Annotated in this window: 45 protein-coding genes and 1 pseudogene; 18 read left to right on the top strand and 28 right to left on the bottom strand. The window is 33.9% G+C overall.

The annotated features are described in order from the left end of the window. Together Q0L29_RS08305 and Q0L29_RS08300 are read right to left on the bottom strand one after the other, a co-directional pair. Positions 1-464 (bottom strand): beta-ketoacyl synthase N-terminal-like domain-containing protein (locus Q0L29_RS08305; RefSeq protein WP_296620743.1); only part of this gene is annotated, 464 nt, incomplete at its 3' end. Positions 465-486: 22 nt separating this feature from the next. Beyond that, on the bottom strand, positions 487-723 hold the full coding sequence (locus Q0L29_RS08300; RefSeq protein ID WP_013453317.1) for an acyl carrier protein: 237 nt from the start codon (positions 721-723) through the stop codon (positions 487-489). 155 nt (positions 724-878) lie between these two features. Between Q0L29_RS08300 and Q0L29_RS08295 the strand changes: the two genes are divergently transcribed. Next, positions 879-1,304, top strand: a complete 426-nt coding sequence (locus Q0L29_RS08295) for an IPExxxVDY family protein (protein WP_296620739.1) — start codon at positions 879-881, stop codon at positions 1,302-1,304. A gap of 14 nt (positions 1,305-1,318) precedes the next feature. Beyond that, on the top strand, positions 1,319-2,755 hold the full coding sequence (gene pyk, locus Q0L29_RS08290) for a pyruvate kinase (protein WP_296620737.1): 1,437 nt from the start codon (positions 1,319-1,321) through the stop codon (positions 2,753-2,755). A gap of 101 nt (positions 2,756-2,856) precedes the next feature. Here the strand turns inward: pyk and Q0L29_RS08285 are convergent, their stop codons facing one another. Beyond that, positions 2,857-3,144 carry a hypothetical protein gene (locus tag Q0L29_RS08285; RefSeq protein WP_296620735.1) on the bottom strand — a complete coding sequence of 96 codons (288 nt, stop codon included), beginning with the start codon at positions 3,142-3,144 and terminating at the stop codon, positions 2,857-2,859. Between the two features lie 69 nt (positions 3,145-3,213). Then, positions 3,214-4,659, bottom strand: a complete 1,446-nt coding sequence (locus Q0L29_RS08280; RefSeq protein WP_296620734.1) for a response regulator — start codon at positions 4,657-4,659, stop codon at positions 3,214-3,216. Positions 4,660-4,703: 44 nt separating this feature from the next. On the opposite strand from Q0L29_RS08280, the gene Q0L29_RS08275 reads away from it, so the two are divergent. Then, positions 4,704-5,351: a response regulator transcription factor gene (locus Q0L29_RS08275; protein WP_296620732.1), complete on the top strand. Its 648-nt coding sequence runs from the start codon at positions 4,704-4,706 to the stop codon at positions 5,349-5,351. Positions 5,352-5,381: 30 nt separating this feature from the next. Continuing rightward, on the top strand, positions 5,382-7,655 hold the full coding sequence (locus Q0L29_RS08270; protein WP_296620731.1) for a patatin-like phospholipase family protein: 2,274 nt from the start codon (positions 5,382-5,384) through the stop codon (positions 7,653-7,655). Here the strand turns inward: Q0L29_RS08270 and Q0L29_RS08265 are convergent. Then, positions 7,631-8,707 carry a mechanosensitive ion channel domain-containing protein gene (locus Q0L29_RS08265; RefSeq protein ID WP_296620729.1) on the bottom strand — a complete coding sequence of 359 codons (1,077 nt, stop codon included), beginning with the start codon at positions 8,705-8,707 and terminating at the stop codon, positions 7,631-7,633. The genes Q0L29_RS08270 and Q0L29_RS08265 overlap by 25 nt on opposite strands. A gap of 146 nt (positions 8,708-8,853) precedes the next feature. Between Q0L29_RS08265 and Q0L29_RS08260 the strand changes: the two genes are divergently transcribed. Next, positions 8,854-10,131: a chloride channel protein gene (locus Q0L29_RS08260; RefSeq protein ID WP_296620728.1), complete on the top strand. Its 1,278-nt coding sequence runs from the start codon at positions 8,854-8,856 to the stop codon at positions 10,129-10,131. A 17-nt stretch (positions 10,132-10,148) separates the two neighbouring features. Here Q0L29_RS08260 and Q0L29_RS08255 read toward each other — a convergent pair whose 3' ends face one another. After that, entirely contained in the window at positions 10,149-10,436 is a 288-nt protein-coding gene (locus tag Q0L29_RS08255; protein ID WP_296620726.1) for a hypothetical protein, read from the bottom strand. A 25-nt stretch (positions 10,437-10,461) separates the two neighbouring features. After that, positions 10,462-11,649 carry an acyl-CoA dehydrogenase family protein gene (locus tag Q0L29_RS08250; protein ID WP_296620724.1) on the bottom strand — a complete coding sequence of 396 codons (1,188 nt, stop codon included), beginning with the start codon at positions 11,647-11,649 and terminating at the stop codon, positions 10,462-10,464. A gap of 123 nt (positions 11,650-11,772) precedes the next feature. Between Q0L29_RS08250 and Q0L29_RS08245 the strand changes: the two genes are divergently transcribed. From Q0L29_RS08245 to Q0L29_RS08225, 5 genes are all read left to right on the top strand, one after another. Further along, entirely contained in the window at positions 11,773-12,768 is a 996-nt protein-coding gene (locus Q0L29_RS08245) for a tryptophan 2,3-dioxygenase family protein (protein WP_296620722.1), read from the top strand. Between the two features lies 1 nt (position 12,769). Beyond that, positions 12,770-14,605: a toxin-antitoxin system YwqK family antitoxin gene (locus tag Q0L29_RS08240; RefSeq protein WP_296620720.1), complete on the top strand. Its 1,836-nt coding sequence runs from the start codon at positions 12,770-12,772 to the stop codon at positions 14,603-14,605. An 18-nt stretch (positions 14,606-14,623) separates the two neighbouring features. Further along, complete coding sequence (locus Q0L29_RS08235) at positions 14,624-16,198, top strand: NAD(P)/FAD-dependent oxidoreductase (RefSeq protein ID WP_296620718.1); 1,575 nt, start codon at positions 14,624-14,626, stop codon at positions 16,196-16,198. Beyond that, entirely contained in the window at positions 16,195-16,563 is a 369-nt protein-coding gene (locus tag Q0L29_RS08230; protein WP_296620717.1) for a CoA-binding protein, read from the top strand. The genes Q0L29_RS08235 and Q0L29_RS08230 overlap by 4 nt, the downstream gene beginning before the upstream one ends. A 160-nt stretch (positions 16,564-16,723) precedes the next feature. Then, the gene (locus Q0L29_RS08225) at positions 16,724-18,904 is read left to right on the top strand and encodes a GAF domain-containing protein (protein ID WP_296620716.1); all 2,181 of its coding nucleotides are present in this window, start codon (positions 16,724-16,726) and stop codon (positions 18,902-18,904) included. Between the two features lie 2 nt (positions 18,905-18,906). On the opposite strand, the gene Q0L29_RS08220 is transcribed toward Q0L29_RS08225, so the two are convergent. From Q0L29_RS08220 to Q0L29_RS08190, 7 genes are all read right to left on the bottom strand, one after another. After that, entirely contained in the window at positions 18,907-19,320 is a 414-nt protein-coding gene (locus Q0L29_RS08220) for a PIN domain-containing protein (protein WP_296620714.1), read from the bottom strand. Further along, positions 19,317-19,574: a DUF6364 family protein gene (locus tag Q0L29_RS08215; RefSeq protein ID WP_296620712.1), complete on the bottom strand. Its 258-nt coding sequence runs from the start codon at positions 19,572-19,574 to the stop codon at positions 19,317-19,319. The genes Q0L29_RS08220 and Q0L29_RS08215 overlap by 4 nt, the downstream gene beginning before the upstream one ends. 106 nt (positions 19,575-19,680) lie before the next feature. Then, positions 19,681-20,373 (bottom strand): hypothetical protein, encoded by a 693-nt coding sequence (locus Q0L29_RS08210; RefSeq protein WP_296620711.1) that lies wholly within the window; start codon positions 20,371-20,373, stop codon positions 19,681-19,683. Positions 20,374-20,546: 173 nt separating this feature from the next. Continuing rightward, a complete protein-coding gene (locus tag Q0L29_RS08205) occupies positions 20,547-21,680 on the bottom strand; it encodes a DUF4221 family protein (RefSeq protein ID WP_296620710.1) in 1,134 nt (377 codons plus the stop codon). Between the two features lie 131 nt (positions 21,681-21,811). Then, positions 21,812-22,516: a hypothetical protein gene (locus tag Q0L29_RS08200; RefSeq protein WP_296620709.1), complete on the bottom strand. Its 705-nt coding sequence runs from the start codon at positions 22,514-22,516 to the stop codon at positions 21,812-21,814. A gap of 194 nt (positions 22,517-22,710) precedes the next feature. Then, the gene (locus Q0L29_RS08195) at positions 22,711-23,433 is read right to left on the bottom strand and encodes a 1-acyl-sn-glycerol-3-phosphate acyltransferase (RefSeq protein WP_296620707.1); all 723 of its coding nucleotides are present in this window, start codon (positions 23,431-23,433) and stop codon (positions 22,711-22,713) included. Between the two features lie 354 nt (positions 23,434-23,787). Beyond that, a complete protein-coding gene (locus Q0L29_RS08190; RefSeq protein ID WP_296620705.1) occupies positions 23,788-26,628 on the bottom strand; it encodes a CHAT domain-containing protein in 2,841 nt (946 codons plus the stop codon). Between the two features lie 128 nt (positions 26,629-26,756). Here Q0L29_RS08190 and Q0L29_RS08185 point away from each other — a divergent pair, with 128 nt between their 5' ends. From Q0L29_RS08185 to xseA, 4 genes are all read left to right on the top strand, one after another. Further along, positions 26,757-27,107: a DUF202 domain-containing protein gene (locus tag Q0L29_RS08185; protein WP_296620703.1), complete on the top strand. Its 351-nt coding sequence runs from the start codon at positions 26,757-26,759 to the stop codon at positions 27,105-27,107. Positions 27,108-27,180: 73 nt separating this feature from the next. Next, complete coding sequence (locus tag Q0L29_RS08180; protein WP_296620701.1) at positions 27,181-28,104, top strand: universal stress protein; 924 nt, start codon at positions 27,181-27,183, stop codon at positions 28,102-28,104. Further along, the gene (locus Q0L29_RS08175) at positions 28,104-28,280 is read left to right on the top strand and encodes a hypothetical protein (RefSeq protein WP_296620699.1); all 177 of its coding nucleotides are present in this window, start codon (positions 28,104-28,106) and stop codon (positions 28,278-28,280) included. The genes Q0L29_RS08180 and Q0L29_RS08175 overlap by 1 nt, the downstream gene beginning before the upstream one ends. After that, on the top strand, positions 28,280-29,524 hold the full coding sequence (gene xseA, locus Q0L29_RS08170; protein WP_296620698.1) for an exodeoxyribonuclease VII large subunit: 1,245 nt from the start codon (positions 28,280-28,282) through the stop codon (positions 29,522-29,524). The genes Q0L29_RS08175 and xseA overlap by 1 nt, the downstream gene beginning before the upstream one ends. Positions 29,525-29,738: 214 nt before the next feature. On the opposite strand, the gene Q0L29_RS08165 is transcribed toward xseA, so the two are convergent. Together Q0L29_RS08165 and Q0L29_RS08160 are read right to left on the bottom strand one after the other, a co-directional pair. Continuing rightward, a complete protein-coding gene (locus Q0L29_RS08165; protein ID WP_296620696.1) occupies positions 29,739-30,521 on the bottom strand; it encodes a TIGR02757 family protein in 783 nt (260 codons plus the stop codon). A gap of 2 nt (positions 30,522-30,523) precedes the next feature. Then, positions 30,524-32,032 (bottom strand): LysM peptidoglycan-binding domain-containing protein, encoded by a 1,509-nt coding sequence (locus tag Q0L29_RS08160; RefSeq protein ID WP_296620694.1) that lies wholly within the window; start codon positions 32,030-32,032, stop codon positions 30,524-30,526. Between the two features lie 423 nt (positions 32,033-32,455). Here Q0L29_RS08160 and Q0L29_RS08155 point away from each other — a divergent pair, with 423 nt between their 5' ends. From Q0L29_RS08155 to Q0L29_RS08145, 3 genes are read left to right on the top strand one after another with little or no spacing between them, the layout of a single operon-like run. Beyond that, positions 32,456-33,802: an NfeD family protein gene (locus Q0L29_RS08155; protein WP_296620692.1), complete on the top strand. Its 1,347-nt coding sequence runs from the start codon at positions 32,456-32,458 to the stop codon at positions 33,800-33,802. A 6-nt stretch (positions 33,803-33,808) separates the two neighbouring features. Then, positions 33,809-34,549, top strand: a complete 741-nt coding sequence (gene kdsB / locus Q0L29_RS08150; RefSeq protein ID WP_296620690.1) for a 3-deoxy-manno-octulosonate cytidylyltransferase — start codon at positions 33,809-33,811, stop codon at positions 34,547-34,549. Next, on the top strand, positions 34,546-35,226 hold the full coding sequence (locus Q0L29_RS08145; protein WP_296620689.1) for a nitroreductase family protein: 681 nt from the start codon (positions 34,546-34,548) through the stop codon (positions 35,224-35,226). Before kdsB ends, Q0L29_RS08145 begins: the two co-directional genes overlap by 4 nt. Here Q0L29_RS08145 and Q0L29_RS08140 read toward each other — a convergent pair. The 8 genes from Q0L29_RS08140 to Q0L29_RS08105 form a co-directional block, all read right to left on the bottom strand. Continuing rightward, entirely contained in the window at positions 35,223-35,648 is a 426-nt protein-coding gene (locus tag Q0L29_RS08140) for a hypothetical protein (RefSeq protein WP_296620687.1), read from the bottom strand. The two genes, Q0L29_RS08145 and Q0L29_RS08140, sit on opposite strands and share 4 nt — an antisense overlap. Further along, entirely contained in the window at positions 35,648-36,073 is a 426-nt protein-coding gene (locus tag Q0L29_RS08135) for a hypothetical protein (protein WP_296620685.1), read from the bottom strand. Before Q0L29_RS08135 ends, Q0L29_RS08140 begins: the two co-directional genes overlap by 1 nt. A gap of 19 nt (positions 36,074-36,092) precedes the next feature. Next, positions 36,093-36,689 carry a bifunctional phosphoribosyl-AMP cyclohydrolase/phosphoribosyl-ATP diphosphatase HisIE gene (gene hisIE / locus Q0L29_RS08130; RefSeq protein WP_296620683.1) on the bottom strand — a complete coding sequence of 199 codons (597 nt, stop codon included), beginning with the start codon at positions 36,687-36,689 and terminating at the stop codon, positions 36,093-36,095. 25 nt (positions 36,690-36,714) lie between these two features. Beyond that, entirely contained in the window at positions 36,715-37,470 is a 756-nt protein-coding gene (hisF, locus tag Q0L29_RS08125) for an imidazole glycerol phosphate synthase subunit HisF (RefSeq protein ID WP_296620681.1), read from the bottom strand. A 1-nt stretch (position 37,471) separates the two neighbouring features. Further along, a complete protein-coding gene (gene hisA / locus Q0L29_RS08120; RefSeq protein ID WP_296620680.1) occupies positions 37,472-38,188 on the bottom strand; it encodes a 1-(5-phosphoribosyl)-5-[(5-phosphoribosylamino)methylideneamino]imidazole-4-carboxamide isomerase in 717 nt (238 codons plus the stop codon). 4 nt (positions 38,189-38,192) lie between these two features. Beyond that, positions 38,193-38,777, bottom strand: a complete 585-nt coding sequence (gene hisH, locus Q0L29_RS08115) for an imidazole glycerol phosphate synthase subunit HisH (protein ID WP_296620676.1) — start codon at positions 38,775-38,777, stop codon at positions 38,193-38,195. 9 nt (positions 38,778-38,786) lie between these two features. Continuing rightward, positions 38,787-39,122 (bottom strand): TraR/DksA C4-type zinc finger protein, encoded by a 336-nt coding sequence (locus Q0L29_RS08110; RefSeq protein ID WP_296620674.1) that lies wholly within the window; start codon positions 39,120-39,122, stop codon positions 38,787-38,789. A gap of 378 nt (positions 39,123-39,500) precedes the next feature. After that, the gene (locus Q0L29_RS08105; protein ID WP_296620672.1) at positions 39,501-40,439 is read right to left on the bottom strand and encodes an outer membrane beta-barrel protein; all 939 of its coding nucleotides are present in this window, start codon (positions 40,437-40,439) and stop codon (positions 39,501-39,503) included. 281 nt (positions 40,440-40,720) lie between these two features. Between Q0L29_RS08105 and Q0L29_RS08100 the strand changes: the two genes are divergently transcribed. Continuing rightward, positions 40,721-41,608, top strand: a complete 888-nt coding sequence (locus Q0L29_RS08100) for a phosphatase (RefSeq protein WP_296620670.1) — start codon at positions 40,721-40,723, stop codon at positions 41,606-41,608. A gap of 14 nt (positions 41,609-41,622) precedes the next feature. Here the strand turns inward: Q0L29_RS08100 and Q0L29_RS08095 are convergent, their stop codons facing one another. From Q0L29_RS08095 to Q0L29_RS08080, 4 genes and pseudogenes are all read right to left on the bottom strand, one after another. Continuing rightward, a complete protein-coding gene (locus tag Q0L29_RS08095) occupies positions 41,623-43,530 on the bottom strand; it encodes an ATP-dependent DNA helicase RecQ (RefSeq protein WP_296620668.1) in 1,908 nt (635 codons plus the stop codon). A 35-nt stretch (positions 43,531-43,565) separates the two neighbouring features. Beyond that, positions 43,566-44,339 (bottom strand): enoyl-CoA hydratase-related protein, encoded by a 774-nt coding sequence (locus tag Q0L29_RS08090; protein WP_296620666.1) that lies wholly within the window; start codon positions 44,337-44,339, stop codon positions 43,566-43,568. A gap of 3 nt (positions 44,340-44,342) precedes the next feature. Further along, on the bottom strand, positions 44,343-46,460 hold the full coding sequence (locus tag Q0L29_RS08085) for a ComEC/Rec2 family competence protein (protein WP_296620664.1): 2,118 nt from the start codon (positions 46,458-46,460) through the stop codon (positions 44,343-44,345). A gap of 74 nt (positions 46,461-46,534) precedes the next feature. After that, positions 46,535-46,657: pseudogene (locus Q0L29_RS08080) on the bottom strand (IS982 family transposase); the annotation flags it as partial.

Below are 46,657 nucleotides of genomic sequence, written 5' to 3'. Positions count from 1 at the left end.
CTAAATCCATATTTAATGGAAATTAGACCTGCACAAATGTCAGAGATCATCTTTGGTATGAAAAATGGATTAAAGCGAGGATTTCTATCGTTAGTAACGAAATTATCAACCTCATCTTGAAAAGTTTTTATACCTCCAATTCCTGAGCCCCAAATTACCCCAGCCCTATCTAAATCAATTTTAGATAAATCAAGCTTAGAATCCTGGATTGCTTGCTCAGCGGTAATCATACCATACTGAGTAAAAGGATCCATTTTTCTAGCTTCTTTACGATCGAGGTAATCCTCAGCCGTGAAGTTTTTTACTTCGCAAGCGAATTGCGTTTTAAATTTGGACGCATCAAATTTGGTAATGGGACCGGCTCCGCTTTTGCCCGCAGCTAAGTTCTCCCAATATTCTTCGACAGAATTTCCAATAGGCGTCAAAGCACCCAGTCCCGTTACAACTACCCTTTTTAAATTCATAAATGAATTTTGAGCTATTAAATTATTTTACGTTTTCTTCTAAGTAAGAAATGGCCTGTCCAACAGTACCAATGTTTTCGGCTTGATCATCCGGAATAGAAATATTGAATTCCTTTTCGAATTCCATGATCAATTCCACTGTGTCCAGTGAATCTGCTCCCAAATCATTGGTGAAACTTGCTTCTGCAGTCACTTCTGACTCTTCTACTCCGAGTTTGTCAATGATAATTGCCTTTACTTTCTGTGCTATTTCAGACATTATTTTAGAATTTTAGTTTTAAATACTCCGCAAAGAAATGTATTTCCCTCATTAATGTCAAACTATTTTTTTCCTTTCGTACAAGTATTTTGCTTTCCGGGGTAACTTTACCCAACAAGTTTTAGATTAAATTGAAATATTTATAACTTAAACCTATGAATAAACAACTATGGCAAGATACTTTCAGTGTAGATTTTCAATTATTGGCCATCTCTTCTTCTTTAACCGATTTCCAAATGGCATGGCACATTAATGAGCATACTAATTTTTCATTAAAAAGGGTAAAAGACCATTTCATAGAATTGAAAAAAGGCCAATTTCTCAATACCTCTTGTTTTCAACACCAAACAGAGAACGTTTCTATAAAATTATTAAAAAATAAATTAAATGAAAGTGAAGCACCACAGGCTTTTCTTATTCCTGAAATGAAAAACATTGACTATTTCCTTCTAATTCAAGATGATACAGAAGAATTAGAAATACTTAATGTAAAAAGTACACTAAGTGAAATAAAAAATGTAATTTTGATTCAAATTTTGGATGCCAATCGACTAAAATCGGTTGTGAACTTAATGACATAAAAAGAATTTAAATAATGAAACGAGAAAACATCAAATTCAACAAATCAAAGATTGTAGCAACCGTTGGCCCAGCTTCCAACACTAAAGAGATGTTGCAAAAATTAATTAAAGCAGGTGCAGATGTTTTTAGACTTAACTTCTCTCACGGTGACCACAAGATTCACCAGCAAACACTTCAGTACATTACAGAAATAAATAAAGAGTGGGGAACGAACGTCAGCATCCTTCAAGACTTGCAAGGTCCTAAAATTAGGTGTGGTGAAATGAAAGACGGAGGTGTTGAAATCAAAGAAGGGGATGAATTCACTATCACAACCAAGGAAATGGTGGGCGATTCAAAAAAAGCTTCCACTACTTATCAAGGATTACCTTCGGATGTTAAAAAAGGAGATACCATTTTGATAGATGATGGAAACATTCAACTAGAAGTAATCTCATCAGATAAAACTGAAGTAAAAACTAAAATTATTTACGGAGGAGAATTAAAATCCAAGAAAGGAATCAATCTACCTAACACTAATGTTTCAGCTCCCAGCTTAACAGAGAAAGATTTAGAAGATTTAAAATTCGGCTTAAAAAACGAAGTAGATTGGATAGCCTTATCTTTCGTTCGTTCTGCTGCAGATGTTATTGATTTAAAAAACAGAATAAAATATAACGGAAAAGAATGTAAGGTAGTAGCTAAAATAGAAAAGCCGGAAGCCTTAAAAGATATTGATAATATTATAGCAGCAACAGATGCTGTTATGGTGGCTCGTGGAGACCTTGGTGTTGAAATTCCAATGGAGGATGTTCCTTTAGCTCAGAAGATGATAATCAGAAAATGTAACGAAGCTTGTAAGCCGGTAATCGTAGCTACTCAGATGATGGAAAGCATGATTGAAAACCCTCGCCCTACTAGAGCAGAAACTAATGATGTAGCCAATGCAATTTTAGATGGCGGTGATGCAGTAATGCTTTCAGCTGAATCTGCTGCTGGGCAATATCCAGTGGAGTCTGTTTTGAGTATGTCAAATACAATTACAAGTATAGAAAAGCATGATGCTATTTATCATAAATACGGACATGTTTCAAGAGAATCAGATACTTTTAATAGCGATAATTTAGTTCAAACCGCTTGCAAATTAGCGGAAGAAACAAATGCTACAGCAATTGTTGGGATGACCAAATCAGGTTATACGGCTTACAGATTGGCAAGTCACAGACCTAAAGCGGGAATATTTATTTTTACGCCTAATCATGATTTACTAGAAACCATCAATTTAGTATGGGGAGTACGAGGGTATATTTATGAAAACTATGAAAGCACAGATCAAACTTTTGAAGATATTGAAAAGACTTTGAAGAGGGATAAACATGTTCAAAGTGGCGATATTATCATTTTAATGGCTAGTATGCCAATTAAAGAAAGAAACCGAACCAATATGTTGAAAGTAACTGAGGTAAAGTAAGATAAATCAACTCAAAAAAATAGCCGTTGGGAAAATTCCAACGGCTATTTTTTTTACTCTAAATTTAAAATGCAATAGAGTAATTTAATTAAAAGTATCGTTTAATTAAATTTATTTTTAAGATTCTGAAAAGCATTTTTCAAGCCATCTAATTTATTTTCTGCGGTAGCTTTCAACTCTTCCAAATCCTCTTCGTTAGCATTTTCAACTTTATTAATGAGAGTCTTAGCTTCATCTATTTTAGAATCTAATTCTTTAGCTTCTTGACTTCCTTCTAACTGACCTTCAGCATATGCACCTTTAGTTTCAGCTTTCAGTTTATCAAAGTCTGCTTTCCATTCTTCTACTTGTGAAGTAAGTTTTTGCTTTAAAGCATCTGTAGTGTCCATAATGTGTTGTTTTGTTTAAAAAGTACTTAATATTTAACCTCTTAGAGTAAATTATGTTACATCAAAACATTATTTTGATTCAATATCACTCGATTTATCCTTCTTCTTTAATGGAATTTCGACAAAAATCAAGGTACCTTCTTTTGATTCAATTGTCATTCTTCCTGATAGACTTTCAGTTCTTTTATGCATATTAAAAAGCCCAAAACTTCTGTCGGAATTTAACTTTTCATCTACATCAAATCCTTTTCCATTATCCTCTATTGTCAGCTGTAAAATATTATCATGATAGGTCAGCTGTACAAAAACTTCTGAAGCCTCAGCATACTTAATGATATTATTGAGTGATTCCTGGGTAATTCTAAAAAGATTATATTCAATGTTAAGGTCCTCAATTCTTTGCTCCAAATTAGTATAGAAATTAAATTCAGTATCGTCAATTGAGCTATTTAATTCATCAATTAACTCCTTTAAGGTTTCAACAAAACCAAAGTCTTCAACTGATTTAGGTATCAATTCGTAGGCAATGCTTCTAGTCTCTTGTAGTCCTTTTCGTAAAAACCTTACTCCATTTCGAAATTTCTCAAATTCCTTTTCCGTAATTTGAATCGAATTTTCATCCAAAGATTCGAAATTCATGAGAGAAATAGTAAGGGTCTGTTGTAAACCATCATGTATATCACGTGCAATCTTACTTTTTTGCCTGTCTTCAGCTTCGATAACTGCTGACATGATTTTCTCCTCATGATTTACCCTGTCAGTAATATCCTGACTCACCATTAAAAAACCGCTTTGTTCATTTTTTGAATGAAGAGGCCCAATTACAGTTGAAAACCATTGAAAATTTTCATAAAAATTAAATGCTCGAGTAATTATATTATGACTTTTTTTGGTTTCACTAACCTCTGTCATGGTTTTAAGAAACTTTTGAAGTTCATCCTCAGGTAAAAATGCTGAAATATTTCCTCCTACACTATTAACAGTCAAGGCACTACTATCTTGATTAATTTCTAGTATATTTCCATCCATATCAGTATGGATAATTTGAGCAGGCACATTATCTGAAATAATCTTTAATTTTTCAGAAGTTTCTTGTAGTTCTTTATAATAAAAATCTTTTTCCCTAAGTGTTTTCACCATTTGATATGCACTATCGATATCAAATTTCAGTCCATCATAATCATCAGATTTCTCATGAAACCTATAAATATTTACTTTATTAATGGCTTGTATCATGACTTCCTGATTCACAACCCCCGTTAATAGTATTCTAGCTACTTTTGGTTGAATATCTTTGATGGCCTGTAGAAACTCTATTCCATCCATCACAGGCATAATTTGGTCGGTTAAGATTACATCAACTTCATTATTTTTAAGATAATCTATTCCTTTATTGGGATCACTAAAGCTTAATATTTCATAATATTCTTCTAAGTTAGCCTCCAGAATGGCAAGATTAATTTCATCATCATCCAAATAAAATACTTTCGGCTTTATATTTTTACTATCTTCCATAGTTTAATTTTTACAGTTGTATAAAGTTATTATTATATTTCGGAATGATAAAAGTTTTGTTAGTTGATGACCACCGTTTAATTCGTGACGGAATAAGATTTTACCTTGAAAAAGAAGGGCATGAGATCACAATTGCAGGTGAAGCCAGCGATGGAAAACAGGCATTAATTTTTTTAGAAAAAAATTCTGATGCAGTAGACATTTTACTTACAGATATCAGCATGCCCGAAATGAATGGCGTTGAATTAGCAACTGAGGTGAATAAAAAATTCCCTTCTGTTAAAATCATTGCACTCACCATGATTAAAGATAGCCAATATGTTAAGCAAATGCTGCAGGCTGGCGCTTCTGGTTATCTTTTAAAAAACGCTAGAGAAAAAGAAATTGTAGATGCCGTAAAGGCTGTTTATAATGGGGAATCATACTATGCACAGGAAGCTACAAAAGCCATCATGGACTTTATGAGCAAGAAAAAGCAAGATTCTGATGTGATTGCCATTTCCAAAAGAGAAAAAGAAGTTTTAAGATTAATAATTGATGAGTTAAGTAATCAAGAAATAGCGGATAAACTATTTATAAGCATCAGAACTGTAGAGGCTCATAAAAGAAATCTGATGGAAAAAACTGGTTCTAAAACTTTAGCTGGTTTGGTTAAATACGCCATCAATAACTTCTTGTTTGAGGATTTATAAGTAATCTAAAATATAGGAAATGAAATATTTATGAAAAAAATTTTCCACTCAATATTCTATTCATTTCCATTTCAATTGGTTCTAAACCATTTTAAAAAGAACCAACTGCTACTTTTATGCTGGGTATTATTATTTTCTGTTATAAATGGCGGTTTCGCTAAAGGATTAGGTATCCCCTATCTTTTTTTATCACCTGAATATTTGAATGAAGTCAGCTTTCAAAGTTATTTCATAGTAGGGTTAACATTAGGAGGATTAATTGTTGCTTTCAATATTGCCTCCTACATTTTGGATGGCTATAAATTCAATTTTATAGGTATCATCAAAAAGCCCTTCTCCAATTTCTCCTTAAATAATGCCATCATTCCATTAGCATTTCTCATTAATTACATCATTCAAATCATTAATTATCAAATGATTTATGAATTTATGGAGTTTTGGCCGGCACTCTCTTTAGCCTTATCACTGCCTTTAGGTGTATTTGTCTCAATTTTCATTCTACAGCTCTATTTTTGGCTCACCAATAAGGATTTTCGAGAAGTTTTAGCAGAGAGAGTGGAGAGAAGGATCAAAAAACTTACAATTGGAAGAATTGCAGCGGTGAAATATCATAAAGATTTAAAAACACAGCAAGCGGAAGTAATCGGATACTTCGATTTAAAATTTAGATGGATTAAAGTCAATCAAAAAAGTAATCAAAAAGTATTTAACGTTATAACTGGTATTTTTGATCAAAACCATTTGAATACTGTGATTGCTGAAATTTTTATTTTTGTAGTCATATTAGTGTTGGGAGCATTTAGAGAGTATCCTTATTTTCAAATACCCGCTGCTGCAAGTGCCGTACTTTTTCTGAGTATTGTTTTAATGACAATTGGAGCTATTACTTTTTGGTTTAGATCTTGGGCAATAACGGGTGCAATTGCCATTTTCTTTTTAATTAATTACCTCATCACTATAGATTTTTTAAGCAAAACGCATTATGCGCATGGTCTAAATTACAAAACGGAAGCAGTAAACTATAATCAAAAAACAATTGATAAACTGACCAGCCCTAAAGCTTTAGCAGAAGATAAGGCTACTACTCTAAAGATTCTTAATAAATGGAGAGGCCAATTTAATGAAAAGCCAAAAATGGTTTTGCTCACAGCCAGTGGTGGTGGTCAAAGAGCCGCATATTGGACTATGAATGCACTTCAAAATGCTGATAGCATAACCAATGGTAATCTATTTAAACATACTGTAAGTATTTCGGGCGCTTCAGGTGGATTAATTGGAGCTGCATATTTCAGGGAATTAAAATATATGCAGAAAAAAGATAAAACCATTGATATCTATAATCCTAAATATCTTTCTAATATTGGTAAAGAGGCCTTAAATCCTATTATTTTTAGCTTGCTGACCAATGATATTTTTATTCGCTACCAATATTTTGATTATGGTGGATATAGCTACCCAAAAGATCGAGGATACGCTTTTGAGCAAAAACTCAATAAAAATTTAGACGGGGTTCTTGATAAGCGATTGATCGATTATAAAGAAGCAGAATTAAATGCAGAAATACCGATGTTGTTTCTAGCACCAACTAGTGTAAATGATGGTAGAAAGCTTTATGTAACGCCTAATAGTAGTTCCTATATGTCAAGCAAAAATATTACGAATGATTCTTTAAATGCACTAATGGACAATAGAAGCATTGACTTTTTAAGAATGTTCAAAAATCAGGATGCTGAAAATTTAAGTTTTTTAACTGCACTTAGGATGAGCGCTTCTTTCCCCTACATAACCCCCAACGTAAATCTACCTAGCGAGCCCAGTCTTGAAATTATGGATGCTGGATTAGCCGATAATTTTGGAGTAAGTGATGCTGTTTTATTTCTTTATAATTTCAAAGATTGGATTTCAGAAAATACTTCTGGAGTAATAATATTAACAATTCGAGACTCTAAAAAAGCAGCTATAATTGATAAAAGCCGAAATCTTTCCATACTCAAAAAGTTATCCACTCCAATTAGCAATATATATAGTAACTGGACGAATGTTCAGGATACACGTAATGATTTGCTTATTGAATATGCTTCTGAATGGTTTGAAGGTGATTTGATCCACGCAATGCTCACTTACGATGCTGGTATTGCTTTTTCTGATGATAGCTTAAGTAAATTAAAACATATTGAAGAAAGAGCTTCATTGAACTGGAGACTAACAGGAAGAGAAAAGTACAACATCAGAAATGCTATAAACAGTACTGAAAATCAAAAGACTCTACATTGGCTTAATCAATCTTTAAGTTCAGATGATTGATCCATGACAAATCTTGTTTTCGGTAATGCATCTGGATATTTCTCTTGAATAAACACCAGCATTTTCTCTCTTACCAAGCATCTCAAATCCCAAGCAGTGGGTGAATCTTTTGCAGACATCAATAATCTTATTTGCATAGACTTTTCTGTGCTATCAGTAACCTGTAAAACTTGATTATTTTTATTCCAAAGGTCAGTAGTTGCCAAAACAGCTTCAAATTCTTTTCTCAATTCATCAATAGGCACAGTATAATCTGTAAATAAGAAAACACTTCCAATGATATCTGCCGAATTTCTTGTCCAGTTCTGGAATGTCTGCTCTGTAAAGTAAGTGATTGGCAAAACTAATCTTCTCTGATCCCAAATCTTTACCACAACATAAGTCAAATTTATCTCCTCAATCCACCCCCACTCTTTCTCCACAAATACTGCATCCCCAATTTTGATGGGTTGGGTAAAAGCTATTTGAACTCCTGCCAATAAATTTCCAATTGTTTTTTGGGCAGCTAAACCAATGATAATACCTGCAACCCCTGCAGAGGTCAAAAAAGTGGCGCCATATTTCCTGACACCATCAAATTGCAATAAAAATAAGCTTAAGCCTATCATCACAATAAGAAAAACAATGATTTTTCGAACAAAAGTAACTTGAGTTAAAACTTGCCTTTCCTTAATGTTATCTGCTCTATCAACTTTAAATTTACTATTTAATACATCCTGTGAAAAATAAACTAATCTAACAGCTATTATGGTAAAAGAGGCTATAATTAAAGATTCAGAAATTAATAAAAGCCATTCAGTTAAACTTTTACTTAATTCAAAGCTGGGAATAAGGTTATGCATAATTAGCATAGGGATAAATAGAAAAACACTCCCATTAAAACGTTTTTCCAGGAGTTTTATAAGCGCTCTATCATCTTTCTTATTAAGAATGAAAAGAGTTTTAAAAAACACATATCGAATTATAATTCCTATGATGACAGAAAATAATGTAAATATTGCTAGGCGAATAAATGGCTGTTGCAATCCAAGCGGATTAAAAAAATCTATCATTTATAATCAATATATCTTTGTATGTAATCTTTAATCTGTTTTGTCTAAGATAAGATGAGGATTTTCAGCATCAAAAATTATTTAACACCTTTTGAGATATTTTTATATACATATATTTGCATGAAATAAAATCTTAGACTTCCATTGTGAAATTAAATAGAAGAAGAAAATTAGTTAGGTATCTAAATATTCTAGACCAACCCATCAGATTTAATCCTTTCGTTTTTAGTCGGAATTTTTTGTTATGGGCATTCCTAGGACTAATAGGGGGATTAATTGCTGGAATTTATTGGATAGGACTTGAGTTTTTAACTCACAAATTGGCATTCTTTAGTGATTGGCAAGTAATTCCTGCAATGGCAATTTGTGGCCTGTTAGCAGGTCTCATAATTCACTTCATTGGCGACCCTGGAGAAATACATTTGATTGTTAATAATATTCGATTTAACAAAGGGAAGCTAGATCCTAAAAACAACCCTTCTATGGTTCTCTCTTCTTTATTGTGTGTTGCTTCTGGTGGAAGCCTAGGACCTGAAGCTCCATTGGTCCAAGTAACTGGTTCCACGGGTACTTGGATTGGAAAATTATTTCGGCTGAAAGGTGAAGAATTAAGGTCATTAAGTATTGCTGGTATGGCTTCAGGTTTTACTGCTTTGTTTGGTGCTCCTCTTGGTGGTAGTTTATTTTCTTTAGAAATACTTCACCATAAACATGCTGTTGAATATTATAAAGCAATTATCCCAGCATTTGTCGCAAGTTGTTTTAGTTACTTAGTTTTCGCCTTAATCATTCATTTAGGACTTGGTCCAATATGGGATTTATCTGCTTATGAGTATTCTGGAATTTTCGACTTTGGTTATGCGGTTTTATTCGCAGTAATTGCGGTTGTTTTTGGGTGGGGGTTTATTTTTTGCACCAAATTATTCAAATCAATTTTCGAGAAAAGACCAATCCCTATTTATATCAAAACTTTAATTGGTGGGATATTACTTGGTATTATTGCATATTTCTTGCCAATAACAAGATATTTTGGACATCACGAAATTAACGAGCTATTATCTAGTAATTTTCCTTTGACTTTATTGATTGCAATTTTGATTTTTAAAATTATTGCCATTTCAATTACTGTGACTTCAGGTTGGAGAGGTGGATTTATTATACCTCTATTTTTTGTAGGGGCAACAATTGGGCTTATAATATATCAAATATTTCCTTCAATAAATCTAACATTGGCAATCGTTAGTTGTATGGCTGCAATAAATGCTTGTGTTACTCGAACACCAATGAGTACTACAATTTTACTAGCTACTTTAACAGGATTTGGACATTTCATTCCAATATTGTTTGCTAGTTTGACTGGATATTTTTTGGCGCCAAGAATACCTTTTATTGGCTCACAATTGGGAAATAAAAAAGCCGAGTAAAAACTCGGCTTCATTTTCTATTTTAATTTATCTTTTGTCTCTTTAATGATTTTTTCGAATCCTGCTGTTGACGAGAAAAATGCATCACTCAATTCCTGAGCAGCTATATCACCAAAGTTCTCAACTCTGGTATATTTTTCTTCCAACTCATTTTGGAGCTTTTCTAACTTTTCAAGATTTTCTGAAATCTCCTCTTTTCTATCAGCTTGAGAATTTCTTGCCTCAGCTTTCAAAAGCTCAAATTCCGTTTTTAACTCATTTATTCTCTCTGTAGAAGAGTTCTTAAATTCATCGTATTTTTCCATCAATCCGTTCGTTTTAAATTAAAAATTATTCAAATGCAGGAATACCTGTAATTTCTTTTCCTAATATCAACAAATGAATGTCATGTGTACCTTCATACGTCACAACAGACTCGAGGTTTGCCATATGACGCATCATTGGGTATTCTCCAGTAATTCCCATACCTCCATGAATCTGTCTTGCTTCTCTTGCAATATTTAATGCCACCTCCACAGCATTTCGCTTGGCCAAGGAAATTTGAGGAGTGGTAGCCTTGCCTTCATCCATCAATTGTGCAAGTCTATAATTCAATAATTGCGACTTAGTAATTTCAGTCAACATTTCAGATAACTTCTTCTGTGTCAATTGGAAAGAAGCAATTGGTTTTCCGAATTGAATACGCTCTAAAGAATATCTTCTGGCTGAATCATAACAATCCATAGCTGCACCAATAGCTCCCCAAGCAATACCAAATCTTGCAGAATCTAAGCACTTCATCGGAGCTCCCAATCCGGATTTACCTTCTAATAAATTTTCTTTAGGAACTTTTACGTTATCAAATACTAACTCTCCTGTAGTACTTGCTCTCAATGACCATTTTCCATGAGTCTCAGGAGTAGTGAACCCTTCCATTCCTCTTTCTACTATCAATCCATGAATTCTTCCTGATTCATCCTTTGCCCAAACGACCGCTACATCACATTTAGGTGAGTTGGAAATCCACATTTTAGCACCATTCAGTAGATAATGATCGCCTTTATCTTTAAAGTTTGTAGTCATTCCACTCGGATTAGAACCATGATCTGGCTCTGTTAATCCAAAACTTCCTAACCACTCTCCTGATGCTAATTTTGGCAAATATTTTTTACGCTGTTCTTCATTTCCAAAAGCATAAATCGGATACATCACCAAAGATCCTTGAACAGAAGCTGTTGATCTCATTCCAGAATCACCCCTTTCAATTTCTTGCATGATAAGTCCGTAGGAGATATAATCTAATCCTCCCCCACCATATTCTTGTGGAATAGTAGGGCCAAAGGCACCTACATCACCAAATTTCTTTACAATTTCATAGGGAAAATGAGCATTTTGTGCCCACTCTTCAATATTCGGACTGATTTCCTTTTTTACAAAATCTCTTATTGATTGTCTGATTAATTTATGCTCTTCGGTTAGTAATCCGTCTAAAGCGTAAAAATCAGGTGATTCAAATTGATCGGTTGATTGATTATTCATATGTATTAGTCGTTTTTATTTTTTGTAGCTTTGTAAGCTCATTTGAATAGTGCAAATTTAAAAGTATTTTTAAGAAACCTTCAAAAAAGGCGAAAATTGCAAGAACCATTATTTTTTTAGACTATGAACAAAGACCAAATCAATCAAAATTTGGAAAAGCTTAATCTTAAGTACCAGTCAATGGGGCAGGACTTATCCGCCTATCTGGATGGATTACTTTTATCCAATTATACCACATACTGGGACTATATTAATATAGACACTCTATTAACCTTACAAAAGCCTAAAACTGACTTCCCTGATGAGGAGATTTTCATTATGTATCATCAAATTACGGAGCTTTATTTCAAAATGTGTTTGAATGAGATGGAGCAAATAGCCAATAATGGAAAAATTATTGGTGAAAACGGAGAAGATTTAGGTTGGAATGAGACATTAAATGTTAATTTTTTCATCAAAAGACTAAATCGAATGAATCGTTATTTTGAGACCTTAACTCAATCATTCGACATCATGGTGCAAGGAATGGAAAAAGAGCAATTTCAAAGGTTCCGGATGGCACTTTTACCTGCCAGTGGTTTTCAATCAGCACAATATCGATTGATAGAATTTGCTTCCACCCCATTAATTCAATTAGTAAGAAAAGAGAAGAAAAATGAGTGTAAAGATGCTCCAATAGAGGATAAATATAAGCATATCTACTGGAAACAAGGGGCTACTGAAGTAGAAACAGGACAGAAAACACTGACTTTAGAGCAGTTTGAAAAAAAATATAAAAATGAATTTATCAACTGGATAAAACGTTTTGAGCAAAAAAATATATATCAAAAATACCATGAACTAGATAATGACTCCAAAAACAATAAAGAGTTGAAAGAAGCTTTAAGAAATTTTGACTTAAATGTGAATATTTTTTGGCCACTGGTTCATTACAAATCTGCAGTTAGATATTTACAAGAAAAAAATAAGGATGTAGCAGCCACTGGCGGTACAAATTGGCAGCAATATTTGCCCCCTAGATTTCAAAAACGTATATTCTTCCCTGAATTATGGTCCGATAAGGAAAAGGAAGAATGGGGAAAAGGATGGGTAGTTAAAGAAGTATTTGGAGAAAAATAAAATGAAAACTGTTTTCAGCATCATATTGATAGTGATACCGACATTACTATTTGCACAAAGCAAAGAGGTTAAAGTCTATTATGATGACGAAAGAGAACATTTGAAGGAGCGCTATTTTGTAAAAGATTTAGATCCTGGCGTTCTATATGGAACTTATGAATCCTATTACATTTCAGGCGAGCTAAAGAATAAAGGACAGTACGTTGATGATGAAACTTATGGTCAATGGAAATATTATTACGAGAGTGGCAAATTGAAAATGCAAGGACAACTCAAAGATAATTCTAATCATGGATTATGGTCTTATTATTTTGAGAATGGGGAACTCAGAATGGAAGGAAAAATTTACCAAGGCTTACGTCAGGGAAATTGGAAATATTTTTACGAGACAGGAATTTTAAAAAGCGAAGGAGAATATATTGATGATTTAAAAAATGGTTTATGGACTTATTACTCTGAAAATGGTGGATTAAAAGCTAAAGCGATTTACAAAAATGGTGATGGTATTTATAAAGAATTTTATCCTAATGGTAATTTAAAATCCGAAGGCTTTATAAAAGATGAGAAAAGTGATAGCCTATGGAAAAATTATTATCAATCAGGAAGCCTGAAATCCAAGGGGAAATATTCCGAAGGTGCCAAAGAAGGAAAATGGACTTATTTTTACGAAGATGGTATCGTGTCGGGAGAAGGTGATTATATTGATAATTTAAATCATGGGAAATGGGTTTATTACCATCCCAATGGGCAAGTAAGTGCTGAAGGTGCTGAAAGAGAAGGCAAAAAAGAAGGGTATTGGAAGCTATATTTTGAGGATGGAGGATTAAAGGGTGAAGGTATATATGATGCAGGCAGCGGGGAATACAAAGAATTCTATGAAAGTGGGAAATTAAAGGTAAAAGGCGCTGTGATGGATGGTAAAAGTGAAGGCAAGTGGGAATATTTTTACGAATCAGGTGAAAAAGAAGGTGAAGCTGAGTTTCAAAAAGGAAAAGGAGAATACACTGGGTATTATCGAAATGGTGATAAAAAAATGCTTGGTGTAATTGAAGATGGAGTAAAGACAGGCACTTGGGAATTGTATGATCATAATGGAGAATTAGCAGGATATTATAAGCCCATATATGAAGATTATGAACCACTGTTGAGAACAGCCAAAAGTCCGACAGATTTAGCTGATGATAATTTACAATACAACAAACCAGATTACAGATATAAATCAAAAAGCAGTTCCTACTTCAAATCTAGAAATAATGATTTCCCAACTTTAATACTTCAAGTAAATCCTTTCAATATGCTCTTTGGCGATTTACAGGTTTCTTTGGAACATAACATCCAGCAAAGGATTGGATATGAGCTGTTGTATCACACCTTTAGAAATCCTTTTTTTGCTAATTCCTTAAACCTAAGGGCAGGTGATAATTTTTTCGAAGGATTTGGTTTTAGTCTAAGACAAAGATTCTACCATAAAGACACGAAATTTGGAATGCCCTATTTTGGGCATTCACTGTCCTACACTAATGTAAATAGATTTAAATATTACGAAGACAAAACACAAACCGATGTTGTTTCTGCTGAAATGAACGCTCATGGAGTACGATATGGTTTATTAGTCGGAAGTAGGATTTTACAAAACCTGAACGATAATGGTTTTACATTTGACATTAATCTAGGCATCAATTTTAATTATTATTTCTATGGTGAAGTGAAAAACGAAGGGCAGAAAAATGAAATTTTTGATGAATTGATCAACCAACCTTTTAAAGTTCAACCGATAGTAGGGCTTTCCTTTGGCTATGTTTTTAAGCTTAAGAATGTTAAAACATTAAATCCATAGCGTTTATTAAAATTGATTATGATAGAAAAAGAAGTAGTTTTAAAGCCTGAAGAGGCTTTCAACGAAGAAGAAGTTTTGGCAATCATCCAACAAAAGCTGGGATTAAAATCCACCCAAAATTTCAGAATTGCCAAACGCTCCATTGATGCCCGTTCAAAGGAGATAAAAGTGCGCATTAAAGTAGAAATTGTAGATAACACCCCCCTTCCCGAAAGGATAAATTATAAAATTGAAGACTTACCAAAAGTACATAATGCCAGTCAATCTGCAGTAATAATTGGAGCAGGCCCAGCAGGCATGTTTGCGGCATTAAGATTAATTGAATTAGGCTGGAAACCCATTATCCTGGAAAGAGGAAAAGATGTCAGAGCAAGAAGAAGAGATTTAGCTGATATTAATAAAAAGCATATCGTCAATGCTGAAAGTAATTATTGTTTTGGAGAAGGTGGTGCCGGCACTTATTCAGATGGCAAACTCTATACCCGCTCTAAAAAAAGAGGAGATATATACAGAATTTTGGAAATCTTAGTTGCTCATGGTGCTAAGGAAGATATCATGATTGATGCTCACCCACACATTGGTACTAATAAATTGCCTAAAATCATCCAGGAAATTCGTGAAAGCATTATAACTCATGGTGGTGAAGTACATTTCGAAACGAAAGTGACAGGCTTTAAAGTAGAAGATCATGAACTTAAATCTGTTTCTACAGCCAACGGAAGGGAATTCAAATCTGATGCATTCATTCTGGCAACAGGTCATTCTGCAAGGGATATTTTTTATTTATTGCATGATAGCAAAATACTAATTGAAGCTAAACCATTTGCTTTAGGTGTCAGAGTAGAGCATCCACAGAAAGCCATAGACAAGATTCAATATAAGTGTGAAGACAGAGGAGCTTATTTACCGGCCTCCTCTTATGCATTAGTTCATCAAACCTATTATAAAGATAAACAGAGAGGTGTCTTTTCTTTTTGCATGTGCCCTGGCGGATTTATAGTGCCTGCCGCTACGGAAAGCGGTGAAATTGTCGTAAACGGAATGAGTCCATCAAGAAGGGATTCTCGCTTTGCTAATTCAGGAATCGTAGCGGCTATTGAACTGGAAGATATACAAGAGTTTGAGCGTTTCGGTCCATTAAAAGGCTTGGAATTGGAAAAATCCATAGAACAAAATGCTTGTAAAATTGCCGGTAATACTCAAACTGCTCCAGCGCAACGATTGATTGATTTTACACAAGGAAAACTAAGCAAAGATTTACCGGACACCTCCTATCAGCCAGGTTTGCATTCTGCACGAATGGATGAAGTTTTACCTCCATTTATTGCAGAAAGACTTAAAACAGCTTTTAAGGCATTTGGTAAAAAAATGAAAGGTTATTTTATAAATGATGCCATTATTGTGGGGGTTGAAAGCAGAACCTCTTCCCCTATTCGTATCCCTCGTGATAAAGAATCGTTAGAGCATATAGAAACCAAAAGGCTTTTTCCTTGTGGAGAGGGTGCAGGCTATGCTGGAGGTATAGTTTCAGCTGCTATGGATGGAGAACGATGCGCGGAAAAAGTGGTAGAACATTATAAAAACAAATCATGAGTAAAAAGACAGTAATCATTGGAGCTAATAAAAACCCTTCAAGATATTCATATTTCGCAGCAGATAGATTAACCAATTCAGGACAAGAAAACGTACCTGTAGGAATCAAAAAAGGTGAAGTTTTCGGTGAAGAAATTTTAGATATAAGAGAATCTCCAAAAGTGGAAGATGTAGATACCATTACCCTTTATTTGGGGGCCAGACATCAGCCAGAATATTATGATTATTTGCTCAGCCTCAATCCAAAAAGAATTATTTTCAACCCAGGAACTGAAAATTCTGAATTAGTGAAGCTAGCTAATGAAAAAGGTATTGAAACAGAATATGCTTGCACACTTGTCATGTTAGGAAGTGGAGTTTATTAAATAAAACTAAGGAATTAAAAAGATTAAATTACACTATTTTCAGTAGATTATTTTATTAATAAATTTTACCTATTAAGATAATTAAAGCGTAATAAAGCCTTTTTTTATATTTAACAGTCTTTCTTTTTATCTCGCCTATCTTCGTAAAAAATTATAAAATATGAAGATAAGAGATCTTGCCATTCGCAAAAAATTCATTCTTTCCTTTTCCTTATTGCTAATCATGATGCTTATCGGTGGATTGGTTGTAGGTTACTTATGGAGCCAAGTAGATGAATATCAGCAAGTAAAATCAGATGTTGCCGAAACAATGATGCGTTTTGACAATGCTCAAAAAATCGAACAGGATTTCCTTATTTTTGGATGGAAAGAAATTGATTTTTTAGAGGATGGAAAAAGTAAGTTTACACAACAATTCTTTTCTGAGGTTGAAACAGTAGAAAAATCACTAGAGCAAAAAATAACATCTGAATTCATTAATAAGAAGGATTTAGCAGGTGATTTCCGCTCTATCCTAATCTCTATTATTAGCTATAAAAAATCTTTTGATGATTTACGAAAACTACTTTATACCAGAGGCTTTAAAGATCATGGTTTAGAAGGGGAAATGCGAAGTTTTGCACATGATCTCCAGAAACGTCAATCAGCAGAAGAAAAAGTATTTGCCTTTAGCTTAAGAAGACATGAAAAAGATTTTGCTTTGAGAAAGGATATGGGCTATACCGATAAATTACATAAAACTGCCGATGAATTTATAGGGTTTGTAGAGGAAGCCAAAATTGAAGAATATCCACATATGACAGCTGGGTATAAAAACAAAACAATTGATGACATAAAAGCTTACAAAAACCATTTTGATAAAATTGTTCAAACCGAAATCGCTATCGGGCTAAATGAAAAATCAGGGCAATTCTTACAGATAAATCGGAATAAAAAGGAAACAGAACCTATAATCTCCTTTTTGTATCAAAAAATTAATAAACAAAACGAATCCTTGAGACAAACCGCTTCTATCATGATAGGATTTACACTCATATTACTTTTAATTACAGTCTTTGGACTTGTATATTATCTAAGAAAAACGGTTTCTAAACCTATCCTCAAGCTTGATAATATTGTAAAGAAGGTATTATCAGGAGACAGCCATGCAAGCAAGGATCTTCAGCATGATGGAAAGGATGAAATTGGAAGTCTTTTTCGAAACTTTAGCCTAATGCTAGATAATTTGAAAGAAAATTTAAAATTAATAAAGGATAAAAATGATTCTTTAGAGCTCAAGGCAAAGCAAGATGAAATCAGAAGTTGGAATATTGAAGGTTTAAGTCATTTTTCGGATTTAATGAAAGGTAATAATTCTAATCTAGATGAATTTGCAAATTCTATTATAAGTGAGACCGTAAAATATTTAGGAGCTAACCAAGGAGCATTCTTTATTTTAAATAATGAAAATGAGGAGCCAATTATGGAAATGAAAGCTTGCTATGCTTTTAATAAAAAGAAATATATCAATAAAAAAATCGAAAAAGGGGAAGGCTTGGTTGGGCAAACTTGGTTGGAAGGCGAGTCGATTTATATGACCGATGTTCCTTCTTCCTACATCAATATCACCTCTGGCTTAGGAGACGCGCCTCCACGCTCCATCATGATTTTACCACTAAAAACTGAACAGCAAATAGTAGGCATCTTGGAAATTGCTTCATTTCAAGAATTTGAAAAGCATGAGCAAGATTTATTAACTGAACTGGCCAACAGATTAGGAAGCGTGATAGAATCGATTAAAATGCAGGAGAAAACTCAAAAACTGTTAGAACAATCGCAGGAAATGACAGAGGAAATGCAAGCTCAAGAAGAGGAAATGCGCCAAAATATGGAAGAACTCCAAGCTACACAGGAGAAAATGAGCAGAAACCAAAAATCATTAAATGAAGCCATTAACTTTAAAGATTTGCAAATAAATATGATGAATAGCCTTTTAGGAAAAGTGTATGAAGGCATTATTTTCATAAATACAGATTATCAAATAGTGGCTTCCAATAATTATTTGATAGAAGACCTTCATTACAGTGAAAACGATTTAATGGGCAATCATGCTGAATTGATATTCAAAACTTCTTTGAAAAAGAAAATAGAGGCACTTCAAAATGATCCAGATTTTATTTTAACAGGTGTTTCGGAAAGACAGGAAGCGAAAATTATGGATAAATTTAGCAATACCTTCGATTCACGATTTGTGATTACCAAAATAGAGCAAAAAGGAGAGATTTTCTATGCTATACTTTTCAATAAAAAAGATGCTGAATTTGGAAAACGAGTATTAAAACATCTATTTCAAGCGAAATAAAATTAGACTTTCAGAGTAATAAACTCACTAGAATTCAAGACTTCTATTTCGCTGAAATAGAAGTCTTCTTTATTTTCGGTTAAGATAACATTGCAAAGCATTCGCTCTGCTGCATAATATTCAAAACCATCCTCAAGATCATATATTTTTTTATTCGCTAATGCTTTTTCAACTCCATCTTGGTCAGCATCCGCAATTTTAATATGCTGACATAATAAAGAAATCTTCTCTTTGGCTTTAGCCTCACTTACTTTCTTGGATGCAAAATAAAAAGCAATTGCGAGACAAATTGGAGAAGTATAAAATTCAAAAGTGGATTTCCCAGCTAAACTTAAAATTCTAGCACTGTGATTAAAGAGAGGGTATTCTTTATTAAGTACGGATACTATGATATTTGCATCCAAAAAGATTCTCATTTTTTGGATGATAAATATTCTCCTTTCATATCCTTTCTTTTACGGACTTTAGTATGATATTCGGCTTTGCCTTCAGCAAGCTGATTCACCCAATCTGCCACAGGCAATTCATCTAGGGATTTATACTCACCAGTAGTGATTTGTTTTAAAAGAAACTCAGTAAGACGGGACAAACTGATGTTATTTTGGTCTGCAAATTGCTTAGCCTGCCCTATTATTTCCTTATTGAAGGATAAAGTTACTTTAGCATCCATTGTTACTCACTTTAATTATACGACTAAATTAAAAATATTACACGTATAAAACAAACATTAGATGAAAAATGAATAACTATAAAACAACAAGAAGAATCAAGAGCTATTAATTAATCTCCATTAAAACCGTATAACTGTTTAATTTTCCATTTTTATCATATTGCTCACTTCTGACAACACCAACATTTTTAGCTATCCATTCCACGTTTTTGGTTTCTCGAGTCATCATCATATCTAATTTTATAATAGAATTAATCTTATAAGTATCATAGGTTCCTGCAGGGACTTGAATCTCTTCCTTAGCCATTACTTTCCTATCTTGGATTTTAATTTCCATATTCATTTGCATCGGGCCTGCAATAGTCATTTTAACCCCACCATCTTCCAGATATTGACCAACTTCCAGATTTTCAGGAATGGTAATGGCTTCAAATTCCATTTCCATATCCATGCTCTTAAAGCTTTCCATAGTTTCTTCGGGTATGTATTTGGACATATCCATTTCCACCACCCCATCTTTACAAGTAAATTCCACTTCTTTCTCCATCACCACTTTATCTTTTTTATCATAAGAAATAAGCATCACATTAGCAGTAAGCCTACCATCCTCTTCCTCTGTCAGCGATAAAACCTCATAGCTTTGTTTGCCTTGATATTTATCTTTGGCGTTATAATTGGCTGAAGTCCATTTTCTACCTTCTTCCAATAAGAAATAAGGATTACAATCTGATTGTGAGAGTGATTTGAATGGGATAGATAAAATAAAAATTAATGCCAGTCCTTTCAGTAAGTTTTTCATAATTCGGTGGTTTAGTTTTTACCAAATTACAATTTTATCTTGATAGTGGCAATAATGTTTAAGTTGTGGAAATTTTAATTTATAGGTTTTTGACACAAGCGAAACGTTTGCGCCAGTTGTGAGATGGTCGGTATGCCACCGATCTTATGGAATCTATAAAATCTAAAGAATTATTACTCAGGCTGAACATCAATTAGCATATAAGAAAAGAAATAACCTCTTGAGGACATTAACTGAAAATACAATCCTTCTTTGGTTACTTTGTAGGTATTTTGGTATACCTTATCATTAGGAAGGTTTACTTCCTCTACAACTTTAAATTGATTATCTATAATTTGTAAAAAATATTCATTCTCATTTTTTGTTTCATTTTTAACTCTGATAACACGATAATATAAATCTCGATACTTATCATAAGTAATAGGGTGGTATGTGTTACTCCTAATAGAACTTTTCATGATATCTCTTAAACCACCATTTTGATTGATTTCTACAACAGATTCTATCTTGGCAGATTTTACCTCATTAGCACTTATGGAATTATCATTAAAATCATAGACGTAAATAGTCGAATGATTAGGGAATGAGTAAACCAACCGGTCTTCCAACTCTATAATGGATGGTTTGTCCAAAATTCCATAATTAATGCCAGACCTAAATAATTCGGGATAAGGTAAATTGGGTTCAATTTCTACGGATTTTGTATCAAAATTTAATTTACAGAAAAGTGGAGCTGTATAAAACTCAGGTGTATTCGCTTCTAAATTTACTGGAAATAGTCTCATATAAACCGATTTTTTATCATGAGACAATTCCATTTTTACTGTATAGCTTATCGTAATACTTCCATTTATTACGTAATCATTACTTAGATCTTCAGCCAAATTCGAATAATTAAATCTATCTAAAATCTTCCCTTTATGATTGATAGTAATCCATTCTTGTGATGGTTTTAGAAAAATCTCATCTTCTGTTACAAATAATTTAGAAATCGTCTTAATTCTATTAGGCCCATCTCTTTCTAATTTGATTGTTTGTTTGGTTTCTTTATTGTTGAGATCGATGAATTGCAAAGAGTGATCAAAGTGATTATAGCCAACAAATAAATTTTGCTCATCCAGAATATCATAATTTACATAATAGTCTAGAAATTCAGGAGAGATTTTAAATTTAACAGTATCTATATTGATTTTGTAGGCAATATTGCTTGTTTCATTACTTTTACAACCTATAAATAGGAAATATGTTAAAACTAATAGTAAGCACTTACCTAAAGTTGAAAAAATAAAATTTAGTTTAATTCCCATTGAATAATTGTTTTTTAATAAACCTGGAACAAACTAAAAGTTTCCAGTTAAGATAATGAGTTGGAAGAGAGCCTTATTAAATTCAATAAATAAGTAAACTTAAAATATTTCTAATGCCACCGTCAAATACATTATTGATCAAATTCTAAATTATATTTTTGTGTCTCATGCCTGGGGACAGAAATTGTATCGTAGTCGTATATATAGGTAGAGTCATTTATAACAGTTGTTTTTACTAAAAAAATTGGTACCTCTGCAGCGACATCTATCTTATGCATAAATTCACTTTTGCTGGAACTCCAAGAAAGACTGTACCCACTTGCATGCTCAAAATTCACACCTAAAGGGAACAAAATACTTAGTAAATAATAATTTTCTACATTTTCAAACTCTTCAAATTCAATAATCAATTTAGTATTATATGGCATTACATAGTCTATAACTAATATGCTATCATTATTTAACTGGGGCAAACTAAATTGATGAAAGTCTTTATCGGGTAATTTGAAATAGTCTTCGTTATTTTCAATAATAACTTCGTAATGCCCTTCATTTTCAGCTTTAAACTTCAACAAATAGGAACCACTATCATCAGTCTTAGTGATGGCTAAAATTTTTGACTTAATAAAATTTCCTACTACATAATCGTACCATCTCACTTTCAAGGTCACATTTTTTACTGGTTCATTTCCGTCCCCAGTAAAAATATGCCCCACGACTACAGCACAATCACCCTTACACTCGGGCTTAAATATTGTTTCTCTGATTTCGCAAGAAATAAAAGTGGAAAGAAATATAACTAAAATCAGAAAGCTTAAAACAGGTCGACACATCATGAATTGTATATGACTAAGATACAGAATTATACTAAAATTACCACCTGAAAAAGATAACGAATTAAGCTAACAACCGGAAAAAAATACATATTTGAAATTTTCAGGCTCAAAGAAATGCTTAATAAAGTATTTACAAGAACCAATGAACAAGTTCAAAAAGAATACTAAATTTATTATAAAATTAAATTGGCTTCTTATTTTAGAAGTTCTGCCTGCATTACCTCTACTATTTTTGCCTTCAAATAAGGTAAATCTTTTTGATTCATCCCTTCGGTAATAATTGGCTCCAGCACCTTAACATTTACGGTACCTGGCTTCATTAGGAAACTACTGGGCTTCATCAGTTTAGCTGCACCTTTTATCACAACTGGCAAAATTGGGGCTTGTGCATCTATGGCTATTCTAAAAGCTCCATCATAAAAGCCTTGAAGTGGCTTATCCGTTCGGTTCATAGTACCTTCAGGAAATACCAAAATAGAATTTTCGTTTTCCAGTACTTCATTCAATCGGTCTTTACTTTTTTGTCTGCTTCGAGGATTAGATCTGTCCACTACTTCAGTAATAGTCTTAATTATTATTCCAAAAATCGGAATCTTAGTCAATTCCTTTTTTGCTAAAGCTTTAAAAGGAGCATCAATTGCCTGAGGAATGGCAGGCGTATCTAGAAATGAGGTGTGATTAGAGATAATCACATAATTCTGACCTTTTTTGAAGTGTCCCTTTCCTTCAACTTTATAAATGATACGATTAAAAAAGCTAAACAGAAAAGACCATAATCGAATAGCTTTAAAGCTTAACTTACTCCCTTTTTTTGAAATTAGTGATGGAATTATGAATACAGGAAAAAGGATGATCATGAAAACATGAAAAACCAGTAGTGCCCAAATGGTATAGATGAATTGGAAAAATTTCAGCATTTATTCTGTAATAAAATTATTATTTGTAAGAACAAAGATGCTGAAATTTCCTGTTTTAGGCTTAATTTTATTGGAAATATATGGCTAGACACTAATAAACAAAGATATCTACCATTTTATCTAGAGCTACCAACACCCCTATAATCCCCTCCAGGGGATAGTTCTCAAAGATTTATATCACCAAAAATGAACAAGTTTTATCACATTTTTCGAAACTTATAAAAAAATGGAATAGTATTAAATTAAAAAGTCATTGCAAATCGGTGCGACTCCCCCCTTGAGGGGGGCGAAGGGGGGGGGGTGTCCTAGTTGACCCGACATTACAAATTGAGCATTTTTACTCATCCTAAAAATTCACCTACTAAACATTATAAAAGCTCCCCAGTAGTAAGGGTGTTTATATTCGTTTAGCATTGCCAATTGTGCTGATCTAAAAGCATCTGGTATGGCTTTACCTTGTACATTTTCCCTGTAAAATCCTGACATTAATTTTTGAGTGGCGGTATCATCAACTTTCCATAAACTCATAACCAGTGATTCAGCACCTGCCACAATAAAGGCTCTTTGTAGACCATAAACGCCCTCTCCCGCTTTCACATCTCCTTTACCCGTTTCACAAGCAGAAAGCACTACCATCTCTGTATTATTCAAATTTAGATTTATGGCCTCGTATGCGGAGAAAAATCCATTATCACTCTGATTAAAAGATTGTGAACTTCCTGAACTTTCTTCTGCCCCAGCACCGGTCAACAATAAGCCTGAACGCAACAGTGGATTTTGTCTTATATACTGCAACTGCACCCCGAACAAATTGTCATTTGCTTGTTTATCCTCTAAAAAGTAACCGTGGCTTGCCAAATGCAAATATTTAGGAGATTGAACTTGCTTTAAATTCGATTCATTGGCTTCGTTGCTTAGGTATTTTTGCATTTTCATGCTAGGCGAAAGGTATTTTGAAATTTCCTGTATTTCTTTTCTCGTGCCTGGCAATTGCGCAATACTTTGACTATTAAAGTTAGGATCTCCCATTAAGAAGGCTGTTTGCTGGCCAGCAGATTGAGCTGATTTTTCAAATAATATATCATTTGGATGACCGATATAGCGAATATCATGATCTTGAATCAAATATTTTCCATTCGGCTGTTGCAAGGTATTCATATTGACCTGATTGTAAATTCCATCGGGAGAAATATATATTCTGCTCGCATTACCAATTTCATTTTCTAAACTCTTCCAATATTGAGCATAGGAATAATCATCTTTCATTTTTTGATTGATGACATTATTGTAATATGAATAATATCTGTTTTCTAATAGATTTCCTTCTTTATTAATAATAATGCTAGGTTTTTCCTGCCCCTTCTTCAATATCACATAAGCATAGGCATTTTTAGAAGTCAATTGCTTATCATAAATCGGATATTGTACAATTTCAACTATCACCTGACCTGTTTTCAACTTATTAAAAAGAGCTTTATAATCCGTATTTCTACCTTCATAAGCACTTGAAAAGGCTTCTGATTTAACAGACAATTCCCTTTCAGTTTGATTGGTAGCATTCTCCAGAGAATCTACATTGAGTGACTGTTCTTTAATTTCTTCATCACTTAAAGCATAAGCATTGGCCAGTTGCTGTTTTTGATCCAACCATTGCTCATAAAGCGCGGTCAATTCCTCATCATTTTGGCTAAAAATAGCATTTCTTAAAGCTGTAGAAGCACTTAATAGAATCCCCTTGGTAGATAATCTGTAGCGCATAAAATCTTCTAACAACTCTGGATATTCCTGATGATTTTCTAAAGCAAAATTATAGAATCGGAAGAATCGTGGTTTCAGTTGTTCCCAATATTTCGTTTTTTCAGCCTCACTTAATGCAGGGAAATAATCTTTTATAAATTCCTTACTAGTTTCCATCACTCTTTTAAAGTAACTATTCGCTGATTCTATCTGGCCATTAGCCCAAAACCATAGAGCCAAATCTTCCTGGCTTTTCACAACCTTAGGATGTGTTTTGGATAATTTTCTTTCTCGGGTATATAGTGCTGATTGCAATAATGGCTCAGCTTTTTCATTCTCACCTAAAAAGCGGTATAGATTACCTAAATCGGATTGAGTACCTGCTGTAGTCAAATGTTCTGCTCCGAACTTATCCTGATATATTTCCAATGCCAGCTTTAAAGCCTCTTCCGCTTTATCATACTCGCCCTTTTCTACATACAATGCCGCAATGTTGGATTTCATATGGGCATAGTCAGGGTCATTTTTAGCATTAAGTTTTAATCTACTTTCCTGTAAATCGAGTACTTGCTGGAACGTATTTTCTGCAGTTTCTAAATCTCCATTTTCCTGTTCTAGAATAGCTTTATTAGTCAAAAATTGAAGATATGTACTGTTTTTCTCTGTCAAACTTTCTTTAGCAATATCTGAGCACTCTCTCATCAAACCCAAAGCCTCATCTACCCTACCCATATATTGATTTAAAATAGCTTCATTATTTAGGTAGATAGCATAAGGAAGCATTTCATTTTCCTTTTCCGCATTCAGTTTTCTTCCCAGTTGTTGGATAATTCTTTCTGCTTCAATAAAATTTCCCAAATTAATTTGAAGCACCGCATAATTATTTAATTCGGCCAAATATCCTATACTTTCTTCTCCTTGCAGTTTTTCCCAACCTTCTAAAGCTTTTTGAGTAAATTCTTCTGCCTTAGTATAACGACCCATATCACTATAGAGCAAACCTAATAAGCCAATGCTTTTTAAATAATTGGGCTCATTAGTGCCGGAAATTTGTTCATATTTAAGTTTAGCCAACTTCAAATTTGTTTCCGCCATGAATTGATTGCCCATATTATAATTTAGGCGGCCAAAATCATATATATCACGAGCGGCCTCCAAATCAGTCTGGGGTTCATCATCTCGTAAAAGGAAATTCGCTGTCTTGATTAAGCCTTCTCCCTTTTGTTGATTTTCAAATGATTCTGTTTTATCCAAAAATGCGATAGCATAGTTGAAAGAAAGTGTATCATAACTCTCTCGTTTTTCTTCCGTTTTTTCAACTAATTTATCTTTCACTAACTTTTCTGCTTGCTTTTTCAGAACATTTCCAACTCCAAACTGTGCGATGGATTTTTGCGTGAACAAGAATAATGAAAGAAAGAAAAAAATTCTGACAATTACTTTTAAGAAAAATGACATGGCTAAAAATTAGTTTTGTTTTTGTTAATGCTAATAAAAATGAACAATTTTCATAAAAATAAGTAAAATAATTAGTGATATATCCATAATCAAACTCAAGAAGTTTAATTTCTGACCAATTTTTTAATATGATGAAAAAAATAAGAATGCCTAAGATAGTTCCTGATTACAAAAACAGGGAAAAAATTATCTTAAGAGACTTTTTAGCTTTAGAGAGAACTACATTAGCAAACGAAAGGACACTCTTTGCCTATATCCGAACAAGTCTATATTTAATCTTAGGTGGAATAGCCTTTTTGAAAATGGAGAGTTTGCAAACAATACAATGGTTAGCCTATTTATCATTTGGTATAAGTTTTCTCATGATCGTTTATGGTTTGATTCGTTATTTCAAACTTAAACGTAAGCTTCAAAAATTTTACCACGAAGATCAAATGCTTGCTTTTGAAGAAGAAAAGGAAAAACAAGAAGCTGAGTGATTTTTATTGCATTTTTTAATTAGTTTAGATATTAGTGTTTGTACCTTTGTAACCGAATTCAGATTATACCCTTATGTACCCAATAAAAAAAGTAATAATAGGATTAGATTTAAGTGAGTTAGATCAAACTATGGTGGAGTTTGCAGATTTCTTAGCCAATGCTCCGGCCGTAGAAGATATTTATTTTGTAAATGTTATTAAAAACCTATATGTTCCTAAAGAAGTACTGAAAGAGTTTCCCGATATGGTGGAAAATGCCATCAAAGAAAGGAAAACCGAAATGGAAAAAAAGGTAGCAAAATTTTCAACTGGAGAACATAATACTAAGTTCCACTTTAATGTTTTAAATGGAAAGATTGCCGATAGTATATTGAAATTCACGAAAGAAAAGGATATAGATCTTATCGTGATGGGCAGAAGGGAGAAAGCAAATGAGAGCGGTGCACTTTCTCAAAGATTGGCTAGAAGAGCAGCATGTAGCTTATTAATTATCCCTGAGGGCACTAGTCCAAAGATGGATAGAATATTGGTTCCGAGCGATTTTTCTGACTATTCAAAGTTAGCTTTGGAAGAAGCTATCAACATTGCTCGTAGTAATCAAAACGCTACTGAAATCACCATTCAAAACGTATTTACAGTCCCTACCGGATATCATTATACTGGAAAATCTTTTGAGGAATTTACGGAAGTAATGCGGAAAAATGCGGTGAAAAATTACAAGAAGTTTATTAGCAAAATTGATACAAAAGAAATCAAAATAAATGCGGTTTATTCTCAAGATACAAATGAGGATGTTACAACAGACATGGTTGAAAAAGCCCACGAATTAAATGCTAATGCTATAATCATTGGTGCAAAAGGCAGAACTTCTACTACAGCTTTTTTCTTAGGAAGCATAGCAGAAAGATTAATACAACTAGACAATGACATTCCATTAATGATTGTCAGACCAAAAGGAAAAAATGCAGGCTTTCTGGAATTTCTAAAAGAATTATAATGCGTAAAACCATAGAGAAATTTTACGATTGGCTTTTTGCAGATAAAGAAAGTGAGGAAGAAGTTCCCTATGCCAACAAGCGTTTCATGTTTTGGTTTTCTATTGTTAGTTTCTCCATAGTACTTTTTTTTATCATAAAGGATGTAGTTAAGAACATTCAAAACGTGCAACCATAATGCAGCACATTTCTCTAACAGACCTCAATTTATTAATTAAAGATACGCTTAATACTCAGTTGGAACCTTCCTATTGGGTAGTAGCAGAAATTGGTGAGTTAAGAGAAGCACGGAACGGACATTGCTATATTGAATTTGTTGAAAAAGATGAAGAAAGCAATCAATTGCTTTCCAAGAGTAGAGCCACCATATGGTCTTATAGTTACAGAAGCATAAGTGCCTGGTTTCAATCCATCACCGGAGAAAACTTGAAAGCAGGCATGACGGTTTTGGCAAATGTCCAAATACAATTTCATGAGGTATATGGCTTAAGTCTTAACGTAAAAGATATTGACCCTAATTTCACCTTGGGCGAAAGGGCGAGAAAAAAACAAGAGATTATTGCTCAACTAAAAGAAGATGGCGTTTTTGATATGAACAAAAGCCATACTTTGCCTTTGGTTCCTCAGCGCATTGCCATCATCAGTGCTGAATCTGCAGCGGGTTATGGTGATTTTATGAATCAAATCTTAGATAACGATTACCACTATAAATTGCATAGCAAACTATTCGTAGCCACTATGCAGGGAGATAAAGCTGCTCAGACCATTATTTCGGCCTTACATCAAATCCATGAGCAGATGAAAAATTTTGATGCAGTCGTTCTAATTCGTGGTGGTGGAGCTCAGGTGGATTTGGATTGCTTTGATGATTATGAGCTAGCTTCTCATATTGCACAATTTCCTCTGCCAGTTTTTACGGGGATTGGTCACGAAAGGGATGAAACTATTTGTGATTTAGTATCACATTCTAAATTAAAAACTCCGACTGCTGTTGCTGAATTTTTAATCAGAGGCATGAGGATTTATGAAGAAAAAATTAACCTTGCAGCACAGAACATCCTAGCTCACCTCAACCAAAAAGTAGAAAAAGAGCAACACAAACTGAGTGACAGAAAACACTCCATGCGCTATGCCTTAAAAAAGCATTTTAATAAAGCTGAAAACCATTTAAGTCGTTATCAGCAGAAGTTGCAATATGATGTTCGAAAAAACCTCCAAAACACAAATCAGAAGTTAGAGATTTACGAAAAAACACTGGAATTAATCAATCCGGAAACAGTTTTCAAAAAAGGCTATTCCTATACAAGCTTGAACGGTAAAAGCATCATGGGGCAAAAGCTTAAAAAAGGAGATGAACTGAAGACTATTACCGCTAAGCAGGATGTTAAAAGTACAGTAGAATCTACTGGAAAAAGAGATTAGATAATGCAAAAAACAGCTTAAGGCTACTCATTTTAACCACAAAGTTCCTCTAAGGATTTCACAAAGAACACGAAGGAATAGCCTAAGGCTATTTAAATTTTACAACTTAGTGGAACTTAGTGAAAAGCATCGTGTCCTTTGTGGTTAGTATATAAATCTGTTTGTTAATTGCATTGAAATCTAAATCACTAATTATCAAATTATTAATTACTAATTATTTACCGTATCCCTCCGTAATCCCAAGCCCAAAAAGTGCAAAATCATATTTCACAGGATCATTAGCATCCATTTTCCTTAAGGTCTTGGTTAATTCTTCAGCGGTTTGCCAATCGGTTTGCTTTCTTTGGATTAAACCTAGTTTTCGAGCTACTCTGTCAACATGCAAATCGCAAGGACAAATTAAATCAGCAGGTTTAATTTTTTGCCAAATTCCAAAATCTACACCTCTATCATCTTGCCTAACCATCCACCTCAAGAACATATTGATCCTTTTACAGGCTGACTTTCGATCAGGAGTAGCGATATGCTTGCGTGTTCTCTGGGGAGCGATTTCGGATGAGAAAAAGAAATGATGAAAAGCCATGATACTTTGTTTCATGAATTCAGTATCAGAAGATTTCCCTAACAGAAAGGCATCTTCCAGGCTCTCATGTTTTTGATAAAATTCTTTAAAGAAATGAATGAAATAAAGGGTGTCTATATCGTTAAAAGTTCTATGCTTGAAATGCATCAAATCATTTAAATCATTTTCAGAATGATTTAATACAAACTCATGTGGGCTGTTGCCCATCATAGCCATCAACTCCTTGCATTTATTGATGATGGTTTTTCGCTGACCCCAAGCTAGAATAGAAGCAAAAAAAGCAGAAATTTCTATATCCTGCTTTTTAGTAAATAAATGTGGAATACTGACTGGATCCTCCGCAATAAAATCTGGACGGTTATACAAGTCGTACTTTTCATCCAATAAGGATTTTACTTCCTCAAAATGCTTCATTTTTAATCTTTCAGAGGAAGGTAGCTAATTTCAACAGGGAATTTATAATCCACGCCACCTAGCTTTTCAAATGCTTTTTTAGATATTCTTATGATCACTTTTTCATCTACTCCAGTGTTAGGCAATTTACCAAGAACTCTTACAAAAACGATTTGGTCATTCAGATCATTTCTGACTTGCATGATAGTGCCTATCTTAGCTGTTCTATGTAATGCTAAATATTTCTCCGTACCTTCTGAGCCTTCAATTACTTCTGCAACCCCCTTTTCCTTAATCTTATCAATCTTAGGCATCTCATCCTCTTCTACAGTGAAGTACGCCTTGGTATCCTGCTTTTGTGGATTTTCAGATAGATTTGGTTTAGCATCATCAAAAACAGGTTGTTCCTCCTTTTTTTCTTCAATTTCTATATCTGACATCAAAGCATCAGGATTTTGTATATATAATTTCTGACCTAAACTCAATTGATAATTATTTAGACTATTCCATTTTCTAAGATCTTCTACTTCCACCCCATATTTATCTGATAGACTATATAATGTTTCTCCAGACTCAACAGTATGGATTCTTGATTTGTCAACTTCATTTGACTCTCTTTCTTTATTAGAATCTATATCAGCGGATTTTTCTTCTTCTACTTCTGGCGGTACGATTTTGATAACTTCACCCCCGAAAAATGGTTCTTTAAATTTATTCCATTCTTTAAGTTTAGCCTCCTTTACTCCGTACATATTTGCCACTTTTCGATAGGTTTCGCCTTTTTTGGCATTATGAAAAGTTTGAACACTTGGCGTTTGATATTCAGCTTCTGGCTCTTCTTCTTTTTCCTCCTCTTCTTTTACTTCAGGACTCTTGGCTTTTATAATTAGTTTTTGACCAACTGCAATATTATTATCTTTTAAATCATTAAGTTTAATGATTTCGCTTTGCGTAACACCATATTGATTGGAAAGACTATAAATAGTTTCTCCAAGATCAACAACATGAGTAATTTGCTCTTTATTTTCAGCTTTTTCGACTACTTCATTTTCCTTTTTATCAGAAGGGTAAGTACCTGGATTACTTATCCATAACTTTTGACCGATATTTAAATTGGAAGACTGCAAATCATTCCATTTCATGATATCACCTTGACTTACGTTATATTGCCTTGAAATAGAATAAATGGTTTCTCCTGCTTCAACAGTATGTTGCTTTCCATTAAATTTTGGGGTGGAAGTTCCAGCAGCAGATGTAAATTCTTCTTCTTTATAGGGAATTAAAAGCTCACGACCAATTTGATCAATTTTATAACCATCTTTTTCCTGAGGGTTCACCTCTTGTATTTCTGCTACGGAAACATGGTAGCGTTTCCCTAATGAATAAAGGGTTTCTCTGGGCTCTAATTTATGTATAATGTATTTTTCTCCGTCTATAACTTTAATCCCCACAGAATCAATAGCGATAGCATTTGCTTTAAATGAGGTGATTATTAAGAAAAATAGACAGATGAATGAAATTTTTATCTTCATGCTTTTTTAAGATATCCGATTGCTGTACAAAAATGGTTATTATGTAATGATAAGTAAAATAAAACTGAATTTTAATTCACAAATCAATAAAGAAAACGTGAATATGATTTACGGATTATAAAACCAGGTGTTTAAAATAATTTTAAATCTGGAAATTTTATGAACCCCATCAATTCTCATCTATTTTTTTTAGCTAAAAATGAATCTGACATAATAAGTAGTAGTTAAATAGATGAAAATCTGACTTGTTTTTCACTATATTTTTAAGCGAAAACATTAAAAAGATGGAATAATTCATATTGGAGAAATTAAAATCAAATTAAATCCCTTATTATGACAGTTTTGTAGAAAAATTGCAAAATGTCATAGCTTATTATTGTTGCTTAAATACTATTCTCTTAAATTCATGCATAATTTTTATAAATGAAAAAAGCAGCCTTAATTTTATTTATACTTGGTTTATTTCAAATTCCACTTTTTGCTGATTCCACAGATGTAAAGCAGGAAGTTTTCATAATGGAAATAAAGGATCAAATTGATGCCAGAACCAAGAGATATGTCGATTTAGCACTTCAGGAAGCTAAAGAAAGAAATTCCTCTCATATTATAATTGAAATGAATACTTATGGTGGAGCACTCTATGATGCTGATGAAATCCGTTCTGCGCTCTTGAATTTAGATATTCCTGTTTATGTTTTCATAGATAATAATGCCGCATCAGCTGGTGCATTAATTTCAATTGCTTGTGATAGTATTTATATGGCACCGGGTGGTAGTATTGGTGCTGCGACTGTAGTAAACCAAACAGGAGAAGCTGCCCCTGATAAATACCAATCCTATATGCGTTCGATAATGCGCTCCACTGCCGAAGCTTCAGGAAGAAATCCTAGAATTGCAGAGGCTATGGTAGATGAAAAAATTGAAATAGAAGGAATCACCAAAGCTGGAGAAGTTATTACATTCTCAACTTCAGAAGCTATAGAAAACGGATTTTGTGAGGGACAATTTAACAGTACCACAGAATTACTAACTTATCTAAAGTTAGATAATGCTACAGTTCATCGCTATGAGGTAAGTAACACCGAAGCCATAATTTCATTTTTCATCAACCCATTCATAAGTGGAATATTAATTCTTATCATTATAGGAGGAATATATTTTGAATTACAGACACCGGGAGTTGGCTTTCCTATCATGGCTTCAATTGTAGCCTTAGTACTTTACTTAGTACCGTATTATTTAAATGGTTTAGCAGAAAATTGGGAGATATTAGCATTTATAATAGGACTAGTTTTAATAGCAATTGAAGTTTTTGTTATTCCAGGGTTTGGCATATTTGGAATTTTAGGACTTATCCTAACATTAGGATCCTTGGTATTCATGATGTTGAATAATGAAATGTTTGATTTTGAATTTGTGCCAAGTGAAAATATTACTAGAGCCTTACTCACGACATTAACAGGATTATTTGGAAGCATAATTTTGATGTTTATTGGAGGAGTACGTTTAACAAACAGCAAATTTTTCAAAAGAGTCGCTTTGCAGGGAGTTCAATCAAAAACGGAAGGGTACTCCTCGCGCTTTATTGCGGCAGGAATGGCTGGTAAAACCGGAGAAGTATTTTCAGTACTTCGACCAAGCGGAAAAGTTGAAATAGATGGAGAACTTTATGATGCGCATACAAGAGGTGAGTATTTGGAACAAGGAGAGAAAATAGTTGTAGTTGATGAAAGTGGAACGAGTTTAAAGGTTAAAAAAGCTGATAACTAAGAAAATATGGACATAATTGGAATTATCCCTGCAAGATATGCCTCAACCAGATTTCCTGGGAAACCACTAGTTGACATTGGTGGAAAAACCATGATCCAAAGAGTGGTAGAACAGTGCAAAAAAAGCAGTGCACTAAAAAAAGTGATAGTCGCCACGGATGATGACAGGATTTTCGATCACGTAAAAGAATTAGGTCATGAGGTTTATATGACGAGCCCTGAGCATAAAAATGGAACTGAAAGATGCCATGAAGCTTTAAAATTAGATGGTGGAAGTTATGATTTCGCTATCAATATTCAAGGAGATGAACCATTTATAGACCCAGAACAAATTGAGCTTTTAGCCAGCGTACTCAATAGAAAAACAGAAATAGCCACCCTAATTAAAAATATTGATAATTTAGAGGATTTACAAAATCCTAATGTAATTAAAGCCCTTAAAGCTGATAGTGGATTGGCTTTGTATTTCTCTCGATCACCTATTCCTCATATGCGAAACATTCCTACAGAGGATTGGATGAGGAATCATCAACATTACAAACACATTGGAATTTATGCCTATAGGGTAGATATTTTAGCAAAGCTTGTAACCCTTAGCCCTACTCCTTTAGAACTAGCTGAGTCTTTAGAGCAACTGCGCTGGATAGAAAATGGATACCGAATAAGAACAGCCATTACTCCTATAGAAACAATCGGAATTGATGCTCCTGAGGACGTAGAAAAAGCCTTAAAAGAAATGCAATTATGAAGGAAAAGTTAATAAATGGACATCCTCATATTCAACTAACTCATGATAATCCTGATATTGATATTTTAAGATTGAGAAGTGAGGATTTCTATTTATCAATGAATAAAAGAAGATCCGTTCGTGATTTTTCTAGTCAAAATATTCCCAAAGAAGTTATAGAAAACATTATTAAAACTGCTGCAACAGCCCCATCGGGTGCTCATAAGCAACCCTGGACCTTTTGTATTATTTCTAACCCTGATATAAAAAAGAAAATTAGAGCAGCGGCTGAAAAAGAAGAATTCGAAAGCTATCAAAGCCGTATGAGCGAACAGTGGTTAAAAGATTTGGAACCCATCGGCACAGACTGGAGAAAACCATTTCTGGAAACTGTTCCCTATATCATAGTGGTCTTTAAAAAGATTTATGATGAGGAAGAAGGTCAAAAGAAAACCAATTATTACGTAAATGAATCAGTAGGAATTGCATGTGGTTTTTTAATATCCGCTATACATCAAGCTGGATTGGCAACACTAACTCATACACCAAGCCCAATGAATTTCTTATCTGAGATTCTGGAAAGACCCAAAAACGAAAGGCCTTATTTGTTATTACCGCTTGGCTATCCAGCTGAAGAAACATATGTCCCAAAGCTTAAGAGAAAAGATTTGGATGAGATGGCTAAGTTTTATAGTTAAGGGGAAATTATTACTTTCTGCTCTCCTTCTACGAGTTGAATATGACAACAATCTTTCCCAATAGTCATTTTATGTTCCACCACTTTTTTACCATCCATCAAACCAAAGAAAATAACTTCATTCCCATCAAAACTCAAGTCTTTCATTTGTCCGTCTGTGGCTACTGGGTAAACACCATCCTTTAGTTGATATACATCATCAGGGATTTCAACTTTTTCTCCATCTATTTCACTATAGAATTCATCTAAAACAATTGCTTCTCCCTCATTATTCTTTATTTCTAAATCAATAATCTTAAATTCCATAGTGCAGATGACATCAGGAGGACAAGGATTTTCTTTTTGATCTTTGGTTTTGGAATTTTTATCTTGACAAGTTGCCGCCATAGAAATAAAGCAAAATATAAATAATAGATTTTTCATTACTCTTCAATTACAATTTTATCTTCTCCTTCAATTAAAATAACATGGCAACAATCATGTCCAATGACCATCTGATGTTCCACTAAATTCTTTCCATCCTTCTCTCCTACAAAAATAAGTGTAGTGCCTTCCCGCTTCAGTTCATCTAGTTCACTGTCCGTAATGACAGGATATATTCCATTTCCTTTCTGAACATCATTCAATTCAAATTCAAACTTTTTTCTTGAATCATGAAAGGTATAAAAGTCATCTAAAATCACAGGGTTACCGTCTGGAGTAGTAATTTCAAGTGAAATTGATCTGAATTCCTCAGTACAAATTCTGGTTTCTAAATTGCAGTCATCATTGCTAAGCTCCTCCTCTTTACATGAAAAGAAAGAAATTGCTGCAAATGCAAAAAATATTTGTAAATAACTGAATTTCATGACATTCTATATTTCCCTATTAACGATGTCTGTCCTCTAATATTTTCACCACATCCTGTAATTTATAACCTTTCGCTTGTAATAATATTAAGTAGTGAAATAATAGATCTGCAGATTCATTTAAAAATAACTCCTCATTATCATCTTTGGCTTCAATAACTACCTCAACCGCTTCTTCTCCTACTTTTTGTGCAATTTTATTGATCCCTTTATCGAATAAACTTTTCACGTAAGACTTTTCACTATCTCCGTTCTTACGTCCCTCAATTACAGTCTCCAGTTGATTAATAAATCCTATACCTTGATTTTTCTCATCCCAGCATGTATCAGCACCAGTATGACAAGTAGGCCCATCTGGTTTGGCTTTAATCAAAAAAGTATCCTGATCACAATCCAATGAAATATCCACCAGATGAAGAAAATTTGATGACGACTCTCCTTTTGTCCACAGTCTTTGTTTGGACCTGCTATAAAAAGTAACCTTTCCGCTTGATTGGGTTTTCTCTAGTGCTTCCTCATTCATATAGCCTAACATTAAAACTTTTCCTGTGATGGAATCTTGAATGACTGCTGGTAGTAAACCATTTTCACCTTTTGAAAAATCGGGTTTTCGCATAATTGATATTATTAAAATCTAAAGATTAGATTCTTGTAGGTATATTATTATTTTTTAAAAAAGCTTTTAACTCGGGTATCCCTATTTCTTTGAAATGAAATATACTGGCAGCCAAAGCCGCATCAGATTTCCCGTTTGTAAAGGTATCACAAAAATGTTGCATATTCCCTGCACCACCAGAAGCAATCACCGGCACATTTACTAATGAAGAGATTTTTGACATCAGTTCATCTGCAAAGCCTGATTTAGTACCATCATGATCCATAGAAGTCAATAAAATCTCACCAGCACCTAATTCAACCGCTTTTTTTATCCAATCTTCTGTTTCCAGCTCAGTAGGTTTCGATCCACCATGTGTATGCACAATATTCTTATCGCCCACTCTTCTGGAGTCCACTGCCACTACTATGCACTGAGAACCAAATTCATCGGCCATTTCTTTGATAATTTTTGGATTTCGAACTGCAGCAGAATTAATTGATACTTTATCCGCTCCTGCTGCCAAAAGCACTGAAACATCTTCTACAGTGCTAATACCCCCACCTACAGTGAAAGGAATATTAATGGCTTCTGCTACTTTTTCTACGAGCTCCACCAATGTTTTTCGCTTTTCATTAGTGGCGGTTATATCCAAAAACACCAATTCATCAGCTCCTTCTTCAGCATAAATTTTAGCCAACTCAACAGGATCACCGGCATCTCTTAATTCTACAAAATTAACACCTTTAACAGTGCGACCATTTTTTATATCTAAACAAGGAATTATTCTTTTTGTAAGCATACTATTGAAACTGCTTTAAATCTGATAAGTTTATTCTCTTCTCATATATAGCCTTACCCACTATGGCACCGTAAACATTCATATCTTCCAAGATCTGTAGGTCTTCTAATTTACTTACTCCTCCACTGGCTATGAGTTTGATATTTGGAAATCTATCTAAGATATCCTGATATAATTGATTGGAAGTACCTTGCAAAGCTCCGTCTTTTGAAACATCAGTGCATATCACATATTTCAACCCCTTCGCTAAATAGTGCTCTAAGAAATCAAAAATATGTTTTTCTGAGCTTTCCTGCCATCCATGAATCGCTATATGCTCCCCTTTCACATCAGCACCCAGAATTATCTTTTCACCGCCAAATTCCTCAATCCATTCAGTAAAAAGCGCTTCATTTTTGACTGCAATACTTCCTCCTGTAATTTGATTGGCACCTGCATCAAATACAGCTTTCAAATCTTCAGTACTTTGAACTCCCCCACCAAAATCAATCGTTAAATTAGTATTGTTGGCTATAGATTTCAGCACATCCAAATTCACTACCTTCTTCGCCTTTGCACCATCTAAATCGACCAAATGCAGTCTTTCAATTCCGGCAGCTTCAAATTCCTTGGCTACTTCCAAAGGATTATCGTTGTATTCTGTTTTTTGATTGTAATCACCTTTGGTAAGGCGAACACATTTTCCATCTATTATATCTATGGCTGGTATTATATGCATAATCTTATAATTCGAATAAAAAATTCTTTAAAAACTGTTCCCCAGCCTCTGCACTCTTCTCGGGATGTGGCTGAATAGCATAGAAATTGTCCTTATGAAGAACATTGCTAAACGGCAACATATATTCTGTTTCAGAAATTGTTTGATCACATAGTTCGGCATAATATGAATGAACAAAATAGAAATAAGCAGGTGACTGTATTCCATTAAAAATAATATCTTCTGATAAGCTTCCTATATTCCATCCCATATGAGGGACTTTTAATTCATTAGGAAACTTTTTAACATTTGCATCAAAAACCCCAAGACATTCCGTATCACCTTCTTCCGAGTGGCTACATAGTAATTGTAAGCCTAAGCAAATACCTAAAAAAGGATTTTCTATAGATTGAATAACCTTATCCAATTCCCTTTCCTTTAAATATTTCATAGCAGATTTCGCTTCTCCCTGACCAGGAAAAATTACTCGATCTGCATTTAAAATTTCATCAGGATTATCAGTTAGGTTTCCTTCTAAGCCTAATCTCTTTAATGCCAGCATCACTGATTTAATGTTGCCTGCATTATATTTAATAACTGCTACTTGCATGTGTGTATTCTAAAGATTTGCACATTTAATACATCTTGAACTGGAAGGCATTAACAATAATCTATTGATATTGATTTCGTTGCCGCAGCGTGAGCATTTGCCAAATTTTGGTGAGTCATATATTGAAAGCCATCTTTTTAACCCGTTCAATTCGCTTTCTGCTTTTTGAATTTGAGATTCACTAATTGCTTTATTGTTAATATAATCCATTCGGCTTAACCTACCTACCGCATTATCCAATCCTTGAGGCTTACTGGCCTCTTTCAATTCCTTAATGGTAGCATCCAATTCTAACAATTTAGCTTCCATTTTTTCTTTTAATTGTATTCTTTCTTTTTCAGTCATAGCTCTATTTTCATCACTAAAAACCGCAAGTTACTAATTGTATTCCTAACCTATGATAATATTATGATGAAGCTCATAATTTATTTTTTAATAGGTAATAACTTTTTTTAATTTCCTTATATAAAGTATAGATACGTGCAATTTTTAGATACAATAAAGTTAACAATTATGATTATTAAATGGAATATTGATTCAATGCACCGTAAAAAACAACTTAACTCGGATTATAGAACAATCAACAAAAAAAATGGTTAACCTGGAACGCCTTAAAAGAAGTGGTATTAGTAGTAGAGGGACGATGTGAAATTACAATTGAGCGTTAAAGGAATACGGTCATAAAATAAAAAGGGCTGATTTTAAATCAGCCCTTTTTATTTTTTATCTTCTATTACCAAAATTGAATAGTCCACCCCTACCTCTTTGAGGTCTAATATTATAGCGTTTTCCACCGACTCCGAATATCTTATTTAAGAATTCTCCTTGTATATAAAACTCTGCCCTTACATTCACGATAAAATAATGATCATTATTCTCAGGATTACCTCTGATTTCACCTCTACCAGTAGGGTCAGACAATGCTAAAGCAGTTACATCCTCTGGATTATTTAAGTCAAATAAAGCTCTATCAGGATAACCTCTTCCACTCACATCGTCTAAATAATCTGTAAAAGTAATTCTATTACTCACTTGGGCTGTTAAATCTATAAAATCTGTCACTTTTACTCTTACCCCTACTCCAACGGGAATAACAAAAGCAAAACGTCCATAGGAGTTTGGTCTTTCTGTTTGATATTGTCGTAAAGAAACCATTTCACCAGCTCTAGGAACTGCCATTAAGGTATCTCCAGCTTCGTCCCTCAAAAATTCAGGTACCTCAGCTCTTGGGTCAAAAAGTAAAACTCCTACACCTGCAATTAAATAAGGATTAATTGTTTTTCTTTGAGTAAAACGATTAGCCATTGGAAAAAGTGAAACAGAAGCTGTTGCACTTAATTCAAGGTTATTAGACACAAATGATAGCCCTCTAGATCTTGTATTCAATTCTGGATCGATATCCTGATCATCTCCAGAAAGCTGAAAAGCCATTAAATTAACACCTGCACTTACCCTATTGGTAAAACGGTATTGCAAACCACCAACAATGTTCAGCTTAGTATCAAAATAAGAGCCAGGATTAGTTAAATCACCCAAACTTCTAGCATAACCCAAACCTCCAGTGGCCATCCACCTTCTGTTAATTCGGTTAGAATAGAAGCTTTGAGCAAAAAGTTCTGCCCCAAGCATTAAAAGTATCGATATAAGAAGAGCTCTTTTCATGTGTATTTTATAGGCCTTTTAATTGCCACTGGAATCTTCCATTAAAAATTCAACTTCGCGCCTCCCGACAATATCGGGAGTGAATGTAAAATTCGAATCTAAATTTTTAATGTTGATTTCATAATAATCTACCAATAACAAATATAATTATTTTTTTAGAATATAACATAAAGGTTGAACATAATCCTATTAAAATTCAAAAACGTAAAAATTTTTCGATCAAAAAAGTATTTTGTTTTATATAATAACTACAATTCAATCTAATTTTTGTTTTTTTGGGTATGTTAAAACTAGCTGCCATTGACATTGGTTCCAATGCCATCAGAATACAATTAACCAGAGTAACTCTTTATCAAGGGAATATAACATTTAAACGACTCGAATATGTTCGTTTTCCTTTACGCTTAGGGCAAGATGTTTTCACTACTGGAAGGATAAGTGAGCAATCAAAAGTCAAATTCCTAAAGTTAATGCAGGCCTTTAAAATATTGATCGACCTTTACGAAGTGGATGATTATATGGGTTGCGCTACTTCAGCTATGCGAGAAGCAGAAAACGGAAAATATTTAATTGACCAAGTTAAAGCAGAATTAGATTTAGAAATTGAAATCATAGATGGCGATAAAGAAGCAGATATGATCAATAAAGCTATATTTCCCTATATGGATGATAAAGCTTATTTACATATTGATGTTGGAGGCGGGAGCACTGAATTCAATTTTTATAAAAACAATGAAAAACTATCATCAAAATCTTTCCGAATTGGTTCGGTAAGACACTTAGAAACAGATAGCTCACACCATATGTGGGACGAAATGAAGAATTGGATTGAGCAAAAGGTAATAAGACAATCAGTTAAAATTCATGCCATAGGAACGGGTGGAAATATTAATAAAGTACAGGACTTAGCTGGAAAAAAAGCTGGTAAGCCTATTAGTTTGAAAAAGGTTAAGGAAACTCAAGCTTATATTAAAAGCTTTGACATGGATGAACGAATTAATAGGTTGCAACTAAACCCTGATAGAGCTGATGTCATTATTCCTGCTTTAGATATTTATATTAATGCAATGGTTTGGTCAAAATCACCAAGTATTATCGTTCCAGATAGCGGTCTAAAAGATGGGATTATGCAAGTTCTATATGCGAGGAATAAAGGGAAATTAAAATAAGCTAAAGCAAAAACTTATTCCACCAAACTTAACATTCCCATTTTATCTATTCTCAATAAGCCTTCATCATCAAGATTACGGACAGCTGTAATCACTTTTTCTTTGGCGTAACCTTCAATATTTTCTGAAAGTCGCTCGATGTTCAGATGAGAATCTTTGAGGATTTGTATTATTTTCTGCTCCAAATCTTTATCCTGATGCACTGATTTCTTTTCATTGAGGCAGACATCGCATACTCCACAGGCTTCTTCTTTATACTCACCGAAATATTGTAAAAGCTTTAACGTACGGCAGACTAAATCATTTTCAACATAATTCTTAACTGCCATTAGCTTCTCATATTTGCTTTTCTTCCGTTCCTCCAGCCGCCTTTTATTGAGTGGTAGTTTATTGGCATCATGGCGTGCTTCCAAAAAGGTTAATTGAGGAGAATCAGATTTTGGCGAATAGTCCATTACTCCTTCTTTATCTAAATAATTTAATTGCCTTACTATCTCTTGTGGACTCATTTCAGACATCTTAGCTATTTGCAGTTCATTTATGAAAATGACTTGCTGATACAGGTCACCTCCGTAAATTCTCAATACAGTTTTAATTAGCTTTTCAAATTTGGCGTTGGCAATTTCATAGGCATACAAATCTTTAAAATCCAGATTAATATGCAAGCCTGAAGGACGATAAAACTGTTCATTCAGCTGGATAAAGCCTTCTTCTTCTAAAACTTTTAATGCATGAAAAACAGGGTAAACCTCATAATTGTAATGCTGACAAAAATCCTGAATCTCAAAATTATAGCTCTGCATTTCTCCTGATCCAATAGCTATTTTGAAGTAATTCGCCAGCGACTGATAAAGCTTTTTAAGAAAATCAAATTCAGGATGAGCTAATTCATGCTTTTCTTCCATTTCCTTGAAATCCTGAGGATGATAAAGCGCCACTGCAAAAGCAGGCTTTTCATCACGCCCTGCTCGACCCGCTTCCTGATAATAGGATTCTAAATTATCTGGCAACTCCCAATGAATTACGGTGCGTACATCGGGTTTATCAATTCCCATCCCAAAAGCATTGGTCGCCACAATTATTCTTGCTTTGTCTTTCAACCAAGCATCTTGCTTTGCGTTTCGATCGGCTTGAGAGAGCCCCGCATGGTAGAAGTCTGCTGAGAAACCATTCTTTTGTAAAAGCTGAGCAATTTCTTTTGTACGTCTTCTGTTTCTTGCGTACACTACGGAAGTACCCCTTATTTTCCTTAAAATCTCAAAAAGCTTAGCTTCCTTATTTTCTACTTTTCTTACTGAATAAGAAAGATTATCACGCGCAAAACTCTTTTGAAAAAGCTTTCCATCTTTAAAATTTAGCTTCTCCTGTATATCTATTTTAACCTCCTCGGTTGCCGTTGCAGTTAAAGCTATACAGGGCAAATCAGGAAATAACTCTCTGAAGTTAGCAATCTCCAAATAAGGAGGCCGGAAATCGTAGCCCCACTGAGAAATACAATGTGCTTCATCTATGACCAAAAGATTAAGCTTCATTTTTTTACTTCTTTCCAGAAATAAATCCGTTTTCAATCGCTCGGGGGAAACGTATAGAAATTTATAAGCTCCATGGGCTGCATTATCCAGCAGAATATCAATTTCTCGGTAAGTCATACCAGAATAAATGGCAGCAGCAGGTATTTTTCTTTTTTTTAATTGCTCCACCTGATCTTTCATTAAAGCAATCAATGGGGAAATCACCAGGCATACACCATCACTCATCAAAGCAGGGACCTGAAAGCAAATTGATTTACCACCACCCGTTGGAAGCAAAGCCAAGGTATCTTTTCCTGCATTGATAGAATCAATAATATCCTCTTGCATACTTCTGAAGGCTTCATAGCCCCAGTACTTTTGGAGAACATCAATGGCTTTTGGGTTTTGCATGGAGTTTGAAAAGATATTTTATGAAATCCTATAATTTACCAACTAGGCGTCTCTTTATTCAAAAAGGCAGCTATGCCTTTTTTGCAATCTTCTGAAGCTCGGGCTTTGGCATTTTGCTCTGCTGCATATTGTAAACCTTCTTCCAGTCCTTTTTCTTGTACTTCCGCTATCATTTGCTTGGTAAATGCCATGGATTGACCAGAATTATTTTGAATCAATTGCTGCGCAAATTCATAAACAGTTTCTGAAAGCTTTTCAGCTTCTACCACTTCATTAACTAATCCCATTTTTTGGGCGTCAGCAGCTTCGTATAATTTTCCGGACAAAAGCAGTTCTTTAGATTTACCTTCCCCTATTTTTCTCAATAAAAACACTTTAACTATGGCAGGAATAAAACCAATTTTCACTTCCGTATAGCCAAATTTTGCATGCGGAACAGTATAAGAAAAATCGCAAACTGTAGCTAACCCGCAACCTCCAGCTAAAGCATGACCCTGAATTTCCGCTATCACCACTTTGGGATAAGTATAAATTTGATAGAATAACTCCTTCAAATGATTAGAGTCTTCTAAATTTTCTTCGTAAGTATTGCTCTGCAAACCTTGAATGTAAGCCAAATCGGCTCCAGCACAAAAAGCTTTCCCTTCTGCTCTGAGCACTATCACTTTTGCATTATCATCTTCTTTCAATTGAGCAAAAGCTTGTTTTAGCTCTCCTACAAATTCATAGCTAAGCGCATTTCTCTTTTCAGGTCGATTAAGAATGATGTAACCAATTCTGTCTTTAATTTCAATCTTAGTTAATTCCATAGTTTATAATTTCCATTCAAAAGCACCTTCTTCAGGCACTATGTAATAGTCTAAATTTTCCTCCTCAAATTTAGCTTTAAAGTTTTGAATGTTATAATAAGAATTGGATGCATCTATTACAATTTTCTTGGGACTGAAAAATTCAAGAAGCTTTTCAGACTTTTGCAAAGCATTATTGCTGATAATTAATAAATCTAGATCAATCGATTCTTTTAAAGTTAAATCTTCCTCTAATTCCTGATGCCAATGGACAATTCGCTTGTCCTGCCAAATGGCAAACTTCAATCCATGAAAATCTTCAAAAAGCTCTATTTGATTATCTGGTTCAAAACGATCAGGATGAAAATCGGCTATTCCTGCTTGCAATTGGCTCGGATACACGTGAAATCGAAGTTTACTTTTATCCTGAGCTAATTCTTCTTCAACTTTAAGATACTGTGAAAAACCATTTCTGATTGCCAAGGCATGATGCTTTCCAGTGTCATAAACTATCAATTTCTTCTCTTGAAAATTCTCATATTGACGCCAGCAAATACTGCTACTCATCAAAAAAAAGCTCAATACTGTCAATTTCAAGTAATTCAATTTCTTCTCAGAAATGAATAAGGCTATAAAAAAGATAGCTATGTAAATCAGCCAACTCTCTGGCGTATTTATAAAAACACCGTCAATGGTACTATTTGGAAGATAGTCCAAACTGAAAACCAAGTAGTTGATCAATTGAATAAAATAATCAATTAATAAACCTATCCATTCGGCTGCCCAATCCCAGAAGGAAATAATCAATAATAAAAGACTGCTGTTCAGAATGAAAAAAGCAGCTGGAATTACCACCAGATTAGATAAGAAAAAATAAGTCGGGAATTGATGAAAGTAAAGCAACGCTAAAGGTGCAGTGGCTAATTGTGCAGCTATAGAAACACAAGTAATTGCCCATATTTTATCCCATAAAACAAATCTAAATTGTAATAGCCCGTATAATTTGGGCTGAAAAAAGACAATCCCCAAAACTGCTAAATAGGATAACTGAAATCCAACTGAAAATAATAAAAAAGGATTAAAACTTAAAAGCACAAAAGCCGAAGCTGCCAATGTATTGTAAATATTTGTTTGCCGCTTCATAGCCTGAGCCAAAATGATGAAAGTGAACATCATAGCAGCTCTTTGCACTGATGGGGAAAGTCCTGTGATAAAAGCATAAGCCCATAAAACAGATATATTGGTTACGGCAAAAAAGATTCTGCCTCTTTTACGATTTTTCCATTTCTTCAGGAATGTAGATACAATCAGGAAAATAATTCCAACATGCAGACCGCTTACTGCTAAAACATGCATGGCGCCTGCAGCTGCATAAGCATTACGCAAGTCATTATCGAGTTCATCTTTAATTCCTAATGTTAAAGCTTTAGCTATGGCTAATGAGCGATCATTTTGGATGTGCTCATTCATGATTCTCTCCAGATATTGACTTGTTTTAATAGAGGAAGCCATAATTATATTTCCTTTCCCTTCATTCAGCTTTAGCCATTTTCCAGAAGTCACATATTGCTGATGGTAGATTTGGTCAAATCCTAAAAATCGCTTGTAGTTAAACTCCAATGGGTTTTTAGGGGGGTCCAATTCACCAAATCTTGATTTGACTAGCAATTGGTCTCCATACTTTAACTCTTCTGAAAGGCTATCCTTTTGGAAATACATCATGGCATTTCCATTATAAACTTGCCATTCCCCTTCAAGCATAATTTGTTGGACTTCTACTTTAAAGCCATGAGTTTTCTCAGTGTTTTTTCCTGCATTAATCAATATAGCTTCAAAAGCTTCAATCTCATTTGTATTTACTTTAAGTAAATGCTTTTCATCATGTTTTTCAGATTTCCAGAAGGCATTGAGATAGCCAAAAGAAAAGCAAATCAGAAAAGCTAAAAGAGCGAAGGAAACAGATTGAAAGGCAGGAAATTGATAGCCTCTAAAAAATTGAGAAGAGAGGTACAGAACCACCATTACACTGAATATCAGGACAATAATCTCATACATATCAGGAAGAAAAGTACCTGTGACTATTCCAAGAGACATGAATAGCACAAAACGAATAAAGGCATATCGGTTCCAGGCTTGTTGCATATACTAAAGTAAATAACAAGCAGGAATTAGCCAATTGCTTTTATTAAAAGTTTACTAATAACCTGAGTTCGATTTTAAAATAGGGCTATTTGATCAGTAAATTCGGTTTCATATTTTATTGACGGTTTTTTGGGGAAGAAACTATAAGCAATCAAGCCTGAAACAAGGTTGGTTATGAAGTTTTCAAATGAGCGGTG

It is taken from the genome of Marivirga sp., from assembly GCF_024636815.1.
Classification (GTDB): Bacteria; Bacteroidota; Bacteroidia; order Cytophagales; family Cyclobacteriaceae; genus Marivirga.
The sequence above is the reverse complement of the archived record's forward strand: the minus strand, read 5'-3'. Positions and strand labels throughout refer to the sequence as shown.

What these genes read in the sequence shown, in the direction of transcription:
- Q0L29_RS08300 (WP_013453317.1), bottom strand. Translation starts at nt 723, where the DNA reads ATGTCTGAAATAGCACAGAAAGTAAAGGCAATTATCATTGACAAACTC.
- Q0L29_RS08295 (WP_296620739.1), top strand. Translation starts at nt 879, where the DNA reads ATGAATAAACAACTATGGCAAGATACTTTCAGTGTAGATTTTCAATTA.
- pyk (WP_296620737.1), top strand. Translation starts at nt 1,319, where the DNA reads ATGAAACGAGAAAACATCAAATTCAACAAATCAAAGATTGTAGCAACC.
- Q0L29_RS08285 (WP_296620735.1), bottom strand. Translation starts at nt 3,144, where the DNA reads ATGGACACTACAGATGCTTTAAAGCAAAAACTTACTTCACAAGTAGAA.
- Q0L29_RS08280 (WP_296620734.1), bottom strand. Translation starts at nt 4,659, where the DNA reads ATGGAAGATAGTAAAAATATAAAGCCGAAAGTATTTTATTTGGATGAT.
- Q0L29_RS08275 (WP_296620732.1), top strand. Translation starts at nt 4,704, where the DNA reads ATGATAAAAGTTTTGTTAGTTGATGACCACCGTTTAATTCGTGACGGA.
- Q0L29_RS08270 (WP_296620731.1), top strand. Translation starts at nt 5,382, where the DNA reads ATGAAAAAAATTTTCCACTCAATATTCTATTCATTTCCATTTCAATTG.
- Q0L29_RS08265 (WP_296620729.1), bottom strand. Translation starts at nt 8,707, where the DNA reads ATGATAGATTTTTTTAATCCGCTTGGATTGCAACAGCCATTTATTCGC.
- Q0L29_RS08255 (WP_296620726.1), bottom strand. Translation starts at nt 10,436, where the DNA reads ATGGAAAAATACGATGAATTTAAGAACTCTTCTACAGAGAGAATAAAT.
- Q0L29_RS08250 (WP_296620724.1), bottom strand. Translation starts at nt 11,649, where the DNA reads ATGAATAATCAATCAACCGATCAATTTGAATCACCTGATTTTTACGCT.
- Q0L29_RS08245 (WP_296620722.1), top strand. Translation starts at nt 11,773, where the DNA reads ATGAACAAAGACCAAATCAATCAAAATTTGGAAAAGCTTAATCTTAAG.
- Q0L29_RS08240 (WP_296620720.1), top strand. Translation starts at nt 12,770, where the DNA reads ATGAAAACTGTTTTCAGCATCATATTGATAGTGATACCGACATTACTA.
- Q0L29_RS08235 (WP_296620718.1), top strand. Translation starts at nt 14,624, where the DNA reads ATGATAGAAAAAGAAGTAGTTTTAAAGCCTGAAGAGGCTTTCAACGAA.
- Q0L29_RS08230 (WP_296620717.1), top strand. Translation starts at nt 16,195, where the DNA reads ATGAGTAAAAAGACAGTAATCATTGGAGCTAATAAAAACCCTTCAAGA.
- Q0L29_RS08225 (WP_296620716.1), top strand. Translation starts at nt 16,724, where the DNA reads ATGAAGATAAGAGATCTTGCCATTCGCAAAAAATTCATTCTTTCCTTT.
- Q0L29_RS08220 (WP_296620714.1), bottom strand. Translation starts at nt 19,320, where the DNA reads ATGAGAATCTTTTTGGATGCAAATATCATAGTATCCGTACTTAATAAA.
- Q0L29_RS08215 (WP_296620712.1), bottom strand. Translation starts at nt 19,574, where the DNA reads ATGGATGCTAAAGTAACTTTATCCTTCAATAAGGAAATAATAGGGCAG.
- Q0L29_RS08210 (WP_296620711.1), bottom strand. Translation starts at nt 20,373, where the DNA reads ATGAAAAACTTACTGAAAGGACTGGCATTAATTTTTATTTTATCTATC.
- Q0L29_RS08205 (WP_296620710.1), bottom strand. Translation starts at nt 21,680, where the DNA reads ATGGGAATTAAACTAAATTTTATTTTTTCAACTTTAGGTAAGTGCTTA.
- Q0L29_RS08200 (WP_296620709.1), bottom strand. Translation starts at nt 22,516, where the DNA reads ATGATGTGTCGACCTGTTTTAAGCTTTCTGATTTTAGTTATATTTCTT.
- Q0L29_RS08195 (WP_296620707.1), bottom strand. Translation starts at nt 23,433, where the DNA reads ATGCTGAAATTTTTCCAATTCATCTATACCATTTGGGCACTACTGGTT.
- Q0L29_RS08190 (WP_296620705.1), bottom strand. Translation starts at nt 26,628, where the DNA reads ATGTCATTTTTCTTAAAAGTAATTGTCAGAATTTTTTTCTTTCTTTCA.
- Q0L29_RS08185 (WP_296620703.1), top strand. Translation starts at nt 26,757, where the DNA reads ATGATGAAAAAAATAAGAATGCCTAAGATAGTTCCTGATTACAAAAAC.
- Q0L29_RS08180 (WP_296620701.1), top strand. Translation starts at nt 27,181, where the DNA reads ATGTACCCAATAAAAAAAGTAATAATAGGATTAGATTTAAGTGAGTTA.
- Q0L29_RS08175 (WP_296620699.1), top strand. Translation starts at nt 28,104, where the DNA reads ATGCGTAAAACCATAGAGAAATTTTACGATTGGCTTTTTGCAGATAAA.
- xseA (WP_296620698.1), top strand. Translation starts at nt 28,280, where the DNA reads ATGCAGCACATTTCTCTAACAGACCTCAATTTATTAATTAAAGATACG.
- Q0L29_RS08165 (WP_296620696.1), bottom strand. Translation starts at nt 30,521, where the DNA reads ATGAAGCATTTTGAGGAAGTAAAATCCTTATTGGATGAAAAGTACGAC.
- Q0L29_RS08160 (WP_296620694.1), bottom strand. Translation starts at nt 32,032, where the DNA reads ATGAAGATAAAAATTTCATTCATCTGTCTATTTTTCTTAATAATCACC.
- Q0L29_RS08155 (WP_296620692.1), top strand. Translation starts at nt 32,456, where the DNA reads ATGAAAAAAGCAGCCTTAATTTTATTTATACTTGGTTTATTTCAAATT.
- kdsB (WP_296620690.1), top strand. Translation starts at nt 33,809, where the DNA reads ATGGACATAATTGGAATTATCCCTGCAAGATATGCCTCAACCAGATTT.
- Q0L29_RS08145 (WP_296620689.1), top strand. Translation starts at nt 34,546, where the DNA reads ATGAAGGAAAAGTTAATAAATGGACATCCTCATATTCAACTAACTCAT.
- Q0L29_RS08140 (WP_296620687.1), bottom strand. Translation starts at nt 35,648, where the DNA reads ATGAAAAATCTATTATTTATATTTTGCTTTATTTCTATGGCGGCAACT.
- Q0L29_RS08135 (WP_296620685.1), bottom strand. Translation starts at nt 36,073, where the DNA reads ATGAAATTCAGTTATTTACAAATATTTTTTGCATTTGCAGCAATTTCT.
- hisIE (WP_296620683.1), bottom strand. Translation starts at nt 36,689, where the DNA reads ATGCGAAAACCCGATTTTTCAAAAGGTGAAAATGGTTTACTACCAGCA.
- hisF (WP_296620681.1), bottom strand. Translation starts at nt 37,470, where the DNA reads ATGCTTACAAAAAGAATAATTCCTTGTTTAGATATAAAAAATGGTCGC.
- hisA (WP_296620680.1), bottom strand. Translation starts at nt 38,188, where the DNA reads ATGCATATAATACCAGCCATAGATATAATAGATGGAAAATGTGTTCGC.
- hisH (WP_296620676.1), bottom strand. Translation starts at nt 38,777, where the DNA reads ATGCAAGTAGCAGTTATTAAATATAATGCAGGCAACATTAAATCAGTG.
- Q0L29_RS08110 (WP_296620674.1), bottom strand. Translation starts at nt 39,122, where the DNA reads ATGACTGAAAAAGAAAGAATACAATTAAAAGAAAAAATGGAAGCTAAA.
- Q0L29_RS08105 (WP_296620672.1), bottom strand. Translation starts at nt 40,439, where the DNA reads ATGAAAAGAGCTCTTCTTATATCGATACTTTTAATGCTTGGGGCAGAA.
- Q0L29_RS08100 (WP_296620670.1), top strand. Translation starts at nt 40,721, where the DNA reads ATGTTAAAACTAGCTGCCATTGACATTGGTTCCAATGCCATCAGAATA.
- Q0L29_RS08095 (WP_296620668.1), bottom strand. Translation starts at nt 43,530, where the DNA reads ATGCAAAACCCAAAAGCCATTGATGTTCTCCAAAAGTACTGGGGCTAT.
- Q0L29_RS08090 (WP_296620666.1), bottom strand. Translation starts at nt 44,339, where the DNA reads ATGGAATTAACTAAGATTGAAATTAAAGACAGAATTGGTTACATCATT.
- Q0L29_RS08085 (WP_296620664.1), bottom strand. Translation starts at nt 46,460, where the DNA reads ATGCAACAAGCCTGGAACCGATATGCCTTTATTCGTTTTGTGCTATTC.